The organism is Streptomyces sp. NPDC005423 (assembly GCF_040606415.1).
Classification (GTDB): Bacteria; Actinomycetota; Actinomycetes; order Streptomycetales; family Streptomycetaceae; genus Streptomyces.
This window is the reverse complement of record NZ_JBEXET010000021.1, coordinates 85032-139547: the sequence shown is the minus strand read 5'-3', so window position 1 is coordinate 139547 and position 54516 is coordinate 85032. Positions and strand designations below refer to the sequence as shown.

The window sequence follows — 54516 nt, the reverse complement described above, 5'->3', positions numbered from 1 at the left end:
GGGGGCGCGCCCCGCCCCGCCCACCCCGCGCGGTGCGTCAAGCGGTGATCTCGGTGCGGTCGCCGCCCCACAGGGTGTGGAACGCGCCGTCGCGGTCGGTGCGCCGGTAGGTGTGCGCGCCGAAGAAGTCGCGCTGGCCCTGGGTGAGGGCGGCGGGCAGGCGCTCGGCGCGCAGGGCGTCGTAGTAGGCGAGGGCCGCCGAGAACCCGGGCGTGGGGACGCCCTGGCGGGTCGCGGCGACGACGACCTCGCGCCAGTCGTCCTGGGCCGCCCCGATCTCCTGCGCGAACGTCTCGTCGGAGAGCAGGCTCGGCAGGTCCGGCCGGGCGTCGTAGGCCGCGCGGATGCGGTCCAGGAAGGCGGCGCGGATGATGCAGCCGCCGCGCCAGATGGAGGAGACCGCGCCGAGGTCGATGTCCCAGCCGTACTCCTCGCTGCCGGCCGCGATCTCGTGGAAGCCCTGCGTGTACGAGACGATCTTCGACGCGTACAGCGCCTGCTCCACCCGGTCCGCGAAGGCCGCCGCCTCCGCCTCGCCGAGCGCGGTGGCCGTCGGCCCGGCCAGCTCCCGGGACGCCTCGCGCAGCGCCTTGTGCCCGGAGAGGGAGCGCGCGAAGACCGCCTCCGCGATACCCGACACCGGGACACCCAGGTCCAGCGCGATCTGCACCGTCCAGCGGCCGGTGCCCTTCTGCTCGGCCTGGTCCTGCACCACGTCGACGAAGGGCTTGCCGGTGGCCGCGTCCACGTGCGACAGCACCTCGGCGGTGATCTCGATCAGGTAGGAGTCGAGCCGGCCCGTGTTCCAGGTGCGGAAGATCTCGGCGATCTGCGCGGGCGAGTACCCGGCGACATCACGCAGCAGCTGGTAGGCCTCGCCGATCAGCTGCATGTCGGCGTACTCGATGCCGTTGTGCACCATCTTCACGAAGTGCCCGGCGCCGTCCGGCCCGACGTGAGTCACGCACGGGGCCCCGTCGTCGGCCTTCGCGGAGATCTTCTCCAGCATCGGGCCGAGCGACTCGTACGACTCCTTCGAGCCGCCGGGCATGATGCTCGGGCCGTTCAGTGCGCCCTCCTCGCCGCCGGAGACGCCGGTGCCGACGAAGTGGATGCCCTGCTCGCGCAGCGCCTTCTCGCGCCGTCGGGTGTCGGCGAAGTGCGCGTTGCCGCCGTCGATGATCATGTCGCCGGGCTCCAGCAGCGGGGCGAACTCCTGGATCACCGCGTCCGTGGGGTCACCGGCCTTCACCATGATGACCAGGCGACGGGGCCGTTCCAGCGCGGCCACGAACTCCTTGGCGGTCTCCGCCGCCACGAAGTCTCCCTCGCCGCCGAACTCCTCCACCAGGGCGTGCGTACGGGACGCCGTCCGGTTGTGCAGCGCCACGGTGTAGCCGTTGCGCGCGAAGTTCCGGGCGAGGTTGCGGCCCATGACCGCGAGGCCCGTGACGCCGATCTGGGCTGAAGTGCTCATACGGTTGGCTCCTAAGATCCTGACATCGGTGGTGCCGTTCGTGACCGCCAGTATCGCCCCATCGACATCCTGTCCCGGCGGTACCCCGCCCGCACGTCCTGGTGGCCGTGGTGCGGAGGGTCCCCGAGGGCGGGCACCAGGGGCCGTCGTTTGCCCCCTGAAGCGCAGCCGTACCGCAACAGGTGCGCGTTATTGGTCACTTGAGGGACACTGCGGCTGATTGCCGTCTTGTCATGGCCAGTTCGTGGCCCTTACTTTTGGCCCTCCTGACGCATGTCGAGGGGGCTCCCCATGGCCGTACGCGGCCGGCACCGCCGGTATCAGCCGAACAGGATCAACCGTGCTTCGCTCACCGTGACGGCGGGTGGCGCCGGACTCGCGATCCCGCTCGCCGGCGCCGCGACCGCCCACGCGGCGGACGTGAGCACCTGGAACAAGGTCGCCGCCTGCGAGTCGAGCGGCAACTGGAGCATCAACACCGGCAACGGCTACTACGGCGGCCTCCAGTTCACCCAGTCCACCTGGGAGGCCTACGGCGGCATCGCGTACGCGCACCGTGCCGACCTGGCCACCAGGGACCAGCAGATCGCGGTGGCGGAGAAGGTGCTCAAGGGCCAGGGGCCCGGCGCCTGGCCGGTGTGTTCGGTGCGGGCCGGACTGGCCAGCGGCGGCGGCGCCCCGGACATCCACGTCAACGACGCCAGGACCAGTCGGGCCGCGACCGCGCCGGCGGCCACCGCCCGGACCGCCCAGCGGTCGGTGAAGGACGTGAAGCCGCAGACGACACCGCAGTCACGCGCGGGCACCGCCGAGATCTACACGGTGGTACGCGGCGACACGCTCTCCGGGATCGCCGACAGCGAGCGCGTCGACGGCGGCTGGGAGCGGCTGTACGCGGCCAACCGCACGACCGTCGGACAGGACCCGGACCTGATCATGCCCGGGCAGCGGCTGAGCCTGCGCGGCCGTGCCGAGCCGGAGGCCAAGGCCGCCACGAAGCACAAGGCCCGGCCGGCCACGAAGAAGACCTCGGCCCAGCCCAAGGAGAAGGCCAGGACCGGCCACTCCGTGGTCGCCCCGGTGAGCGCCGCCATCGGCACGCCCTACCACGCGGAGGGCTCGCACTGGTCGAAGGGCTACCACACCGGTGTCGACTTCCTGGTGCCCACCGGCACCTCCGTGAAGGCGATCGAGACGGGCGAGGTGGTCTCCGCCGGGTGGGGCGGCTCGTACGGCTACCAGGTGGTGATCCGGCACTCCGACGGCCGCTACTCGCAGTACGGCCACCTGTCGGCGATCTCGGTGAAGGCGGGGCAGACGGTCGGAACCGGCCAGCGCATAGGCCGCTCGGGCGCCACGGGCAACGTCACGGGCCCGCATCTGCACTTCGAGGTGCGGACCGGGCCCGGTTTTGGGACGGACATCGATCCGCTCGCCTACCTGCGGGCCGGCGGCGTCAGCATCTGACGCGGGGGCCGATGCCGGTCGAGGACCGGCATCGGCACGTACAGGCCGCCGTAGTAGGGCCCGAAGTAGCGGTGGGGCAGGTCGTCGGCGGCCGGCGGATCCGGGCTCCCGAGCTCCTCGCCCGCCGGGGGCGAGGACGGGACCGGGACGAAGACCCCGTGCACGTCGACGCCGACGCCGCCCTCGCCGGGACCGATCGGCGCCGGCTGGTCGGGCAGCGGAAGCGCGTCGAGGAACTCCTCCAGGGACGCGGCCACGGACACGGGAGGCGCCACGGATGCGGGCGGGGCCACGGATGCGGGCGCCCGCTCCGCTGCCGTCTCCGCCTCGGCGGGGGCGGGTGTCCGCACCGGGGTTTTGGCTGTGCCCTCGGCGGGCTGGTCGGCCGAGGCCACAGCCGGCGTCCGCTCCAGTCGCTCCGTCGTCAGCAGGATCAGGCCGCCCGCCGCGATGACCCCGGCGCCCAGCGCGAGCGCGGTGCCCGTCGTGCCGTAGCGGAAGGTTTCGCCGAACATCGTTATGCCGACCGCCGCGGCCACCACCGGGTTGACGACGGTGAGGACGGCCAGCGGGGCGGCGAGGCCGGCGCCCCGGTAGGAGGCCTGGGAGAGCATCAGGCCGGCCACCGCGAACACGCCGATCACGCCCAGGGAGGGCAGGTCGCCGGCGGAGACGCCGGCCGACCAGTCGACCGCCACGGTCTTGGTGAACACCGACGACATGCCGAAGGCTATGCCGGAACCGGTGGCCAGCAGCACGCTGCGCACCGCCGGGTGCCGGTGCGCGGCCCGGCCGGCGAGCATCAGGGTCACGACCACGCCGCCGGTGAACAGCGCCACCGACAGCCGCTGGGCGGTGCTCAGCGAGTGCGTGCCGGAGGCCCCGACCAGGGAGAGCAGGCCCGCCAGTCCGACCGTCGCCATGATCGCGCCCCGCCAGGCGGTGGAGCCGGCCCGGCGGCCGACGAGGAGGGCCGCCATCGGCAACGCGAACACGATCGTCAGCGCGCCCAGCGGCTGCACCAGGCTCAGCGGCCCGTAGGCGAGCGCCACCACGTGCAGCAGTGCGCCGGAACCGTTCAGCGCCACCGCCGCCCACCAGCCCGGCCGGCGCAGCGGCGCGTAGTGCTGGTCGGGGGAGGAGACCGCCACCCGCTCCTGCATGATCGCCCCGCCCGCGTACGCGACCGCGGAGACGAGCGACAGCAGAACGGACAACGCGAGGGCGCTCATGGGCGGCTCCTCTGCGTGAGGCGGGGGCGCTGGGCCCCGCGCGGCGAACGGTCGGCTCTCATGCACAACACGATGCCGTGCGTTCCTCTTCCCGTCGTCCTTCCTGAGCAGGCAATGGGTCCTACTGCCGATGGAGTACTGCGGGCCCCCTGTCCTCCCCAGGGTGGGCGACAGGGGGCCCGCATCCCTGAGCCGTCCCTCAGGGACCGGGGAACGGTCAGGGGACATGTCAGGGGATATAAGGGATGACCCGGGCACACCGGGGCGACCGGAACGACCCGGCGAGGCAAGGGCCGAGCCGGGACCCGCCGCCATTCCCCCGCCGTCCCGCCGCCGTCCCCCCGCCACTCGTCGCCCCTCCCGCCGCCATCCGGCCGTCGGCCCTTCCGTACGGGCCGCTTCTGGGTGACCATATGAACATCATCAGCCGCTAAACAGGGGGTTCTGGGTGCGAGTGGGACTGCTGACGCGGGAGTACCCGCCGGATGTGTACGGCGGCGCGGGCGTCCATGTCGAGTTCCTCGCACGGGAGTTGAGGTCCCTCGTCGAGCTGGACGTGCACTGCTGGGGTGAGGGCTCCAAGGGCGAGCGGGCGGCCGGCGTGATGCGCCACCGCCCCTGGCCGGTTCTCGACGGCGCCAACGACGCCCTGCGCACCTTCTCCACGGACCTCTCCATCGCCGCCGCCCTGGAAGACCGGGAGCTCGTCCACTCCCACACCTGGTACGCCAATCTCGCCGGCCACTTCGGCAAGCTCCTGCACGGCATCCCGCACGTCATGACCGCCCACTCCCTGGAGCCGCTGCGCCCCTGGAAGGCCGAGCAGCTGGGCGGCGGCTACGCCCTGTCCAGCTGGGCGGAGCGGACCGCGATCGAGGCCGCCGACGCCGTGATCGCCGTGTCGGGGGCGATGCGCGAGGACATCCTCGGCTGCTATCCGGCCCTCGACCCCGGCCGGGTCCACGTCGTCCACAACGGCATCGACACCGCGCTCTACCGGCCCGACCTCGGCACGGACGTCCTCACCCGCGTCGGTCTCGACCCCGACCGCCCCTACGTCCTGTTCGTCGGGCGGATCACCCGCCAGAAGGGCGTGCCCCATCTGCTGCGCGCGGTCCGGGACATCGACCCCGCCGCGCAGGTCGTGCTCTGTGCGGGCGCCCCGGACACGCCGGAGATCGACCGGGAGTTCCGGGATCTCTTCGACGAGCTGAGCCGCGTCAGGGCGGGCGTGCACTGGATCCCGCAGATGCTGCCCCGCCCCGAGGTGATCCAACTCCTCACGCACGCGGCCGTGTTCGTCTGCCCCTCGGTGTACGAGCCCCTCGGCATCGTCAACCTGGAGGCGATGGCGTGCGGTACGCCCGTCGTGGCCTCCCGGGTCGGCGGGATCCCCGAGGTGGTGGCAGACGGCGAAACCGGGGTACTCGTCACGGTGGACGACGACTTCGAGACCAGTCTCGCGCGCGCTCTCGACTCGGTGCTCGGCGATCCGGCGGCGGCCCGCCGGATGGGCGAGGCGGGGCGGGAGCGGGCCGTGGGAGAGTTCGGCTGGGACGCGGTGGCGCGTCGCACGGCCGACCTGTACGGGAAGATCGTCGAACAGGCTTAGTCCACGCTGCCCCAGGGCAGGCATGGGACAAACCAGGGTGAGGGGAGCGGCCATGCGTCGTGGTGGGCCTTCGGTGCTCGGGATCGTGCTGGCGGGCGGTGAGGGCAAGCGGCTGATGCCCCTGACCGCCGACCGGGCCAAACCCGCGGTCACCTTCGGCGGTACGTACCGTCTCGTCGACTTCGTGCTGTCCAATCTCGTCAACGCCGACGTGCTGCGCATCTGCGTCCTGACGCAGTACAAGTCGCACTCGCTGGACCGGCACATCACGACCACCTGGCGGATGTCCAGCCTCCTCGGCAACTACGTCACCCCGGTCCCGGCCCAGCAGCGCCTCGGCCCGCGCTGGTACCTGGGCAGCGCGGACGCGATCCTGCAGTCCCTGAACCTGATCTACGACGAGGAGCCCGAGTACGTCGCGGTGTTCGGCGCCGACCACGTGTACCGCATGGACCCCCGCCAGATGCTCGCCCAGCACATGGAGAGCGGCGCGGGGGTCACGGTGGCCGGCATCCGGGTGCCGCGCGCCGAGTCCTCCTCGTTCGGCGTGATCACGCCGGGCTCGGACGGGCAGACGGTGCAGCGCTTCCTGGAGAAGCCCGCCGACCCGCCCGGTCTGGTGGACGACCCGGAGCGCGTCTTCGCCTCCATGGGCAACTACATCTTCACCACCAAGGCCCTGATCGAGGCGCTCCAGCGGGACGCGGAGGACCCCCACTCGGTGCACGACATGGGCGGTTCGATCCTGCCGGCCCTCACCGAGCGGGGCGAGGCCGGGCTGTACGACTTCAGCGCCAACCACGTCCCCGGCGAGACCACCCGCGACCAGGGCTACTGGCGGGACGTCGGCACCCTGGACGCGTACTACGACGCGCACATGGACCTCATCGCGGAGCGCCCCACCTTCAACCTGTACAACCGCAGCTGGCCCATCTACACCCACTCCGGCCAGCTCTCCCCGGCCCGCTTCAACGCCGGCGGCATGGCCAGTGAGTCGATCATCAGCTCCGGCTGTCTGATCCGGGGCCAGGTCAGCCGGTCCGTGCTCTCCCCGGGTGTGGTGATCGACCCGGGGGCCGTGGTCCAGGGTTCGATCCTGCACGACAACGTCCACATCGGGCGGGGCGCGGTGGTCCGGGGCGCCGTCCTCGACAAGAACGTAGAGGTGCCGCCGGGCGCGACGATCGGCGTCAACCCGGAGCGGGACGGCGACCTGTACACGGTCTCCAAGGGCGGGGTCATCGCGCTGGGCAAGGGCCAACTGGTCACGTAGCGCGGCCTGTTCAGGTGACTCGGGCGTCACCCCGGTGCTTCTCGGACGCACCGGGGCTTCGCCGTACCCGGGTTCCGCCGTGCGCCGGGGCGGCCGTGCCGGGTGCGTGCACCGAGCTGCTTGTCATGTCCCTGGACGGACGGCGGAATCCGTGTTGTCATGCCAACTGCCCCGATGACAACGTTGTTATGGAGGTTCCGTGCGTACCAGACGCCTCAGAGACCGACTCGCGCTCCTGCTCGCGTTGGTGCTCGGCATCGCCGGGCTGGCCGCCGCCCCCGCCGCGACCGCCGCCGTGGCGAACGACCCCGTGCAGGTCCATGGCCTGAAGGGCGAGTACTACACCCAGTCCGCCCCGGGCGCCTTCGACTTCGCCCACCTCAAGGCCACCGGCTTCGACCCGAACCTCGACTTCGACAACCTGGAACCCCGCCTCGCCTTCACCACCGGCCAGTCCGACGACGTCAGCGTCCGCTGGACCGGCAAGGTCGTGCCGACGGCCTCCGGCCCGCACACCTTCTCCGTCATCGGTGACAACGGCTTCCGGCTCTGGGTCGACGGCCGGCTCGTCATCGACCACTGGGTCGACGACTGGGACACCGAACAGACCTCCGCCCCGGTCGAGTTGACCGCCGGTACGGCCTACGACATCAAGGTCGAGTACTTCGAGCACTACGGCGGCTCCAACCTCCATCTGCGCTGGACCGAGCCCGGCTCCGCCAAGACGGCCGTACCGCAGTCGGCGTTCCGCCTGCCCGACGGCTTCGACTACGACGGTGCCGTCGCCGCGACCGTCGCCGGCACCGGCCGCACCCTGAAGCTGGACTTCGCGCAGCCCCTCGCCGCACCCCCGGCCGGCCTGACCGACCATCTCGAAGCGGTGATCGGCGGCGCCAAGTGGCCGCTGGGAGCAGCCCGGTTGGACCCCGCCGACCCCAAGGCCCTGCTCGTCCCGCTCGACCAGCCCGTGGTCGGCAACAAGTCCGGCACCGCGTCCGGCACCGCCGATGTCCGCTACGACGGGGCCGGCGGCCTCACCGGCGCCGACGGCAACGTTGTCAACGCCTTCTGGTCCACCGGCCCCAATCACTCCACGTACGAGCTGCGCACCCAGTGGGCCGACCAGGTGGGCCCGCACAACGCGCTCCCGGAGTATCCCCGCCCCCAGCTGACCCGCGCCGACTGGCGCAACCTGAACGGCACTTGGCAGTTCGCCGCCGCCACCCAGGGCGAACAGCCGCCCGTCGGCCGCGACCTCGCCGAGCACATCCTCGTCCCGTACCCGGTGGAGTCCCAGCTCTCCGGTCTCGAACGGCACGAGGACCGCATGTGGTACCGCCGCACCTTCACCGTCCCGGCGGGCTGGAAGATCGGCTCCGGCAAGCGGCTGATGGTCAACTTCGGTGCCGTCGACTGGCGCGCCGAGGTCTACGTCAACGGCACCAAGGTCGCCCAACACCAGGGCGGCTACGACAAGTTCAGCGCCGACGTGACCGACGCGCTCAAGCCGGGCCGCACGCAGGAGCTGATCGTCGGCGTCTACGACCCCACCGACGCGGCCGGCGGCGAGAACCCGCCGGTCGGCAAGCAGCGCCTCGACCCCAGCGGCATCTGGTACACCCCGACCTCGGGCATCTGGCAGACCGTCTGGATGGAACCGGTCGCGGCCGACCACGTCGACTCCCTCAAGCTCACCCCCGACGTCACGCACCGCACCCTCACCGTCGAGGCGCAGGGCGTCCGGGCCGGCGTACCGGTCACGGCGACGGCGTACGAAGGGAAGCGGAAGGTCGCCACCGTGCGGGGCCGCACCGGCACCCCGCTGACCCTCACGCTCAGGAAGCCGCACCTCTGGTCACCGGACGACCCGTTCCTCTACACCCTGAAGGTGCGCGTCGGCGCCGATCGCGTCGGCAGCTACTTCGGGATGCGCTCGATCGCCGTCGAGAAGGTGAACGGCGTCCCCCGCACGGTCCTCAACGGCAGACCCGTCTTCATGATGGCCACCCTCGACCAGGGCTTCTGGCCCGACGGCCTCTACACCGCGCCCACCGACGCGGCCCTCGCCCACGACCTCAAGGTGCACAAGCAGCTCGGCTTCAACGCCGTGCGCAAGCACATCAAGGTCGAGCCCGACCGCTGGTTCTACTGGGCCGACCGGCTCGGCCTCATGGTCTGGCAGGACATGCCCGCGATGACCGCCGGGGTGAACCCCTCCGCCGCCGCCCGCGCCGAGTACGAGCGCGAGATGAAGCAGATGATCGACGAGCACATCAGCAGCCCGTCGGTCGTCATGTGGGTCACCTTCAACGAGGGCTGGGGCCAGTACGACGAGGCCCGCATCGCCGACCAGGCCAAGTCCTGGGACCCGACCCGGCTCGTCAACAGCATGTCCGGCCTCAACCTCGGGGCCGACGGCGGCACCGGCGACATCATGGACGAGCACGGCTATCCCAGCCCCGCCCTGCCACCCCACCCCGACGGCCGGCGCGCCCTGGTCAGCGGCGAGTACGGCGGCCTCGGCCTGGCGGTGCCCGGCCACGCCTGGTCCGTGCAGCAGTCGTACGTCGACGTCGACCCCTCGGCGTACACCGACGACTACCTGACGAAGCTCGCCGAGGTGCACGCGCTGGCCTGCCAGGGGAGCAACGGGGCCGTCTACACCCAGATCTCGGACGTCGAGGGCGAGTTGAACGGCCTCATGACGTACGACCGCCGGGTCCTCAAGCCCGACGCGGAACGGGTCGGGACCGCCCAGCGGGCCCTGATCGACGACGCCTCGCGCGCGACTCCCGCAGGGTGCCCCACCACCTGAACGTCCTCTGGAGGTCAACCCGCATGAGATGGACCCGGCGCCTGCGCCTGTGGGTGGCCGGGGCGGTGACAGTGTCCGCGCTGTTCACCGTCCCCGCCACCGCCCACGCCACGGCCGACAGCCGACTCACCGACCTGGTCAACCCGTTCATCGGCACCGAGAACGAAGGCAACACCTACCCCGGCGCCGCCGTGCCCTTCGGCATGGTGCAACTCTCGCCGGACACCGGCCACAACACCGGCTACGACTACTCCCAGGACCACATCCGCGGCTTCTCCCTCGTCCACCTCTCCGGGGTCGGCTGCGGACTCGGCGGCGACCTGCCCGTCCTGCCGACCACCGGCGACGTCACGGAGACGGACTACGCGCGGTACGCCGCCGGCTTCGGCCACGACGACGAGACGGCGAGCCCCGGCTACTACCGCGTCGGCCTGCGGACCGGCATCGGCGCCGAACTGACGGCGACCGCCCGCACCGGCGTACAGCGCTACACCTTCCCCGCCACCGACAAGGCCAACGTCCTGCTGAACGCGGCCCAGTCGCTGCACTCCGGGGTCTCCTCCACGGTGGAGATCCTCGACAGCCGGACCGTGCGCACCACCATCACCGGCCGGGGCTTCTGCCAGGACACCAAGGCGTACACCGTCCACACGCTCACCCGCTTCGACCGGCCCTTCACCGCCTACGGCACCTGGGACGGCGCCACGGTGACCGCCGGCTCCAAGAGCGGAACCGGCGGCGCCTACGTCCGCTTCGACACCGCGAAGGACCGCACGGTCGAGGCCACCACCGCCCTGTCGTACGTCGACGCCAAGGGCGCGGCCGTCAACCTCCGTTCGGAGGGCGGGAGTTCCTTCGACGCCGTACGCCACCGCGCCCAACGGGCATGGGAGGACCGGCTGGACGACGTCCGCGCGCAGGGCGGCGACGACAGTCTGCGCCGGACCTTCTACTCGTCCCTGTACCGGTCCTTCCTCGCGCCCAACATCGGCAGCGACGCGGACGGCCGCTACACCGGCTGGGACCAGCGGACGCACCAGGCGAAGGGCTTCACCTACTACCAGAACTGGTCCCTGTGGGACACCTACCGCACCCAGTCCCAACTGCTCTCCCTGCTCGCCCCCCGGCAGGCACGTGACATGGCGATCTCGGTGATCAAGATCTCCGAGGAGAGCGGCTGGCTGCCCAAGTGGGGCTACGGCACGGTCGAGACGAACATCATGACCGGCGACCCGGTCACGCCGTTCCTCACCAACGCCTACCAGCAGGGCCTGTTGAAGGGTCCCGGAGGCTACGAGGAGCGCGCCTACCGGGCGTTGAAACGCAACGCCGACGGAGTGCCGCCCGCCGACTCCCCGGCGGTGGGCCGCGAGGCGAACGCGGAGTACCTCGCCAAGGGGTTCGCGCCGTACGTCGCGGGCCGTCCGCACGCCAAGCCCGGCGACTCCGACTACGACCACGGAGCCTCCGCCACCCTGGAGTACGCCCTCTCGGACGCGATGCTCGCCCAGATGGCGCGCGGCCTCGGCCACCCGGCCGACGCCGCGCGGTACGCCGCCCGCGCACAGAGCTACCGGAACGTCTTCGACCCCTCGACGGGCTTCTTCCGCGCCCGCGACGCCTCCGGCGCCTTCACCGGTCCGGCCGACCCGGCGCAGAGCGAGGGCTTCCACGAGGGCACCTCCTGGCAGTACCAGTGGCTGGTGCCCCAGGACCTGCCCGGCATGGTCGGCCTGATCGGCGGCGAGCAGGCGGCCAACGACCGGCTGGACTCCTTCTTCGCCTACGACCAGCTGCTGGCCGACCCGGCGAAGACCGCCCGCGAGGTGTGGGTCAACGGGCCCTACGCCTACTACAACGCCGACAAGTACAACCCGCAGAACGAACCCGACCTCATCGCTCCCTACACCTACCTCTCGACCGGCCGGCCGTGGAAGACCACCGACGTGGTGCACGCGGCGCTGACCCTCTTCACCGACACCCCCACCGGCATGACCGGCAACGACGACCTCGGCACGATGTCCGCCTGGAACGTCCTCTCGTCCATCGGGATCTTCCCGGTCCAGCCCGGCTACGACACCTGGGGCCTGTCCACGCCCGTCTTCGACCGGGTCGACCTGACGCTGGACCGCCGCTACTACCCGCGCGGTGCCCTGACCATCACCGCGCCCGGCACCTCGGACACCGACCGCTACCTCCAGACCGCCCGCACGGACGGCAGGCCCTACGACCGGACCTACCTCACGACCGGCACCCTCCGCTCCCTGCGCTCGCTCGCCTTCACGGTCGGCCCGCGCCCGTCGGAGTGGGGTACCTCACCCGAGGCGGCGCCCCCGGCGCTGAAGTGACCGCAGGCACCTCATGACTCCCGCCCCTCCTCCGAGGGGCGGGAGTCACCCGTTTTTAACTGTGCGTAACCTGATGGAACTTGACCGTGATCGCCGACGGGGATTGACTGCTTGCTCACCCTCCCAGTCGACGCGAGGCACGCCATTGACGTCCGATCTGCTCGCTCCCCTCGACCTGGCGTTCTGGAACATCGAGTCCGGCCGACATCCCATGCACCTGGGCGCGCTAGGGGTCTTCACCGCCGACTCGCCGGCCGCCGGCGCGCACGCCGCCGACCTGCTCACCGCCCGCGCCGCCGGCGTCCCCGGGCTGCGGATGCGCATCCGGGACGTGTGGGACCCGCTCGGCCACCCGCTGACGTTCCCGGCCGCGTTCGGCGGCGCCACCCGCGAGCCCGACCCCGGCTTCGACGCGTCCGACCACATCCGGCTGCACGCCCCCGCCGCCGACTTCCACACCGCGGCGGGAGAGCTCATGGGACGCCCGCTGGAGCGCGGCCGGCCGCCCTGGGAGGCGCATGTGCTGCCGGGCGGGGACGGGGTCTCCTTCGCCGTGCTCTTCAAGTTCCACCACGCCCTCGCCGACGGCCTGCGCGCCCTGGCCCTCGCCGCCGCGATCATGGACCCGATGGACCTGCCCGCGCCGCGCGCCCGCCCGCCGGAACCCGTCCGCGGCCCGCTGCCCGACGTGCGCGGCCTGCCCGGACTTCTCCGGGGCGCGCTGTCCGACCTGGGGCGGGCCCTCGACATCGGCGCCTCCGTCGCCCGCTCCTCCCTGAGCGCCCGCTCCTCGTCCGCGCTCGCCTGCGAGCCGTCCGGCAGCCGCCGTACCGCCGGAGTCGTCGTCGACCTCGACGACGTGCACCGGATCCGCAAGGCGGCCGGCGGCACCGTCAACGACGTGCTCATCGCGGTCGTCGCCGGCGCGCTGCGCCGCTGGCTCGACGCGCGCGGCGACGGCAGCGACGGCGTCGCCCCGCGCACCCTGATCCCCGTCTCCACCCGCCGCCCCCGCACCGCGCAGCCACCGGGCAACCGGCTCTCCGGCTACCTGATGGAGCTCCCGGTCGACGACCCCGATCCGCTGGCCCGGCTCGGCGCGGTCCGTGCCGCCATGGACCGCAACAAGGACGCCGGGCCGCACCGGGGCGCCGGCGCCGTCGCCCTGCTCGCCGACCACGTGCCGGCGCTCGGCCACCGGCTCGGCGGACCGCTGGCAGGCCTGGCCGCCCGGCTCTGGTTCGACCTCCTGGTCACCAGCGTCCCGCTGCCGAGCCTCGGCCTGCGGCTCGGCGGCCACCCGGTCACCGCCGTCTTCCCCTTCGCCCCGCTGGCCCCCGGCCACTCCCTGGCGGTCGCCGTCTCGACCTACCGCGGCCAGGTCCACTACGGGCTGGTCGCCGACGCGGTGGCCGTCCCGGACCTCGCGCTGCTCGCCCGAGCACTGACCGAGGAGGTGGAGACCCTGACCGCCGCCTGCGGGCCGTGACGGTTCCGGGTTTGGCGCTGCGGCCCGGGGCTTTGTAAAATTCGCCGTTCGACAGCGGGCGCGACCGGAGCGCCGCACCAGGCGACCAGGAAACGGCAGCGCGATGACGGTGACAGAGGACGGCTCCACGGCCATGGGCGAGGCCGTGTACGGGCCCGGGATCGACCCGGAGCGGCTGGCCGTCTGCCTCGGCGTGCTCGACGAGCTGGAGAAGATCGACGTCGACCACCCCGACGCGATCGCCGTCCGCCGGGCCACCGCGGGCATCTACCGCAGCGTCAAGCAGCGCCGCCGCCAGGACCGCCGGGCCGCCAAAACCGCCCATGACAAGGCGGTCACCGAGGCCACCGCGACCGGCTCGGCCCAGCGCATCGACGACGAGACCGAGGGCCTGCTGCCGTCGTCGGTCACCGAGGAGGGCAGGATCGCGGGGATACTCCAGCGGCCCCGCTCCTGCTACACCTGCAAGACCCGGTACGTAGAAGTCGACTACTTCTACCACCAGCTCTGTCCTGACTGCGCCCGGCTGAACCGCACCAAGCGCGACGCCCGCGCCGACCTGACCGGCAAGCGCGCGCTGCTCACCGGCGGACGGGCCAAGATCGGCATGTACATCGCCCTCAGGCTGCTGCGCGACGGCGCGCACACCACGGTCACCACGCGGTTCCCGAAGGACGCGATCCGCCGCTTCAAGGCCATGGACGACTCGGCCCAGTGGCTGCACCGGCTGGAGGTCGTCGGCATCGACCTGCGCGACCCCGCCCAGGTCGTGGCCCTGGCCGACCGGGTCGCCGAGTCGGGCCCGCTCGACATCCTCATCAACAACGCGACGCAGACCGTACGGCGTCTGCCCTCCGCCTACGCCGCCCTGGTCGACGGCGAGAGCGCCCCGCTGCCCGCCGGTGAACTCCCCGCCCACCACGTCATCGGCGCCTTCAACTCCGGCGCGGCGGACGCCCTCACCGCGTCGGCCGCACTGCCCGTCGGCATCAGCGGTCTCGACGCGCAGCAGGTCGCCGGCCTGGCGCTGGTCGGGGGCAACGCCAGCGTCGCCCGGCACCTCGACGGCACCGCCATCGACGCGGGCGGCCTGGTGCCCGACGTGGTCGACAGCAACACCTGGGTGCAGACGATCGAGCAGATCTCCCCGGTGGAGCTGCTGGAGACCCAGCTGTGCAACTACACGGCACCGTTCATCCTGATCAGCAAGCTCCGCCCGGCCATGGCCGCCGCCGCCCGGGCCGCGAGGAGCGGGCGCGCGTACATCGTCAACGTCTCCGCGATGGAAGGCGTCTTCGGCCGCGGCTACAAGGGCGCCGGCCACCCGAACACCAACGCGGCCAAGGCCGCGATGAACATGGTGACCCGGACCAGCGGCCAGGAGATGTTCCAGACCGACGGCGTCCTGATGACCTCGGTCGACACCGGCTGGATCACCGACGAGCGCCCGCACTACGACAAGCTGCGCCTCGCCGAGGAGGGCTTCCACGCCCCGCTCGACCTCATCGACGGCGCCGCCCGGGTCTACGACCCCGTCGTCCGCGGCGAGCAGGGCGAGGACCTGTACGGCGTCTTCCTGAAGGACTACGCCCCCGGCAAGTGGTGAGCCGCCGATCCCGCGTGTAGCCCGGCACCCGGCGGGCACCCGGCGCGCAGTGGACCGAGCACGGGGAGATCTTCATGAGTGAGCCACACGGCGTGGACCCGCGCGCCCGCGACGATCCGCGCAACCGCTATCCGAGCGACGAGGAGTTCTACGGCAGCGACCGGCCGGAGGGTTGGTCGCTGCCCGAGGACCGGCCCCGAGGTGCCCCCGTCGAGACCAGACACCGCGGCAGGTTCTTCACGGTGATGATGATCGGCCTGGTCGTCCTGATCGTCGTCATCTGGTTCCTCGCCTTCCCGTGACCAGGAGCCTCATCGCCGGGGCGGTTCCGCCGACCGCAAACGGTCGTGGACGGCGTACCCGCTCGTGTACGCCGTCCGCACCCGGGTCCCGCCGTCCACCAGCAGATCCGCGCCGGTGATCCACTCCGCCTCGGCGGAGGCGAGCCAGACGACGGCCCGCGCGATGTCCTCGGGCTCCCCGATCCGGCCCAGCGGCAGACCCGCGGCCAGCTCCTCCTCGCCCGCCTCCCACACGAACCGGGCCATCCCGGTGCGGACGAGCCCCGGCGAGACGGAGTTGACCCGCACCCCCGGCGCGAGTTCGCCGGCGAGCTGACGGGTCAGGTGCAGCAGGGCCGCCTTGCTGGTGCCGTACGCCCCGACGTTCGGCCCGACATGACCGGCGCCCTCCGTGCACACGTTGACCACCGCGCCGCCGTGCTCCCGCATCCAGCCGTGCCAGGCGTGCCGCACCAGCCTCAGCGGCGCCTCGACGTTGACGGCGAACGCCGCCCGCCAGGCATCCGGATCGGCGTCCATGAGGGGTCCGTAGGGCTGGTTCGTCGCCGCGTTGTTGACCACCACGTCGATCCGTCCGAACGTGTCCAGCGCCAGCTCCGCCAGCGCCCGCAGATGGCCGGCGTCGGCGACGTCCCCGGCCAGCCCGGCCCCGCCCAGCCGCTCGGCCGTCCGCCGCACCTCGTCCGCGTCCCGCGCGCCCACGCACACCAGCGCCCCCGCCCCGGCGAGCCGCTCGGCGACCGCGCGGCCGATCCCGCGGGTGCCCCCGGTGACCACCGCGACCCTGCCCTGGAGGCCGTACGACGACGTCATCGCCGTACGATCTCATGACGGACCGTCAGGTAACAGTCCGCGTACGGGAGTTGTGCGGAACGGCAGCTCATGGGCGTGGCCACCCGCCGGGTCCGCGCGCGGCGGCCGGGACGGCCGGCGCCAAACCACGCGTCCGGTAAAGAACGCGGGCAGATCATGGCTGAAAGGACACGGAACGACTTCAGATAGTTACCCGGAGTTTTCAGCCCCATCGAGCGGGCACCCGCTCATCTGGTTAATGTAGAGCGGACGGACAGCAGTACGGGGTCCACCCACACCCACGGTCCGTCCTGGGACATGCCGCTCCACAACGGCCTGCTCTCCACGAGTAGCCGGCGCCACCGCGTCCGAACTGCCTTTCCACCCGACCCCGAGCGGGCGTCAGGTACCGGACCGGAGACTGGCCGGTATGCCCCGAGGGTGACCCGACACATAAGGAGTGCGCGGTGACACCGGAGAAGACGAATCGCGAGCAACGCCCCAAGGAACGCACGGAGCGGGCCGGCCGCAGGCCAGGAGAGCTCGGCAGCCTGGAGGTGTGGGCCCGCTCCGCCCCGATCCGCCTCGCGGGCTACGAGGACGACCTCGCCGAGCCGCACATCCTGCCCAGCGTGGACTGACCGCCCGGCAGCCGATCGGTCACCGGCGGCATGGGCGCGCACCACCCGCGCCCATGCCGCACCCGCCACACACCGCACCGCACCGCCGAGATCGACCGGCCCTAGGCGAGCGGTGCGGTCCGCTGCCAGGGACGCAGTCGCTCCAGCTGTTCCGCCAGGTCCAGCAACTCCGCCTCCGACCCCGGCCGTCCCACCAACTGCACGGCGCACGGCGCCCCCGACGGCAGCGTGCCGAACGGCACCGACATCGCGGGCCGGCCGGTGAGGTTCCACGGGGGCGTCATCGGCGAGTAGGCGGTGTTGGCCAGCACATTGCGCAGCCACCCCCGCTCGTGCCACGGACCGGCCTTGGGGGAGCGCCGGGCGAGCGTCGGAGTCAGCAGGACGTCGTGCTCGGTGAAGAACGGCTCCAGCCGCCCCCGCAGCAGCTCCCTGCTCCTCCCCTTGCGCACCCCCGCCACGAACCGGCGGCCGAGGGCCGCGTGCACCCGGGTACGCCGGGCCAGCGCGCTCGGGTCCAGACTCGCGGCGTCCACCGAGGTACCCGCCGTCCAGTGCGCCAGGGACGTGGTGCTCAGGGAGGGCGGATACGGCGGGTCGGCGCGCAGCACCCGGTGCCCGGCCCCGGCGAGCAGCCGGGCCGCCTCCTGGGCCGCCGCCGTGTACGGCTTGCCGACGGCGACTCCGAGGAGCGGGCTGCGCACGGAGACGGCGACCCTGCGCGCGGCGGGCTCGTCGTGCCGTACGAACTCGGTGCCGGCGAGGACCGAGAGCATCAGCCGGGCGTCCTCGACGGTCGTCGCGAGCGGTCCGTTCTCGGACATTCCGAACCAGTCGCCGTCGCTGATGCCCGCGGGCACGGTCCCGGAACCCGGCTTGATGGTGACGAGACCGCAGTTGGCCGCCGGGATGCGCAGCGAACCCATCCCGTCGTTGCCGAGCGCGATCGGCACCATCCCGGCGGCCACCGCCGCCGCGCTGCCGCCGGAGGAGCCGCCCGCGGTGCGGGAGAGGTCCCAGGGATTGCGGGCGGTGCCGTACGCGCCCTCCGTGGTGCCGAAGACGCACAGTTCGGGCACGTTCGTCAGGCCGACGACCACCGCTCCCGCCGCCCGCAGCCGGGCGACGGTGACATGGTCCTCCCCGGCGGGCGTGTCCGGGGTCGCGGCGGACCCGACCCGGTTCGACTCGCCGCGCACCGCGAGGTTGTCCTTCACCGCCAACGGCACGCCCGCCAGCGGGAGTTCGGCCAGATCGGACCGGCCGGCCAGCGCGTCGGCCTCCGCGAGCGCCGCCTCGGCCCGCACCACACGGAACGCGCCGACCCGGCCGTCGAGCCGCTCGATCCGGGCGAGGTGCTCGGCCACCACCTCACGCGGCGTGGCCCGCCTCTCGCGTACGGCGGCGGCGATCTCGGCGGCGGTCCGGCCGACCCAGCTGGTCACGGGTGCTCCTCGGGGTGGATGGGCCGCGGGCGTACGGGTCTACTCGCCAGTACGTCCACGTCGTAGGGAGAACTGTGCACGGGCGCGGGGCGCCGCGTCGAGAGCGGCCGGCCCCGGACGTGGGGGCGGGCATTCCCGGGCCGCTCCCGGGTCGGGGGTTCGCAGTCCTCTCCGCACCTCTCCGGTCATCGGATCAATCACTCAATTCTTTTGCGCACGAGCCCCATTGACAGGTTCCGGCGTCCGGCCAATCATCAGACATCCGATGAATGGGAGCCGCTCGTGGGTACATTTCCAAGACGTCAGGTCCTCGGCGCGGTGGCGGGTGCGGCTGCCGCGGCCGGCCTTCCGCTCACCGTGGCGACGGACGCCCGGGCCGCCGGGTCCGACACCTCGCCGTCCGGGGAATGGGCCCCGGTCCCCGACCCGGTCCCCGTCCCGCTCGACACCCTCTACGACAACGACGGCCTCGACACCGCCTCCGCGGGCGGCGGCGACTTCGACGGCTCGGGCTACACCTTCCCGGGCGAGGAACTCCCCGCCGGCCGCGTCGAGGTGGACGGCGTCCCCTTCCTCTTTCCCTCTTCGGCCGCCGGCGCCCGGAACAACGTTGTCGCGCTCGGCCAGCGCCTCGAACTGCCCCCGGGCCGCTACCTGTCGGCCGTCTTCCTGACCGCCGGCAGCTACGGCGACGCCTCCGGCACGGCCACCGTCCACTACGCGGACGGCTCCACCACCACCGCCGGCCTCGGCGGCTCCGACTGGTACGCGGCGGCCGGCTCCCTGTCGGCGCCGTACCGCTACAAGCCGGACGGCACGAAGGACGAACACGGCGTCGGCATCGGCACCTCCGAGGTGTGGCTCGACCCACGGCGCGAGGCGGTCGCCCTCACCCTGCCGGTCACCAACCCGGCCGAGGCGGGCCGGGCGGCCCTGCACGTCTTCGCCCTCTCCCTCCAACCGGCCGCCCAGGGGCGGGCGTTGGCCCTGCGTGACGCCCACTCCACGAGTTCCCTGCTGGCCCGGACGGGCGCGCAGAGCGTCGAGGCCACGGTCGTCAACGCCGGTACGGTGCCGATCCTCGCCGCGGACGGGGTGTCCGTGCGGGTCGACGTGCCGGGTGCCCGCACCGTCGAACCCGCCCGCGTCCGGCGCCTGGACCCGGGGGAGCAGGCTCGGGTCCGCGTCGGCATCCGCGCGGGCGGCACGCCCGGAACCGTGCGGGACGGCACGGTGAGCGTGACCGGGCGGGGCGGCCGGGCGGCGCGTCTGGAACGGCCGTTGACCCTCGGGGCCGCCGACTACCTGCCCACCGAGACCGCCCTCTCGGCGCATCAGGCGCCGTACTGGTTCCAGGACGCCAAGTTCGGCATCTTCGTCCACTGGGGTGTCTACTCGGTGCCCGCCTGGTCCCCGGTCGGGCAGGAGTACGCCGAGTGGTACTGGAACAACCTCCAGGACCCCGGCAACGCCGTGTACGCGTACCACCGGGCCACCTACGGCGAGGACTTCGCCTACGACGACTTCATCCCCCTCTTCACCGCCGAGAAGTTCGACCCGCGCGCGTGGGTGGAACTGTTCCGGGACGCGGGCGCGCAGTACCACGTGCTCACCGCCAAGCACCACGAGGGCTTCGCGCTCTGGGACAGCAAGGTCTCCGACCGCAACGCCGTACGGATGGGTCCGAAGCGCGACCTGGTGAGGGAACTCTTCGACGCCTCCCGCCGCCACACGCCCGAACTCCACCGCGGCCTCTACTTCTCGATGCCGGAGTGGTTCAACCCGGACAACCCGTGGATGGGCCACGCCCCGCGCGACCCGTACACCCTTGAGCCGGTCCCGTACACCGGATACACCGCCGGCAAGAACTATGTGACGGAGTATCAGGCCGCGCAGATGCTGGAACTGATCCACGGCTACGACCCCGAACTGATCTGGTGCGACATCGGCGGCGCCAACGACAGCCTCCACGTACTGGCCGAGTACTTCAACCACGCCAAGAACCGCCGCCACCCGATCGACGTGACCGTCAACAACCGGTCGGGGATCGCCTTCCACGACTTCACGACGCCGGAGTACACGACGTACGAGAACACGGTCGTCGCCAAGTGGGAGTCCAGCCGGGGCCTCGACCCGTTCAGCTACGGCTACAACCGGGCGACCCCCGACAACGCCTACATGACGGCCGAGGACGTCGTGCGCGGCCTCGTCGACATCGTCTCCAAGAACGGCAACTTCCTGCTCGACATCGGCCCCCGCGCCGACGGCACCATTCCGCGGATCATGCAGACCCGGCTCCGCGAGACCGGCCGCTGGCTGCGCGTCAACGGCGAGGCGATCTACGACACGACGTACTGGTCGCGGATGGCCCAGCTCGGCGAGGACCTGCGGTTCACGGTCCGCCCCGACGAGGCCTTCTACATCCACTCGCTGGCCGAACCCGGCGCGACACTCACCGTCGAGGCGCCGGTACCGGTACGCGGCGGCGACAAGGTGACACTCCTCGGCCACGACCGGCCCCTGACGTGGACGGTGAAGAACGGAGCCCTCGTGATCGACGTACCCCGGGCGGCCCGGCAGGCGGGCCGGTACGTGTGGGTCTTCAAGGTGGAGTGGCAGCACTGAGCGGCGGCGCGAAGTGCCCCTGTACGACGGCCGGTTCCGCCGTCCCGGCCGGGTCGCACCGCTGACGTAGGCTTCGGCGCATGCGAATCTCCGTCTCCTCCGACATGGACGAACCCGTCGCGCGTTTCCTCGTCGAGGAGCTGCGCCGGCGCGGCCACGAGGTGCTGGCCCACGGGGCGTTGCGGGCCGGCGGCGATCCCCGGTGGGCGGTGTGTTCGGAGGCGGCGGCCCGGGACGTCGCCTCCGGGGCGGCGGACCAGGCCGTCGTGTGCTGCTGGACCGGCACGGGCGCGTCGATCGCCGCGAACAAGGTGCCCGGCGTGCGTGCGGCCCTCTGCGCCGACGCGTACACCGCGGACGGCGCCCGCCGCTGGAACGACGCCAACGTCCTCGCGGTCGGTCTGCGGCTGACCTCCGAACCGGTGGCCAACGAGATCCTGGACGCCTGGTTCGCCGCCGGGCCCAGCGAGGACGCCGAGGACCGGGCGAACATCGCCCGCGTCGGCCACCTCGACCAGAACCGCGCCGGGGCCTAGTGCCGTGCCGGGCGTCGCGAGCCGGTGAACCTTCCCGGTCACGGCGCTGGCGACACCGGGACATGTCCGGGCGGCCCCGGGTTCAGGCGTCCCGCGCGGCCCCCGTGCTGTCCCGTTCGATCAGCCGGGGCACCGGCACCCGTACGGTGCGCGCCGGGCCGCCGTCCAGCAGGGCGAGCAACTCCTTGGCCGCCGTACGGCCGAACTCCACGCTGTCCCGGGAGAGCGCCGACAGCCACGGCTTGACCATGCGGCACAGCGCCGAGTCCTCCCACGCCACCACCGACACATCGGCCGGCACCGCGAAGCCCAGGCCGGCCGCCGTGGCGACACCGGCGACGGCCATCACGTCGTTGTCGTAGACCAGCGCGGTCGGGGGAGTGCCGCCGGACAGGATCCGCCGGGTGACGGCGGCGCCCTCCGCGTCCGAGTAGTCGGTGGGCACCGAGCGCACCTCGGTCAGGCCGCGCCGGGCCGCCTCGGCGCGCAGGGTGCGGATCCGCCGATCGGTGTGGGCGAGACCGGGCAGCCCCGCGATGTGCGCGATCCGGCGGTGGCCGAGCGCGTACAACTGGTCCACCACCGACGCCATCGCGCCCGCGTCGTCCGCCCACACCGTCGACAGGCCGGGGTGCCGCTCGTCCGGCGCGCCGCCGATCACCACGGCGGGCAGACCGAGTTCGTCGAGCAGCCCGGGCCGGGGGTCGTCGGTGCGCGGATCGGCCACCAGCACGCCGTCCACCCGGTGTTCGGCCCACCAGCGCCGGTAGACCGCGCACTCGTCGTCGACGTCCTCGGCCATCTGGAACAGCAGGCCGAGATGGCGCTCGGCCAGCACCTCCTGGATGCCGGAGACGAGTTGGAGGAAGAACGAGTCCACGCCGAGCGTGTCCGCGGGCCGCGCCAGCACGAAACCGACCGTCGCCGCGCCCTCCCCGGACAGGGCCCGCGCCGCCGTACTGGGCCGCCAGCCCAGCTGTTCCGCGACCCGGCGCACCCGGTCGCGGGTGACCTCGGAGACGCCGGGCCTGCCGTTCAGCGCGAACGAGACCGCGCTCTCGGACACCCCCGCGCGCTGCGCGATGTCCTTCATCGTCGGCCGGCGCGCGGGTGACCGCTTGCCTGACAACCCTGTTCCCCATTCCATCGCTACGGCGCACTAATGCGCTTGAGTCGTCCCAGCCTAAAGCGCATTAGTGATCCACCGCAAGAACGGCAACACACCCTTGTGGCCTGCGCAGTTGGCCGGATCAAAGCAACTAATGAATTTAGCTGAGCGCAATCCATTGACTCCTCCCGTGCACAGCGTGCAGGGTCTGCCCCGGCATCGTTCGCCGCCCGCCGCAAAGGAGTTCACCCGCCGTGCGCATCCCCCGCAGAGCCTTCGCCGCCGCTGCCGTCGCCGTGATCCTCATGCCGCTGAGTGCCTGCGGCTCGGGAGGCGACGGCGGCGGCTCGACCGACGCCTCCGGCAAGGTCGAAGGCGACATCACCTTCCAGACCTGGAACCTGCGCGCCAACTTCAGGTCCTACTTCGAGGGCGTGATCGCCGGCTTCGAGAAGCAGTACCCCGGCACCCACGTGAAGTGGATCGACCAGCCCGCCGAGGGCTACGCCGACAAGATCAGCGCGGACGCGGCCGGCGGCACCCTGCCCGACGTCGTCAACGTCTCGCCCGACCTCGTCGCCCCGCTCGCCAAGGCCGGCCTCGCGCTCGACCTCGGCAAGGCCGCCGCCAAGTACCAGAGCGAGTACCTGCCCGGAGCCTGGGCCAGCCACCGGATACCGGGCATGACCGGCACCTACGCCTTCCCCTGGTACCTGAACACCGGCCCGCTCTTCTACAACAAGTCCCTCTTCGAGCAGGCCGGACTCGACCCCGACCAGCCGCCGAAGACGTACGGCGAACTCTTCGCCCAGGCAATCCGGTTGGCCCACAAGACCGACGGCAAGGTCGCCACCCTCGCCAACGTCCCCACCGTCGAGGACTTCGGCCGCTACGGCGTCGAGCTGATGAACAAGGCGGGCACCGCCTTCGCCTTCGACGACGCGAAAGGCGTCGAACTCCTCACCAAATACAAGCAGTTGTACGACGCGAAGGCCCTCGACCCGCAGGCGCTCACCGCCACCCCCGAGTCCTCCGGCAAGAAGTTCCTCACCGGAGCCGTCGCCATGAACCCCGGCAGCGCCCTGGACCTCGGCAACTTCAAGAAGCAGGCACCCAGCCTCTACAAGAACATCGGCATCACCGACCAGATCACCAGCACCGGCCACGTCAACATGTACGTGATGGGCGTGATGGTCAACTCCAGGACCAAGCACACCCCCGCCTCGGTGGCCTTCGCGCACTACGTCACCGACGCCCGGCAGCAGATGTCGTTCGCGAAGAAGGTCGCCATCTTCCCCAGCACCGCGGGCTCCCTGGACGACCCGTACTTCACCAAGGAGGACGGCACCGACGAGACCCGCGTACGGATCGCCGCCGCCAAGTCCCTGAAGAACGCGGTCAATTACACGCCGGTGCTGTTCAGCGAGCAGATGAAGACCGCGCTGCGCAACGAGATCGCCAAGGCGCTCCAAGGCAAGGAGAGCCCCGAGGCGGCGCTCGACAACGCTGTCAAAGCGTGCGACACGCTGCTCCGGCAACAGGGCTAGCCGCGATGGCCACCCCCGCCGCCGTGACCCGGGTGCGACGCCAACTGCCCACCACCCCTTGGCTGTTCGCCGCCCCCGGATTGCTGGTCACCGGCGTCTTCATCATCTATCCGTTCGGCTCCACACTCGTCAACGCCTTCACCGACCGCCGCACGCTGATCCCCGGCCGCTTCGTCGGCCTCGCCAACTTCCGGGAACTGCTGCACGACGACATGTTCTGGACCGGCCTGCGCAACAGCACGCTGTACGTCCTCTGCGTCGTCCCCGCCCTCGTCGTCCTGCCGCTGCTCCTCGCCCTGCTGGTGCGGCGGAACATCCCCGGCATCACCTTCTTCCGGTCCGCCTTCTACACCCCGGTCGTCGCCTCGATCGTCGTCGTCGGCCTCATCTGGGTCTGGCTGCTCGACGAACGCGGCCTGGTCAACTCGGTGTTGGAGGCGATCGGGGTCGGCCGGGTCGGCTTCCTCAGCGACCAGTGGCTGCTCCTGTTCAGCGCCATGGCCGTCACGGTCTGGAAGGGCCTCGGCTACTACATGATCATTTACCTGGCCGCGCTCGCCGACGTACCGCGCGAACTGCACGAGGCCGCCTCGGTGGACGGCGCGGGCGCGGTACGCCGCTTCCTCACCGTCACCGTGCCCGCCGTCCGCTCCACCATGGTCCTCGTCGGCGCGCTCTCCTCGGTCGCCGCCTTCAAGGTGTTCTCCGAGGTCTACCTGATGGCGGGCCCCACCGGCGGACCGGCCGGCGAGGACACCACCCTCGTGATGCTCGTCCAGCGCGCCGGCACCGGCCTGACCGGCCGGGTCGGCTACGCCTCCGCGCTCTCGGTCGTCGTCTTCGCCGTCACCGTCGCGCTGATGCTCCTCGTGCTCCGCGCCGACCGGCGGGAGGAGACATGAGCGTCATCGACCGGACACGGCCCGCCCCGCGGGCCGCCGTCCGCCGCGCGCCCCGGGTCACCGACGAGCACGGCCGCCGCGTCCCTTTCCGGGAACTCGCCCTGCGCTACACGCTGTTGCTCGCGGTCCTCGCCCTCACCGCCGGTCCCTTCCTGTGGCAGCTCTCCACCTCGCTCAAGGGGCCCACCGAGGACATCTACAGCTCGCCGCCGACCTTCCTGCCCGCCCACCCCACCCTGCACAACTACGAGCGGGTCGCCGACACCATCCCCGTCTGGGAGTACGCGCTCAACTCCCTCAAGGTGGCCGGCGCCAACGTCGTGACGAACTGCGCCGGTTCGGCCCTCGCCGGCTACGCCCTGGCCCGGCTGCGCTACCGGGGCCGCCGCGCGGCCACCCTCGTCTTCGTGCTGGCGATGCTCGTACCGGTGGAGGGCATCGTCATCGCCCAGTTCACCACCATGCGGGAACTGGGCCTGAACAACACCCTGATCGGAGTGGTCCTCCCGGGCTGCGTCGGCGCGATGAACGTCCTGCTGATGCGCAACGCCTTCCGCAACCTGCCCCAGGAGATCGACGAGGCGGCCTACGTCGACGGCGCCCACGTGTGGCAGCGATTCCTGCGGATCGCGCTGCCGTCCGTGAAGGGAACCCTCGCCGTCGTCGCCATCCTCGCCTTCATGGGCGCCTGGGACGACTTCCTCTGGCCGCTGATCGTGCTGAGCGACCCGTCCAGATTCACCCTCACCATCGGCCTCAACTACCTCCACGGCACCTTCGCCGACGACGAACGGCTCGTCGCCGCCGGCACGGTCATCGCGGTGGCACCACTCCTCGCCCTCTTCGCCTGCCTCCAGCGGTACTTCTTCCGGGGCGTCGGCGAGGGCGCCGTCAAAGGCTGAGACCGCCGCCCCCCTCGTACGCACAACAGAACCGGGATCCCGATGTCCTCTGCCGTGCGCTTCGGCGTCAACTACACGCCCAGCGAAGGGTGGTTCCACCACTGGCTCGACTTCGACCTCGACTCCGTACGCGCCGACCTCGACTCCGTCGCCGCACTCGGCCTCGACCACATCCGCGTCTTCCCGCTGTGGCCGTACTTCCAGCCCAACCGCACCCTGATCCGCCCCCGCGCCGTGGAGCAGCTCGTCCACCTCGTGGACGCGGCCGGCGAACGCGGCCTCGACGTCAACGTGGACGGTCTGCAAGGGCACTTGAGCAGCTTCGACCACCTGCCGGCCTGGACCCGCACCTGGCACCGGCGCAACCTCTTCACCGACCCCGACGTCCTCGACGGCCAGGCGGACTACCTGCGGACGCTCGCCGCCGCCCTCGCCGGCCGGCCCCACTTCCTCGGCATGACCCTCGGCAACGAGGTCAACCAGTTCTCCGCCGGACCGCACCCCGACCCCGACCGGGCGACGGCGGACGACATCGACGCCTGGCTGGAACGGATGCTCGCCGCCTGCGCGGAGGGCGCCCCCGGCAAGCAGCACCTGCACGCCGAGTACGACGCGACCTGGTACCAGGACGACATGCCGTTCACCCCCGCCCAGGCCGCCCGCCGGGGCGCCCTCACCGCCGTCCACTCCTGGGTCTTCAACGGCACCGCCCAGCGCCACGGCCGCACCTCCGTCCCCGCCGAGCACCACGCCGCGTATCTCGTCGAACTCAGCAAGGCGTGGGCCGACGAACCCCACCGGCCCGTCTGGCTCCAGGAGGTCGGCGCACCCCAGCCCTTGGTCCCCGCCGAGCACGCCGCCGCCTTCGCCGAGGCGACCGTCGCACACACCCTCGACTGCCCCGACCTGTGGGGCATCACCTGGTGGTGCTCGCACGACGTCTCCCGCGACCTCGCCGACTTCCCCGAACTCGAATACGGGCTCGGCCTGTTGACCAACGACCGGCGGCCCAAGGAGATCGCGCACACGCTGGCCCGCGCGGCCCGCGCACACACCTACGCACCCGCCCCCCGCACCACGGCGCTCGTCGTCCCCGCCGACCCCGCGGCCCGCTCCCGGTGCGGCCCCGGCGGACCCGTCTTCGACGCCTACTTCCGGCTCGTCGCCGACGGAGCCCGGCCGGCCACCGTCCTCGACGTGCGCGCGGACGACACCGCACACCTCGCCGCGCGCGGCATCACCGAAGTCGTCAGCCCCGAACAGGTACTCCCCGTCCCGCGAGGAATCCCCCGTGGATTCCCGTACGGCACCCCCCAAGGAGGAACCCGCTCGTGAACCCCGCCCGACGCACCGTCCTGCTCGCCGGCGCCGCCACCGCCCTGTCGCCGCTCCTGTCCACGCCCGCCTCCGCCGCCCAGCGCGTCCCCGCCACCGCCACCGCTGCCGACGTCAACGCCGGTCAGCCGTACGCGAGTTACTGGTATCCCGACTCGCTGCCCGCCGGCACCCCCGGCCCCGGCATCACCTGGCGCGGCCTGAAGAACTGGACCGCCGCCGCAGACACCGACCTCGCCTTCAACGCGGCCTCCGTGCCGCTCGCGCCCCGCTTCACCCCCACCCCGGCCAACAGCACCGCCCGCTCCGGCCAGGCCCGCGTCCAGTCCCTGGTCTCCTTCGGACCGACCTCGGGCAACCCCTCGCAGGGCGCGGCCACCGCCGACTACTACGCCCTCACCCACTGGGCCCACCTCGACGAACTGGTCTTCTGGGGCGGCTCCTCCGGCGAGGGCCTGATCCTCGCCCCGAACGCCCCGATCGTCGACGCGGCCCACCGGCACGGCGTGCGCGTCCTCGGCAACGTCTTCCTGCCGCCGGTCGCTTACGGCGGAGTGCTCCAGTGGACCCGCGACCTGGTCCAGAAGGACGCCGCGGGCCACTACCCGCTGGCCGAGCGGCTCGTGGAGGTCGCCGCCGCCTACGGCTTCGACGGCTGGTTCCTCAACGCCGAGACCGGGGGCGGCAACACCGCCCTCGGCACCGACATGCTGGGCTTCGTCCGCGAACTGAGGTCCCTGGCCGCCGCCCGGGGACAGCGGGTGACCTGGTACGACGCGATGACCGTCAACGGGACCGTCAGCTGGCAGGGCGCCCTGGACAGCCAGAACCAGGCGTTCTTCCAGGCCGCCGACGACATGTTCGTCGACTTCCGCTGGAGCGCCGGCACGCTGGCGTCGTCCGGACAGACGGCGGGGAACCTCGGGCGCAGCCGCTACGAACTCTGGGCGGGCGTCGACGTCGAGTCCAACGGCTCGAACACGTCGGTGCGTTGGGACGCGATCGTGCCGACGGCCACGGCACACCTCGCGTCCGTCGGCTTCTACCGGCCCGAGTGGACCCGCAACCACCTCCCGGCGGGCCGCACCCCCGGCGACTTCCACGCCGCCGACGACCGCTTCTGGACCGGACGTTCACTCGACCCGTCCCGGCCGGACCCCACGGACAGCTGGCGGGCACCGGCCGTGTGGGTCGCCGACCGGTCGACGGTGAGCGGTCCGCTGCCGTTCGCGAGCGTCTTCAACACCGGTCACGGGCTGCGCTGGTACGAGGCCGGGGAGGTCACCTCGGACACGTCCTGGAACCACCTCGGACTCCAGGACCGGCTGCCGTCCCGGCAGTGGGTGGTACGCACGGCGGGACAGCGGCCCACCGTCACGTTCGACTTCGCGGACGCCTGGCGGGGCGGCAGCAGCGTGCTGGTCGCCGGTGAACTGGACGAGCCGACGACCGTGGACCTGTACGCGGCACAACTGCCGGTCACCGTTGACACGGTGGTCGAGCTGACCTGCCGCACGGATGCCGGCGCTGTGAACATCGAGCTGGCCGTCGCCACCGCCGAGCCGAGCACGGCGGGGGCGACACCGCCGTACACCTATCTGCCTGTGAACCCGGTCAACACGCGTCGCGGGACCGGGGGAGAGCGTGTGAACGCGGTCAAAACGCGCCGCGGTGACGTGCGAGAGCGTGTGAACCCGGTCAACGACGCGCGTCGCGGGACCGAGCCGGAGCGTGTGAACTCGGGCAACGGGTGGGAGACCCTGACCGTCCCGCTCACAGGGCTTTCCGGGACCGTGCACGCCATCGGCGTGCGGCTCAGCCGGACCGATTCGACCGAGGGCGGTGTGAACTGGCGGCTCGGCGGACTCGCTGTTCGCGATGTCAACGGGGGCGAGCCGCCGACCGGTCCCGCCGCCCCCTCCGGCCTCGTGATCACCGGCGTCACCGGCGCCACGGGCGGCGACCTGAGGTTCGCCTGGGACGCCGCGCCCGACGCGGTACGGCACTACACCCTGCACCGCCTGCTGCCCGACGGCACACGGCGCTTCCTCGGCGGCACCTGCCAGCGGGCCTTCTTCGCCGGGGGACTCCTGGCCGAACAGGGCGAGACGCAGGCGCGGTTCGAAGTGCGCGCCGTGGGGGAGCTCTACACGGCGTCGGTCCCCGTGACCGTCACCCACACCTGGTAACCATCCACAACCCAGCTACGGAGCACCCCACATGCATGACGACCGCAGCCTGGTCGAAGCCCGTCTCCAGCGCGTCCTCGACGAGCGCGTCCGCCCCGCGGTGTACCCCGAGTCCGTACCGCTCGACGTCGCGGTGTGGCACGCGCCGGGCGAGCCGGTGCCGGTCGCCGAGGGACTCGCGGCCGAGCCCGAGCCGATCGAGGTCGGCGCCCGGTGGGGTGCTCCCTGGGGCACCAGCTGGTTCCGCGTCACCGGCACGGTGCCCCAGGAGTGGGCCGGCCGGACCGTCGAGGCCCTGCTCGACCTCGGCTTCGACGAGAACATGCCCGGCTTCCAGTGCGAGGGCCTCGTCCACCGGCCCGACGGTACCCCCGTGAAGGGCCTCAACCCGCGCAACCAGTGGGTCAGGATCGGCGCGCCCGTGGCGGGCGGGGAGGAGGTGCGGCTGCACATCGAGGCCGCGTCCAACCCCGTCATCCTCGACTACCACCCCTTCCTGCCGACCCCGCTCGGCGACAAGGAGACGGCCGGCGGCGAACCGCAGTACCGGCTCGCCCGGATGGACCTCGCCGTATTCGACGAGCGGGTCTGGCAGCTCGTGCTCGACCTGGAGGTGCTCGGCGAGCTGATGGCCGAGCTGCCGGTGGACTCGGCCCGCCGCTGGGACCTGCTGCGCGCGATCGACAGGGCGCTGGACGCCGTGGACCTCCAGGACGTCAACGGCACGGCGGAGCAGGCCCGTTCGCGGCTGGCCGGGGTGCTGGCCGCGCCCGCCGTCCCCTCCGCGCACCGGGTCAGCGCCGTAGGGCACGCGCACATCGACTCGGCCTGGCTGTGGCCGCTGCGCGAGACGGTCCGCAAGGTGGCCCGGACCACCTCCAACATGACCGCACTCCTGGAGGACGAGCCCGACTTCGTCTTCGCCATGTCCCAGGCGCAGCAGTGGGCGTGGGTCAAGGAGCACCGGCCCGAGGTGTGGGCGCGGGTCAAGAAGGCGGTGTCGGACGGCCGGTTCGTGCCGGCCGGCGGTATGTGGGTGGAGTCGGACACCAACATGCCGGGCTCGGAGGCGATGGCCCGTCAGTTCGTGCACGGGAAACGGTTCTTCCTCGACGAGTTCGGCATCGAGAACGAGGAGGCGTGGCTGCCCGACACCTTCGGGTTCGCCGCGGGGCTGCCGCAGATCATCAAGGCGGCCGGCTCCAAGTGGCTGCTCACCCAGAAGATCTCCTGGTCGCAGACGAACAAGTTCCCCCACCACACGTTCCGTTGGGAGGGCATCGACGGCACCCGGATCTTCACCCACTTTCCGCCCGTCGACACCTACAACTGCTCCATGCGCGGCAGTGAGATGGCCCACGCGGCACGGAACTTCAAGGACAAGGGGGTGGCCCGGCACTCCCTCGCCCCGACCGGCTGGGGGGACGGAGGCGGCGGCACCACCCGTGAGATGGTCGGCAAGGCGGCCCGGCTGCGCGACCTGGAAGGCTCCGCCACCGTCGTCTGGGAGACCCCCGGGGAGTTCTTCGAGAAGGCCGAGGCGGAGAACCCCGAACCCCCCGTCTGGGTCGGCGAGCTCTACCTCGAACTGCACCGCGCCACCCTCACCAGTCAGGCCAGGACCAAGCAGGGCAACCGCCGCAGCGAACACCTCCTGCGCGAGGCCGAACTCTGGGCCGCCACGGCCGCCGTACGCACCGAAGTCCCTTACCCATACGTGGAGTTGGACCGGATCTGGAAGACGGTGCTGCTGCACCAGTTCCACGACATCCTGCCCGGCTCGTCCATCGCCTGGGTGCACCGCGAGGCGCGCCGGACCTACGAGCGGGTCGCCGCCGAACTCGACACCATCATCGACGCGGCGCAGCGCGCGCTGGCCGGTGAGGGCACGACGCCGCTCCTCTTCAACTCGGCCCCGCACGCCCGTGACGCCGTCCCCGCGGGCGGCGCCCGGACACCGGCGGGTGAGGGGCGTACCGGCCTCGCCTCCCGCGCGGGCGGCGGGCACGTCCTCGACAACGGTCTGCTGCGCGTGGAGATCGACGCCCGGGGCCTGGTCGTCTCCGCCTACGACATCGAGGGCGACCGCGAGACGGTTCCGCCGGGCCATGCCGCCAATCTGCTCCAACTCCACCCGGACTTCCCGAACATGTGGGACGCCTGGGACGTCGACGCGTTCTACCGCAACACGGTCACCGACCTGACGGACGTGGACGAGCTGACCGCGGACGGGGAGGGCGGATCGGTGCGGATCGTGCGGTCCTTCGGTGCCTCGCGCGTCACACAGGTGCTGTCGCTGCCGCCGGGGGAGCGGCGGCTGGTGTTCGACACGGAGGTCGACTGGCACGAGACGGAGAAGTTCCTGAAGCTCGCCTTCCCGCTCGACGTGCACGCCGAACGGTACGCGTCCGAGACGCAGTTCGGGCACTTCCACCGTCCCACCCACACCAACACCTCATGGGAGGCGGCCAAGTTCGAGGCGTGCAACCACCGCTTCGTGCATGTCGCGGAGCCCGGCTGGGGCGTGGCGGTCGTCAACGACTCGACGTACGGCCACGACGTGACCCGTACGGTCCGCGCCGACGGTGACGCGGGCACGACCACGACGGTCCGGGTCTCCCTGCTGCGCGCTCCCCGCTTCCCCGACCCGGAGACCGACCAGGGCGTGCACCGCTTCCGGCACGCGCTCGTCCCGGGCGCGGACATCGGCGACGCGGTCCGTGAGGGCTGGCGGATCAACCTGCCGCGGCGACGGCTGACCGGCGGCCGGGAGGTCGCCCCGCTGGTCGCCGTCGACAGTGACGCGGTCGTGGTCACCGCGGTGAAGCTGGCCGACGACGGAAGCGGTGACGTCGTGGTCCGCCTGCACGAGGCGCACGGAGGGCGGGCCAGGGCCCGTCTGACGCCGGGCTTCGAGATCACCGGGGTCACCGCGACGGACCTGCTGGAACGACCGCTGCCGTCGGCCCCGCACGTCGAGGACGGCCAAGTCGCTCTGCGGCTGCGGCCGTTCGAGCTGCTGACGCTGCGGTTCGCGAGGGCGTGACCGGGTCACCGGAGGTGTTCACGCCTCCAGTTGGGCCCTGAGCCACTCCTCGACCTCACCCACGTGCGCGGCGGCCGCCGCGCGGGCCGCCTCCGGGTCGTGGGCCACCAACGCCCGGTGAATCGCGGCGTGTTCGCGGCGGGTGCGGGCGAACGCGCCCTCCTCCTGGTAGCCGCGCCAGACGCGGGCCCGGAAGGTGCGGGAGGAGAGGCCCTCCAGGATCGCGGCCATCGTCTCGTTGCCGGCGGCGGCCGCGATCTCGCGGTGGAAGGCGAGGTCGTGGGCGAGGATCTCCTCCGGATCGTCGGTGGCGTTCATCGCCGTGAGGTGTTTCTCGACCTCGGCCAGCTGGTCCGGGGTGATGCGAGCGGCGGCCAGGGCCGTCGCCGTCGACTCCAGGATCCGGCGCACCTCCAGGAGTTCCACCAGGCGCGGGCCCCGGGAGAGATCGGCGACGACGCCGAAGGTCTCCAGCAGGTCGCCGGCCTCCAACTGCGTGACGTAGATGCCCGATCCGTGCCGGGCCTCCAGCACGCCGAGGACCGTCAACGCCCTGATCGCCTCGCGCATCGAGCTGCGGGACATGCCCAGCTGGGCGGCGAGGTCGCGTTCGGTGGGCAGCCGCTGCCCGGGCTCCAGCCGGCCCTCGCCGATCATCGCCTTGATCCGGTCGATGGCGCGCTGCGTGACCGAGCCCTTCTGGGGAGCGGCGCCGCCCTGTGTCTCCTCGGGCGGAATCTCGTCCACGCCAGTCCTCCTGTCGTCGGTCCGCGCAGTCTAGCCACCGATGTGGTCGGACCACTACGGCTCGAAAGCAGGGAAATATGGCTCCGAAGGGTGTTGCGGGGCCGAAGTGGTCTGATAAATATTCCGGCAACCGCTCGATCACGCTCGATGAGGAGCCGACAGATGGCCGGCAGCACAGTGCGCAACGGACGACATGGCAGGCGTTTTTCCTCGTGGGCGGTGCGTGCGACGGCTGCGGCCGCCTGCTCCACCCTCGCGCTCACGGCATGCGGCAGCACCAAGGACACCGGCGCCTCCGGGGCCGGCGGGGGCGGCACCGGCAAGGTGGGCGTCATCCTGCCCCTGCTGACCTCGCCGTTCTGGCAGTCGTACAACGACTACGTGCCGAAGATGGCGACGTCCGAAGGCGTCGAGGTACTCAAGACGGTCAACTCCAACAGCGACGCCTCGCAGCAGATCACCGACATCAACAACGAGCTGAACCAGGGCGTCAAGGGCCTGGTCGTGGCCCCGCTCGACAGCGCCGCCATCGAGGCCGGCCTGGCGCAGGCGGACCGTAAGGGCGTGCCGGTCGTGGCGGTCGACGTGGCGCCCGACAAGGGCAAGGTCGCGATGGTCGTACGCGCCGACAACGTGGCGTACGGCGAGAAGGCCTGTGACTACCTCGGACAGCACGTCACCAGCGGCAAGGTCGTCCAGATCATGGGTGACCTCGCCTCGGTCAACGGCCGGGACCGCTCGGAGGCGTTCCGGGCGTGCGCCAAGCAGAAGTACCCGAAGCTGAAGGTGCTGGAGATCCCCGCCAAGTGGGAGTCCGACACGGCCGCCTCCAAGCTCGACACGCTCCTCAACGCCAACCCCGACATCAAGGGCATCTACCTCCAGGCGGGCGGCGTCTACCTGGCGCCCACCCTCCAGACCCTCAAGTCCAAGGGCCTGCTGAAGACGGCGGGCAAGGCCGGGCACATCGCGATCGTCTCCAACGACGGCATCCCGCAGGAGTTCGACGCGATCCGCAAGGGCGAGATCGACGCGACCGTGTCGCAGCCGGCCGACACCTACGCCAAGTACGGCCTGTACTACATCAAGGCCGCGATGCAGGGGAAGACCTTCAAGCCCGGTCCGACCGACCACGACTCCACGATCGTCAAGCTGCCCAACGGCATCCTGGAGGACCAGCTGCCCGCGCCGCTGGTCACCAAGGAGAACGTCGACGACGCCAAGCTCTGGGGCAACACGGTCAAATGAGCCTCCAGGGAACCCCGTTGACCCCCCTCGTCGAGGCGCGCTCCATCGTCAGGCGGTACGGCCCCACCGTCGCCCTCGCCGACGGGCGGCTCACCGTACTGCCGGGCGAGTCGCACGCCCTCGTCGGCCGCAACGGCGCCGGCAAGTCCACCCTCGTCACCGTCCTCACCGGGCTCCAGGCACCCGACGAGGGCACGGTCCGCTTCGACGGTGAGCCCGCGCCGCCGCTCGCCGACCGCGACGCCTGGCGCCGCAAGGTCGCCTGCGTCTACCAGAAACCCACCGTGGTACCCGAGTTGACGGTCGCCGAGAACCTCTTCATCAACCGCCAGCCGCACACCCGGGGCGGCGTCATCAGCTGGCGCAGGCTGCGGGCCGAGGCCGCCGCACTCCTCGACACCTGGGACGTCCGAGTCGACCCCGAGGCGCGCACCGCGGACCTCAAGGTCGAGGACCGCCAAATGGTGGAGATCGCACGGGCGTTGAGCTTCGGCGCCCGGTTCATCGTGCTGGACGAGCCGACCGCGCAGCTCGACAACCGGGAGATCGAGCGGCTCTTCACCCGGATGCGGGCGCTCCAGGAGTCCGGCGTCACCTTCCTGTTCATCTCGCACCACCTCCAGGAGGTCTACGAGGTGTGCCAGACCGTGACGGTGCTGCGCGACGCCCGCTGGATCACCACCGCACCGGTCGCCGACCTCCCGCGGCAGGCCCTCGTGGAGGCCATGGCGGGCGAGTCGATCACCGAACTCGACGTGCGGCCACGGAAGGTGGACCCGGACGCGGCCGTACTCCTGGACGCGCGGGGACTCACCTCCGACGCGTACGCGGACATCGACCTGACCGTCCGCCGGGGCGAGGTCGTCGGCCTCGCCGGGTCCAGCGGCAGCGGCAAGATCGAGCTGGCGGAGTCCTTCACCGGGCTGTACACCCCGACCGGCGGAACCGCCCGACTCGGCGGCGAGGAACTGCCGTTCGGCGACGTGCGGGCCGCGCTCAGAGCCGGCGTCGGGTGCGTGCCGCGCGACCGGCACGGACAGGGCCTGGTCTTCGGCATGAGCGTCGGCGACAACGCCACCATGACGGTCCCCGACCGGCTCGGCCGGTTCGGCTTCGTCGCCACCGACCGCCGACGCGGCTTCGCCACCGAGCTGATCGACCGCCTCGACATCCACACCGAGGGCCCCGAACAGCCCGTCTCCGACCTCTCCGGCGGCAACGCGCAGAAGGTCGTCATGGCCCGCGCCCTCGCCTCCGACCCCCGGCTGCTGGTCCTCATCAACCCCACCGCGGGCGTGGACGTGAAGTCCAAGGAGTCCCTCCTGGCCCGCATGGACAGCGCCCGCGACGACGGCACCGCCGTGCTCGTCGTCTCCGACGAACTCGACGACCTGCGGCGTTGCGACCGCGTCCTCGTCCTCTTCCACGGCCGTGTCGTCGCCGAGCACCCGGCGGGCTGGCGCGACCACGAGCTGATCGCCTCCATCGAAGGAGTGGACCATGGCTGACACCAGGGCGGCCGAGCCGCTCGCGCCCGCGCGCGCCCCCGCCGACCGGTCGGCCAGGACGGTACTGCTGCGCCGCGCCCGTGAACTCGCCCTCGTACCAGCGCTGTTGGTACTCCTGGTGCTGGGGGCGGTCGTCAACGACTCGTTCCTCACCGAACGGAACCTGATCTCCATCCTCGGAGCGTCCGCGGCGCTGGCGATGGTGGTCCTCGCCGAGTCACTGATACTGATCACCGGCAAGATCGACCTGTCGCTGGAGTCGGTGGTCGGCATCGCGCCCGCCATCGGCGCCCTGCTGGTCCTGCCGTCCGCGGAGTCCGGCTGGGGCACCGAGTGGCCGACCGGGCTCGCCCTCGTCGCGGTCCTCGTCGTGGGCGCGGTCATCGGCGCCTTCAACGGCGTCCTCGTGGTGAAGTTCAAGCTCAACGCCTTCATCGTCACCCTCGCCATGCTGATCGTCCTGCGCGGTCTGCTGGTCGGCGCCACCAAGGGCAAGACACTGTTCGGCATGCCCGACGCCTTCTTCCAGCTCGCCACCTCCACCGTCCTGCGCGTCCCGCTCTCGGTGTGGCTCGCCGCCGTCGCCTTCGCGGTCGCCGGCTTCCTGCTCAAGTACCACCGCGTCGGCCGCGCCCTGTACGCGATCGGCGGCAACGCGGAGGCGGCCCGCGCCGCCGGTATCCGCGTCGACCGCATGCTGCTCGGCGTCTCCGTCGTCGCCGGCGTGCTCGCCTCGGTCGGCGGCATCATGCAGACCGGCTACGTCGGCGCGATCAGCGCCAACCAGGGCAACAACATGATCTTCACGGTGATGGCGGCGGCCGTGATCGGCGGCATCAGCCTCGACGGCGGCAAGGGCACCATGTTCGGCGCCCTGACCGGCGTCCTCCTGCTGGGCGTCGTACAGAACCTGCTCACCCTCGCCCAGGTCCCGTCCTTCTGGATCCAGGCCATCTACGGCGGGATCATCCTGGTCGCCCTCATGATCGCCCGCGTGACGACCGGCCGCGCCCAGGACTGACCCCTCCGGACCCGGCACCCGCACGGCACCGGATCCCTGCGTACCCGACCGAAAGGCCACCCGTGTCCCCGACCCCCGCCCGTGTCACCGCGGTCGACACCTACGACATCCGCTTCCCCACCTCGCGCGAACTCGACGGATCCGACGCGATGAACCCGGACCCCGACTACTCGGCCGCCTACGTCGTGCTGCGCACCGACGCGGCCGACGGGCACGAGGGGCACGGCTTCAGCTTCACCATCGGGCGGGGCAACGATGTCCAGGTCGCCGCGATCGACGCGCTGCGGGACCACGTGACCGGCCGGTCCGTCGCCGAACTGTGCGCGGACCCCGGCTCGTTGAACCGCGACCTGATCGGCGACAGCCAACTGCGCTGGCTCGGACCGGAGAAGGGCGTGATGCACATGGCGATCGGCGCCGTGATGAACGCGGCCTGGGACCTCACCGCCAAACGGGCCGGCAAACCCCTCTGGCTGCTCCTCGCCGACGCCGACCCCGAATGGCTCGTCGCCCAGATCGACTTCCGCTACATCACGGACGCGCTCACCCCCGAGGAGGCGCTCGACATCCTGCGCCGCGGCCGGGCGGGCAGCCAGGAGCGCCGCAGCCGCCTCGCCGAGCGCGGCTTCCCCGCCTACACGACCTCCGCGGGCTGGCTCGGCTACGACGACGAGAAGCTCGGCCGCCTCGCCGCGCAGGCGGTCTCCGACGGCTTCCGGCAGATCAAGCTGAAGGTCGGCGCCGACCTCGACGACGACATCCGCCGCTGCCGGGTGGCCCGTTCGGTGGTGGGCCCCGGCATCCGGATGGCGATCGACGCCAACCAGCGCTGGAACGTGGACGAGGCGATCCGCTGGACCCGGGCGCTCGCCGAGTTCGACCCGTACTGGATCGAGGAACCCACCAGCCCCGACGACATCCTCGGCCACGCCACGATCCGCGCCGCCGTCGCTCCGGTGCGGGTCGCCACCGGCGAACACGTACAGAACCGCATCGTCTTCAAGCAGCTGCTCCAGGCCGGCGCCCTCGACGTCCTCCAGATCGACGCGGCCCGGGTCGGCGGCGTCAACGAGAACCTCGCGATCCTGCTGCTCGCCGCCAAGTTCGGCATCCCCGTCTGCCCGCACGCGGGCGGCGTCGGACTCTGCGAACTCGTGCAGCACCTCTCGATGTTCGACTACCTCGCCGTGTCCGGCACCACCGACGACCGGGTCATCGAGTACGTCGACCATCTCCACGACCACTTCCTCGACCCGGTGGTGATCCGCGAGGGTCACTACACCGCACCCACCGCCCCGGGCTTCTCGGCCGCCATGCGTCCCGAGTCCATCGCGCGGTACACGTTCCCCGGCGGCACCTTCTGGGCCGCCGACTCCGACCGGCAGAAGGGACAGGCGGCATGACCGACTTCGAGGGGCTCAGGGCCCTGGTCACCGGCGGCGCCTCCGGCATCGGCCGGGCCACCGCCGAACTCCTCGCCGCGCGCGGCGCCCGGGTCGCCGTCCTCGACCTTGACCCCAGCGGCGTCGAGAAGCCCCTGCTCGGCCACCGCGCCGACGTCACCGACGACACCTCCGTACGGCGGGCCGTGGCCGCCGCGGTCGCCGACCTCGGGGGGCTCGACATCCTGGTCAACAACGCGGGCATCGGCGCCCAGGGCACCGTCGAGGACAACGCCGACGACGAATGGCACCGCGTGCTGGACGTCAACGTCGTCGGCATGGTCCGCGCCGCCCGCGCCGCCCTCCCGCACCTGCGCGAGTCGTCCCACGCGGCGATCGTCAACACCTGCTCCATCGCCGCCACCGCGGGACTTCCCCAACGAGCCCTCTACAGCGCCACCAAGGGCGCCGTGTACTCCCTCACCCTCGCCATGGCCGCCGACCACCTCCGCGAAGGCATCCGGGTCAACTGCGTCAACCCCGGTACGGCGGATACCCCTTGGGTCGGCCGCCTCCTCGACGCGGCGCCCGACCCGGCGGCCGAACGGGCCGCCCTGGAGGCGCGCCAGCCCACCGGCCGACTGGTCACCGCGGCCGAAGTGGCGGGCGCCATCGCCTACTTGGCGAGCCCCCTGTCCGGCGCCACGACCGGTACCGCACTCGCCGTCGACGGCGGCATGCAGGGCCTGCGGCCGAGGCCGGCGGCCCAGTGAGCACCCTCGGCCGCAGCACGGTGACAGTGGGCGGACTGGGCCTCGGCACCGCCCCGCTCGGCAACCTGTACACCGAGGTCACCGACGAGCAGGCGCACGAGACGGTCGACACCGCCTGGCGGCACGGCATCCGCTACTTCGACACCGCGCCCCACTACGGCCTCGGCCTCGCCGAACGCCGGCTGGGCGCGGCCCTGCGCGACCGCCCGCGCACGGAGTTCACGGTCTCCACCAAGGTCGGCCGCCTCCTCGAACCCGTGCGGACGGCGACCGGCGACGACCTCGCCCACGGCTTCGCCGTGCCCGCCACCCACCGGCGCGTATGGGACTTCAGCGCCGACGGCGTACGCCGGAGCCTGGACGCCAGCCTGGCGCGGCTCGGCCTGGACCGGGTGGACGTCGTCTACCTCCACGACCCCGACGACCACGCCGAACAGGCCTTCCGCGAGGGCTACCCGGCGCTGGAGAGGCTCCGCGCGGAGGGCGTCGTCGGCGCCATCGGCGCGGGCATGAACCAGACCGGGATGCTCACCCGCTTCGTCCGCGACACCGACGTCGACGTGGTGCTGTGCGCGGGCCGCTACACGCTCCTCGACCAGAGCGCGCTGACCGGCCTGCTGCCGGCCGCCGAGGCCCGCTCCACCTCGGTCGTCATCGGCGGGGCCTTCAACTCCGGCCTGCTGGCGGACCCGGCACCGGACGCCACGTACGACTACACCCGGGCACCGGCCGAGTTGCTGGACCGCGCGCTGCGCATGAAAGCCGTCGCTGACCGCCACGGCACCACCCTGCGCGCCGCCGCCCTCGCCTTCTGCGCCGCCCATCCGGCCGTGGCGTCCGTCCTGGCCGGCGCCCGGTCGGCGGCCCAAGTACGCGACTGCGCCGAGCAGTTCGCTGCCCCCGTGCCGTCCGTCTTCTGGCACGAGCTGTGGGACGCGGGTCTGCTGCCGCCCGACGTCCCCGTACCCGTCGAGGAGCCGTCATGAGAGTCGCCCTGCACACCAAGGTCCGCGCCGACCGGATCGCCGAGTACGACCAGGCCCACCGCGAGGTCCCCGAGGAACTCACCGACGCGATCCGCGCCGCCGGCGCCACCTCCTGGACGATCTGGCGCTCCGGCACCGAGCTCTTCCACGTCCTGGAGTGCGCCGACTACGCGCGGCTCCTCGCCGCACTGGACCGGCTCCCGGTGAACGTCGCCTGGCAGGCGCGCATGGCCCCGCTCCTGGAAGTGGCGCACGACTACTCCGGCGCGGGTGCCGACGCGGGCCTGCCCGTCGTATGGGAACTGCCGTGACCGTCGACGCGCACCACCATGTGTGGGACCTGTCCGTCCGGGACCAGGAGTGGCTCACCGGGCCCGAACTCGCGCCGCTGCGACGCGACTTCACGGTCGCCGACCTCGCGCAGGAGGCCCGCTCGGCCGGGGTCGACCGCACGGTGCTCGTCCAGACGGTCACCGTGGCTGAGGAGACCCCGGAGTTCCTCGCGCTCGCGGCCGGGCACGAGCTGATCGCGGGCGTGGTGGGGTGGACCGACCTCACCCGGCCGGACATCGCCGAGGAGCTGGCCCGGCTGCGGGCGCTCCCCGGCGGCCGGTACCTCAAGGGCGTCCGCCACCAGGTCCAGGGCGAACCCGACCCGGAGTGGCTGCTCCGCCCGGACGTGCGCCGGGGCCTGTCGGCCGTGGCCGAGGCGGGACTGGCGTACGACCTGGTCGTCCGGGAGCATCAGCTCCCGGCCTGTGTCAAGGCCGCCGAGCGGCACGACGGACTCACGTTCGTCCTGGACCACCTGGGCAAACCACCCGTCGCCTCCGGGCGGTCGGAGCCGTGGGCCACGGCGGTCCGGGCTCTCGCCGCGCTTCCCCACACGGTCTGCAAACTCTCCGGCCTGGTCACCGAGGCCGACTGGCGGAGCTGGACGACGGCCGGCCTGCGCCCCTACGCGGAGGTGGCACTCGACGCGTTCGGACCGCACCGCTCGATGTTCGGCTCCGACTGGCCGGTGTGCACCCTGGCCGCCACCTACCGCCAAGTCCTGGACACGGCACAGGAGTTGACAGCACACCTCACCCGGGACGAACGCGCGGAGGTGTTCGCGGGCACGGCGACCCGCGTCTACGGCCTCTGAACCGGGTCCGCCAGCCGGGTCGGTGGCAGGTACTCCCGTACGAAGGTCCGCTCCCAGCAGGCACCCGTCTCCCGCAGCTCGCGCCAGGTGGTGTAGCGGTACTGGAAGAGCCGGGCCCGCACGTGGCGGGGTGGCGCGCCGGGCGGGAACGGCGAGCGGCGCAGCAGGCGCAGCGTGTCGGGGTCGTTCTTCAGGAGCCGTTCCACCAGCGCCCCGAACCACGGCTCGGCGTAGGCGGGGGAGAGCGCCGCGAACCACATCATCCAGTCCAGGCGCAGATGGAGGGGGGCGAACTGGCGCGGCCAGCGCCGCGGATCACCCGGCTTGCCCCTGAACTCGTACTCCCGCCACTCCGAGTCCCGGCGGGGCACGGCGTCCGCGGTGCCCTCGACGACCACCTCGTGCCGGACACGGCCGACGCTGCCGAACGCGCCGTAGCTGTTGACCAGATGGAGCGGGTCGAAGGAGCGGTTCATCACCTGCCGGCGCGAGATCATGTTGCGCACCGGACGGTGACTGAGGAACAGCAGCGGCACGGCGGCCGCGAGGACGACCACCTCGTACCCGACGGAGGCGGCCGCCAGTCGCGGCGGGGCGCCCGGAAAACGGATCGCGGACAGGGCCAGCGTGATGGTGATCCAGTTCAGCCAGGAGAAGTTGCCGGACAGCACCAGCCACAGCTGGGTGGCGACCATCAGGGTCGCGGCGACGGACGCGACCGGCTGCGGGGTGAACAGGAGGAAGGGCACGACGAGTTGGGTGACGTGGTTGGCCGCCGCCTCCGCCCGGTGCAGCGGGCGGGGCAGATGGTGGAAGAACCAGCTCAGCGGACCCGGCATCGGCTGCGTCTCGTGGTGGAAGTACAGACAGGTCAGCTTCCGCCAACAGCTGTCACCGCGCATCTTGATCAGACCCGCCCCGAACTCGACCCGGAACAGGATCCAGCGCAGCAGGAGGAGGACCACGACCGGCGGCGCCACCTCGTCGTTGCCGAGGAAGACAGCGAGGAACCCGGTCTCCAGCAGCAGCGACTCCCAGCCGAACGCGTACCAGGTCTGCCCCACGTTGACGATCGACAGGTACAGCGCCCACGGCACCAGCCACAGCAGCATCCCGCCGAACAGCGGGAGCCGGGAGTCGAGCCCGGCCAGCAGGGCCGCCGACACCGCGCAGCCCGTCCACGCGCAGCCGGCGAAGAAGCGGTCGGAGTAGTGCAGTTGGAAGAGGCTCGGTGCCTGCCGGAAGGAGATCCGCCGGGTGAACCGGGGGACCGGCAGCATGCCCCGCTCGCCGATCAGCGCGCGGAACTGCCCCACCGCCGTCAGGAACGCGACCAGATACACACCGGCCAGCGCCCGCTGGAAGACCAGCCGGCTCAGCCAGTAACCGGGAGCGGTGAACCATCCCACAGCCGTGCGCACCTTCCTTCCGCGAGGGCGCGGCGGACACCGGTCACTGCGCGCGCCACGGCCCTCCACCGGTGTGACCCAGCGAGTGAAGCAGACGAGAAGGGCGAAACGCCCGGTCCGGCGCCGTAGGCGTGGTGCCGCCGACCGAACGAGGGCGGCGGCCGACGGCGGTGACCGACCGAGGCCGGTCAGGGCCGCGGCCTCCCCCTGGCCGCCGGTCGCCCCCAGTCGAAGAATCCCGTGATTCCTGGCAAGGTGGGCCGCATGGTTGATCGGGGACCGAGCGCCCTGTCATTCCCGGACGACTGGCCCGCCCATCCGGACCCGATCCTGGCGCTCAACCGCATGGGCAGCTTCGACTGGGACCTGGACCATGGTCTCTTCCACATGGACCCCCAGGCCCTTGAGGTGTTCGACCTGCGCCCCGACGAGTACGACGGCCATCCCGAGACCCTGACCGTGCGGGTTCCCCCCGCCGAGGGGGACCGTCTCGACACGCTGGTCTCCCAGGCGCTGAAGGACGGCAGCGAGAACTACGGCGCCTACTTCCGCATCCGCTGCCGCGACGGCGTCATGCGCTGGACCCACACCCAGGGCTACATCCGGCGCGACGACACCGGCCGCCCGCGCCGCATCATCGGCATCCTCCGCGACGCCACCCAGGAACTCGCCGAGAGCGCCGCCCGCCGCGCGCAGGCGGTCCAGGACGCGGCCCGCCGGGAGCAGACCAATGTCGTCCAGCTCACCACCGCCGCCCTCGCGCACGCCCGGACCGTGCAGGACGTCATCGACGTCCTCAAGGACACCCACGGCCTCGTCCACCTCGGCGCGACCAGCCTGGTGATGGGGCTGGTCGAGGCCGGCCGTATCCGGCTGGTCGCCGAGGGGCCCGCGGGCAGCTTCGTGCCCGGCACTCTGATCACCCGGGTGGACGAGCAGTACCCGATGAGCGAGGTCGTACGGACGCTCGCCCCGTGCTTCATCGAGTCCCCGGAGGAGTTCGCGACCCGCTTCCCGGTGCTCTGGCCGCACATCACGAGCCTGAACATCACCTCGGCCGCCTACCTGCCGCTGATCGCCCAGGCCCGGCCCATCGGCGCGATCGGCCTGCTCTACAGCGACCGGTACGGCTTCACAGCGGAGGACCGCAACGTCCTGCTCGCCCTCGGCAGCAGCATCGCCCAGAGCCTGCAACGCGCCATGTTCTACGAACAGGACAAGGACCTCGCGCAGGGCCTCCAGCAGGCGATGCTGCCGCGCACCATCCCCAGCGTGCCCGGCGCCGACGTCGCGGTCCGCTACCGGTCCGCGAAGATCGGGCGGGACATCGGCGGCGACTGGTACGACCTGATCCCGCTGCCCGGCGGCCGGGTCGGGGCGGTCATCGGCGACGTCCAGGGCCACGACACGCACGCCGCCGCCGTCATGGGCCAGCTGCGGATCGTACTGAAGGCCTACGCCGCCGAGGGCCACACCCCGGCCACCGTGATGGCCCGCGCCTCCGTCTTCCTCCACGACCTCGACACCGACCGCTTCGCCACCTGCCTCTACGCGGAGACCGACCTGACGACCGGCGTGGTCCAGATGGTCCGGGCCGGACACATCGAACCGCTCGTGCGGAGGACCGACGGCAGCTGCCACCGGATGCCCGTCGAGGGCGGCCTGCCGCTCGGCCTGTCCGTCGAGTTCGGGCGGCTCGAATACCCCGTCTCCACCTTCGAACTCGACCCGGGCGAAACCCTGTTGCTGTGCACCGACGGCCTCGTCGAAGAGCCCGGTGTCGACCTCGACGACGGCATGCGGACCCTGATCGCGCTCGTCCCCACCGGCCCCGAGGACGTACGCGACCTCGCCGACCTGCTCATCGACGTCGCCGAGGAGCGCGGCGGCGACGACGACGTGGCCCTCCTGCTGCTGCGCCGCCTCGGGCCGGACACCACCCGCACCGGCGGCCGGCTCCGGCAGCACGTCGCGCCCGGCGATCCCGAGGCGCTCACCCAGGCCCGGCACATGGTCCGGGCGGCGGTACGCGCCTGGGGCGCCGGTGACCGCGCCGACGAGATGGAACTCGTCGCCGACGAACTCATCACCAACGCCCTGATGCACACCGAGGGCGCCGCGATCGTCACCCTCCGGGTCCTCACCGCCGGCGACCGCAGGCTGCGGATCGAGGTCGAGGACTCCTCCAGCGCCCTGCCGCGCCGCCGCGAGGCGGGGGAGTCCGGGGTCTCGGGGCGCGGCCTGCTCCTGGTCGACCTGCTCTGCGACGTGTGGGGCGTGGAGGCGCGGGGCGGCGGCAAGTGCGTGTGGTGCGAGTTCGTGGTGACGGAGCGGAGCTGACCGTTCCGCCCCAGGATGGCACCCTGGACGTATGCCGGAACTCCCAGAGGTCGAGGCGCTGAGGGACTTCCTCACCGAGCACCTCACAGGCCATGAGATCGTACGGGTGCTGCCCGTGGCCGTCAGCGTCCTGAAGACCTACGACCCTCCGCCGGGCGCGCTGGAGGGCCGCGAGGTGACCGCCGTGCGCCGCCACGGCAAGTTCCTGGACGTCGTGACGGACGGCGGCCCGCACCTCGTCACCCATCTGGCCCGCGCGGGCTGGCTCCAGTGGCGGGACCGGCTGCCGGACGACCCGCCCCGCCCGGGCAAGGGCCCGCTCGCGCTGCGGGTGGCCCTGGAGACCGGCGAGGGCTTCGACCTGACCGAGGCGGGCACCCAGAAACGGCTGGCGGTCCACGTCGTGCGGGACCCGCGGGAGGTCCCGGGCCTGGCCCGGCTCGGCCCGGACCCGCTCGCCGACGACTTCGACGAGGAGCGCTTCGCCGCGCTGCTCTCCGGCGAACGCCGTCGGCTCAAGGGCGCCCTGCGCGACCAGAGCCTGATCGCGGGCATCGGCAACGCGTACAGCGACGAGATCCTGCACGCGGCGCGGATGTCCCCCTTCAAGCTCGCCACGTCCCTGACCCCGGACGAGACACACACCCTCTACGAGGCCCTGCGCGGCACACTCACCGAGGCCGTCGAGCGCTCCCGGGGGCTTGCGGCCGGCCGCCTGAAGGCGGAGAAGAAGACCGGGCTCCGCGTGCACGGCCGCACCGGTCAGCCCTGCCCGGTGTGCGGCGACACGGTCCGCGAGGTCTCCTTCAGCGACTCCTCGTTCCAGTACTGCCCGACCTGCCAGACCGGCGGGAAACCGCTCGCGGACCGCAGGATGTCGCGCTTGCTGAAGTAGCCGGCTCAGCTCGCTGGGACCCCCAGCGCTGCGCCGGACCCGCTGGCCGAGTGTGCGCAGTACCTCGGCGATGGTGGCCCGGTACGTCCTCAGCGCCCGCAGCCCGGCGGCGTAGCGGTCGCGGTGCCGTGCGATGTCCGCGGCCTGCTTCCGCGCCAGGGCCGCGTGCCAGATCTCGGCCGTGTGGTGACGGCGCTTGCAGGCGACGTCCGCGACCGCCGCGGTGGCCCGCTCGCGCGCCGTATGCCTGGTGTTGCCGTCCGGCGGTAGCGGTCGGCCGGGAGCGGGCCGAGGTCCGGGGCCGTGCTGACGGCCTGCGGGAGGTCGGGGCCGGAGCAGCAGACCGCCGCCAGTATCGCCACGACACCCAGGCGCCATCGGAGTAAGTGGCCTCTGGGTGCCGTCATCGGTCCGCGACCGCCCGAGGGTCGACCACACAGTGATCGATCTCGTCCACGTGTCCCGCGCCGGCGACGGGCACCCGGTAGGTCGTCCTGCTCTTCGCGGGGACCGACACCTGATGGCCGGTGTCGATCATGGTGAAACCGTGTGCGTCCTTGAAAGCGACCTTCACGGTGAAGAGACCCTCGCGTCCGTTCGGATTCCTGACCTCGACGGTCGCGTACGGATCGTCCGCGCTCGCGCAGTGCACGAGCACCGCCGTGCCGTCCTTCAACGGCCGCCGGGCGGTGTGGCCGGAAGCGGACGCGGTGGGGGTGGAACGGTGGGTGGGCCGCGCACGGTAGGTGCCGCCGCCGCTGGACGCCGTAGCGGACGAGGCGCTGCCGTACGAGGCGCTGCCGTACGAGCCGCCCGAGGTCGACGAGGATGACGACGAACTGTCGTGGTCCTGGCGGGAGTTGCTGCACCCGCCCCCGCTGCTGTGATGGCTGCGGCTTCCGTGGCCACGGCCGGTCGAGAAGCCGGTCAGAGCCAGCATCACCATCGCCGTCACCGCTGTGAGTCTGAGTGTGCGCCCCCGCGGAAACATGCCGTCACCTTATCTGTGGCCTGCGCACCGGCCTCCGAGCGGGCCCGGCTGCCCGCCCCTCACGTCGTACGGCCCGCCGCTCCCCGGGGTCGTTGGCGGCGTGGCTCAGCTCGGGTCGAGCGTGACCAGGTGGCGGCCGGTGTCCGTGCGGACCTCGTAGTGGTCGATCTCGTCGGGGAGCATTGCCGCGCCGCCCCGCATGGTGTTCATGCCGGCGTCGCCGCTGTTCACCGTCCAACTGGTCACCGTCTGCTGGGAGCCGTCGTGTCCGAAGGCGACGAGGTTGCAGGAGCGTGGGCCGCCACCGTCCTTGATCCGGAGCTGGATGTCGGTGCCCCAGTCCTCCTTCTCGGAGGTGACCTCGGCCCATACACCGGACTTGGCGTCGGTCGCCTCGACCCGCGCGGCCCGCTCCGCCGGCCCGGTGGCCATGGCGACGGCGGAGCCGGCCACGGCGATCACCACCGACGCGGCGAGCGCGAGGAGCAGGCGCCGGCGGCCGGTCCGGTGACGGGTGACCACCTCGCCGAGGAGCCGGTCCAGCAGCCGTGGTCCGGGTTGTGCCATGGGGTGCACGGAGCGCGGCGTCGCCCGCCGGTACAGCATCATCTGCCGTGTGGCGGGCCCGAATTCGGTGACGTGTGCCGCGCAGCGAGAGCACTCCATGAGGTGATCCTCGAAGCGGAAGGCGTCCGCCTCGTCCAGCACGCCGAGCGCGTACGCGCCGACGTCGCGATGCCTTTCCAGGGACCTCATGCCGAATCCTCGTGCCGTTGGGTGTGGGTGGGTTACTTGCTCCCACCGGTACGCACCCGGCAGCCGAAACACTCAAGGCGTACACCGAATCGCAACCAAGGAGTTCGGAGCCGCCGGAGCCCCGGATTGGTCCCGATTTCAAAAAAGATGGATGGCGAGATGACCGAGCGGCAGACCCAGTCGCCACGCGGGTGTCCATACTTTCGGGCCGTCGTCCTCGCCGCCGGGCGCCGGACCGCCGCCGGGCACCGCGTCCAGATCGGGCGCGAGCAGTTCGGTCTCCTCCAGCCACCGCCAGGCCGCGGCGGCCAGCTCCAAGTCCGGTGCGGGCAGCGCCAGTTGTGTCGTCGTGGCGGTGAGGGCCGCCATGCGTTCGGCCACCCAGTCCTGCCACGGCTGGTCGTAGGCGGTCAGTGACAGCCAGGTCTCCAGCTGGGTGACCACCCGGATGCCGGAGAGTTCGCCGTCGGTGTCGGAGAGGAAGATGGTCAGCGCCAGCGCGTCCCGTCCCGCGCGGAACTCGAAGGACGTCGGTGGCATCAGGTCGCCTGTCCGCAACAGTTCGTCGGCGATGTACTCGGCGTACAACCACGCCATGGGGACGGCGAGTTCACCGCCGCCGGTGCCGTCCGTGCTCCCTTGCCCTCTGTGCAGCATCCCTTCCGCCTTCCTCCGGTGCGTGCGCGTCGCCCGACCCCGGGTCCCAGTGCGGAACACGGATGAGGACAGCCGATTACTCAACGGGGGTCCACAGCAAGGCACTTTGCGAAGGTTTGACTCGGTGGTCGGTTTCATCGCAGGTCGGCCGCGTATCCCGGAAGCACCCTGCGCAGGGCGCGCAGCGCGTAGTACGCGCGGGACTTCACGGTACCGGGCGGAATACCGAGGGCCGCCGCGGCCTCCGCCACACTCGCCCCCTGGAAATACACCAGCACCAGGACTTCACGGTGCTCCGGAGTGAGTGTCTTCACAGCCTCCCGCACATCGAGCGTCGCCGCCGACCGTTCGGCGTGATCGGCGCATATGCGCGCGTTCTCCAGGACCGCGTCCCCCACCTCCGGCGGACGCGCCCGCCGGGCCCGCCGCGCGTCGATGGCGAGCCGCCGGCCCACCGTCAGCAGCCAGGGCCGTACGGAGTCGAAGTCGTCGGCGCGCAACGCCTCGGGGTGCTGCCAGGCGCGTACGAGGGTCTCCTGGACGAGGTCCTCGGCGCGCTGCCGGTCGCCGTCGCAGAGCCGGAGCAGCAGCGCGAACAGCGGCCGGCCGTGCTCGCGCTGGAGCGCGGCGAGCTCGTGCTCGGCGGTCGTCCCGGTCATCAGCGTCATTCCGGCCGTCATGGCCGTATGCCATCGCAGGGCGCCGCCGGGGGACAGGGCGTGCGCGGGGGGCGTGCGACGGACGGTCGATCGCGTCGACGAACGGTTCGACGAACGGTCCGTGCTCCGCCGACCGCGCCCACCGGACGGGTTAACGGGGACGTTGGGACAGTTTGCGGCAGCGGCCAGGATCGTACCTATTCATGGGTAAATATGACCACACTGGGGTGCATTGATGATCACACGCAGACGCCGGGCGGCCCTCGTACTGGCCGGTGTCCTCACCGCCGCCGCGGCCTGCCAGGCCGGCCGCCACGACCGGGCCGACCACGACCGCGCCGACCAAGCGCGCGCCGGACGCCCGGCACCGTCCGCCGCCCGCGGCTTCACCCTCGTCGCCACCGGAGACATCCTCCCGCACCGTTCGGTCATCGACCGGGCAGCCTTCGACGCGGGCGGCACCGGTCACGACTTCCGGCCGATGCTGGCCGGCGTCGAGCCGCTGGTCTCCCGCGCCGACCTGGCCCTCTGCCACCTGGAGACCGTCTACGGCGCGAACGGCGACTACACCGGGGACCGCACCTTCAAGTCCCCGCCCGAACTCGCCCCGGGCCTCGCCGCGACCGGCTACGACGACTGCTCCACCGCCGCCGACCACTCCCTCGACGACGGCGCCCCCGGCATCCAGCGCACCCTCGACGCCCTCGACCGGGCCGGCGTACGGCACGCCGGAACGGCCCGCACCGAAGCCGAGGCGGACTCCGTCACCCTGCTGCCGGCGGGCCCCGCGAACGTCGCCCACCTCGCCTACACCGACAGCCTCAACGGCCTCGCCCTCCCGCCGGGAGAGCCCTGGGCCGTCGACCTGATCGACCCGGCACGCATCCTGGCGGACGCCCGCGCCGCCCGGCGGGCGGGCGCCGACGTGGTCGTCGTCTCCCTGCACTGGGGCACCCCGTGGCAGGACGGCGCCGACCAGCGCCAGACGGACCTGGCCCGGCAGCTCACCGCGGCCCGCACCCGCGGCCGGCCCGACGTCGACCTGATCCTCGGCACCCACGCCCATGTGCCCCAGCCGTACGAGAAGGTCAACGGCACCTGGGTCGTCTACGGCCTCGGCGACCAGATCGCGGGCGACATGAACAACGACCAGGGCGTGCAGGACCCGCGCGCCAACGAGAGCACCGCCGCCCGCTTCACCTTCGCCCCGCCCGCCCGGCCGGGCGAACGCTGGCAGGTCTCCAGGGCCGAGTTCGTCCCCCAGTGGTTCGACGTCGACGCGGGCCGCGTGGTCGACGTCGGCGAGGCGGTCGCCCGGGGAGCCGACCTGACCGGGGTGCGCGACCGGATCCGCGACGTGGTCCTCGGCCGGGGCGCCGGAAAGGACGGACTGACGATGGGCAGGTAGCCCTCGGGCCGGGTGCGCCTACGGGACGACCGTGACCGGGAAGCGCCCGGACTTCACCAGCCGGATCGCCACCGAACCGACGATCCGGTGACCGGCCTGCTCGGAGGCGCCCACCACCACCGCGTCCGCCTTCAGCTCGTCGGCCGCCTTCACCAGCCCGTTGTACGGGTCGCCGGGGAAGGTGTGGAACTCCCAGCGCACATCGAATATCCCCTTCGAGCGCTCGGCCGCCTCCCGGATCTGCGCCACCAGCTCCTCGGCGATCTCGTCCGTCGTCCCCGCGACCGGCACCCCCATCGCCGCCCCGGCCGCCAGCACCGGCTGCACGTACACCACGGCCAGCAGCGCGTGCTGCCGTCGCGCCAGGCCGCCCGCGTAGGCCGCCGCCCGCAGCGAGGAGTCGGAGCCGTCCACTCCGACGACGATGACCTTCGGCCCGTCCGTGCCCCGCTCGAACCCGGGGGAGTGCTGTTCCGTCACGGCTGCGAGGCTATCGGAAGCCGCAGGTCGGCCCGGAGACAGGGAGCCCTGGGCGGCCTGGGCGCTCCTTCGGCCGGCACCCGCGCCGCACCGACCGCCGCCGACCCGTTGCCGTCCGCACACCGGGGACGCGGCTCGCCTCGGAACGCACCCGGCAACGGCGTCGACCGGCCGGCCGTGCCCCACCGGTCAACTGAAGGTCTGTCAGCTGCCGCCGTTCCCCCTTGTGCGCCGTCGCCGACCCCGGAGACTGGGCCGGCCGAGTGCTTTCATGCCGCCGCTCCGGTACTGCCGGGGGTGCCGGACCCCGGCCGGGCGACTGATGAGTCATGAAGAAGGATCAGTTGTTCACGCGCAGGCGGGCGTTGCTCGCCGGCGCCGCCGCCGTGGGGGCGGCCGGCACCGCCGGACTGCTGCTCACCGGATCGCCGGAGGACACCCCCGCACGGTCCGCCGCCCCCGCCGCCGGACCCCGGGCCCGGCAGCCGGCGCTCAAACCCTCCGCCTACCGCCTCCGGCCCCTGGCCGGAAACGCCGGCACACCGCTCGCCACCCCCGGCCGCACCCCCGTGCGGCACGAACCCTTCCTGCGCATGTCCGGCCGCGGTCGCACCATGGTGCTGACCTTCGACGACGGACCCGACCCCCGCTACACCCCGCACATCCTGGACACCCTCGCCGAGTACGACGTCCGCGCCACGTTCTTCGTCTGCGGCGAGATGGCCGACTGGAACCGGGACCTGCTGAGCCGCATGGCCGACGAGGGCCACGTCGTCGGCAACCACACCTGGTCCCACCCGCTGCTGACCCGGATGACCCGGAGCGGGATCCGCTCCGAGATGGAACGCACCAGCGACGTCATCGAGAACGCCTACGGAGAGCGGCCCCGCTGGTTCCGCGCCCCCTACGGGGCCTGGAACCGCGCGGCCTTCCAGCTCGGCGCCGAGATGGGCATGGAACCGCTGGCCTGGACGGTCGACACCGACGACTGGGAGACCCCCGGCACCCGCTCCATCGTCCGGACGGTCGAGGACGGTGCCGCGCCCGGCGTCGTGGTGCTCTCGCACGACGCCGGCGGCGACCGTACGCAGAGTGTGCGGGCGCTGCGCGCGTACCTGCCGCACCTGCTGGACTCCGGCTACCACCTGACGCTCCCGCGACGCCAGTACACCTGACCCGCGCCACCGCCGACGGGCCTTCTCGCCCGCCCGGCCGGGGAACGCTCAGCGGACCTCGGCCAGGCGGGCGAAGACGACGACGTTCCCGTCGTAGCCGTTCTGCTTGGTGAAACCGCCGCCGCAGGTGATGACGCGCAGTTCCGGAGTTCCCTTGGAACCGTAGACACGGTCGCCGGGGAACGTGTTCTTCTCGAATACCTCGATGCCGTAGACCTCGAACACGGCGGTCTTTCCGTCCTCGCGGTGGACCTCTACGCGGTTTCCCTTCTTCAGGGCGCCGAGTCCGTAGAAAACGGCCGGCCCCCTTCTGTTGTCGACATGGCCGACGACCACCGCCGTGCCCTTCTCGCCGGGCGAGACACCGCCGGTGAACCAGCCCGCGAGATTCGGGTCCTCGGGCGGTGGCGCGCCGACCCAGCCGTCCGCGTCCAGGCCCACCGGCATGACCGGGGCGTCGACCTGGATCGCGGGGATGGCGACCCGGTCGGCGGCCGAGTACGACAGCGGTTCCGGGACCGTGCCGAAGGTGCTGTGCGCCGTACGGCTGTCGGCGGCGGCCGCCGAGGCCGGCTGGGGCGGCCCGACGTCGAACTCCCCGGAACCGTTGCGAATGAGGGCGAGGCCGGTCAGCAGAACAAGCGCTATCACGCCCCAAGGAGCGCGCTTCTTCCGGCGTTCCTCCTCGGCCAGCTCGGACAGCTCGGACGCAGACATTCGCCATCCCCTCTCGACACGGCCGTCGCCGCGTCCGTCGCGCATAGAAGAACGCTAAGTCCCCCCGGCCGGACCGGCGACGGGAAAAGGGGCGAACGGGTGGCCCCGGTGCTTTCGGTGCGCCATCCGAGTCGCCGTCCGGAGGAAATTTCTGACCCTCCGTGACCTGCGGCAATACCCCATTGCGCGGTTTTCCCCGGGTGCTTTCTCTCACCAGGACGGACCATTCCCGAAATGCGGGCGCGTGTTCGGCATCTGAGGGTCTGTCTGGGAGGCGTTTCTCGCCGACAGACCGGGGACGGGTCCCGGGGCGCCTTCCGCGGAGGATGACATGCGTAGTACTCGTGCCCTGACGGCCGCCGTTGCCGCGGCAGCCGTCCTGGGGCTCGCCGCCCCCGCGGCCGTCGCGGACGGTATGGGCGAGAGCCCCAGCCACATCGTCGCCCTGCCCAGTGTCATCGCCCGGGGCGGACAGCTGACCGTGACGGTCGACGGCTGCTTCACCGGAGCCACGGCCACCTCGCGGGGGTTCGAATCGCCGGCGAGCCTCTTCTCGCCCGTCGGCCGTTCCGGCCAGCTGTCCAGCGGAACGGCGAGGGTCAGCAGGTCGGCCCGGCCGGGTTCGTACAGCATCACCGTCCGCTGCCGCAACGGTTCCCTGCTGACCCGTGACTCGGCCTTCACCGTCATCGGCGGGGTCCGCGGCGGCCTCGGCGGAGCCAGCAGCACCGGGGCGACCCCGACCGACATGGCGATCGGCGGCGGGCTGGTGGCCGCGGCCGTCGTCGGCGGCGGGATCTTCTGGCTGCGCCGCCGCACCGAGCGCAGGCTCTGACCTCCGCTCCCTGCGGGGCCCGGACCCCGCCCTCGCCGCACGTCCACACACGCGCGCCGCACGTCGCTCGTCCACCACGCGCACCGCACGCCACCACGCACCACCCACATCGCACGTCGCGCCAAGGAGTCGGCCCCGGATCCACAGCGGATCCGGGGCCAACTCCCTTGTCCACGGGGCGAGTCAGGCGTCGTCGTCTCCCGTGCGGCGGCGGGAGAAGTGGTACGCCGCGCCCACCGAGCCCGCGATCAGGGCCGCGCCGACGCCCAGCTCCTTGACGTCGAACCCGGCGATGCTGCCGCCCTCACCGGCCCGGACACCGTGGTGCACCGGGTCCACCGGCTCCAGGTCGTGGTCGCGGTCGTGGCGGTCACGGCCCGCGGCGATGGTCAGACCCGTCGAGCCGCTCTCGCCCTGGCAGGCGAACGTCACCTGGTACACCGTGCCCGGCTTCGCGTCCCAGTCGACCCTGGCCGTGGCCGAGGTGCGGCCCGGCGGAATGGTGACGGTGTCGAAGAGGCCCGACGAGACGGTCGCCGGGCCCCGGCAGCCGCCGTTGTTCCGCTCGACCTGGAGGGTGACCTGTCCGCCCGCCGCGATCGTCGAGGGCTGCACGGTGAAGCCGAACAGCGCACCAGGCGGACGCGCCCGGCCAGCAGCCGTTCCAGCAGCCCGCTGGCTTCGTCGTCCCCC

At 72.0% G+C, this 54516-nt stretch carries 43 protein-coding genes and 1 pseudogene; 30 read left to right on the top strand and 14 right to left on the bottom strand.

Features of this window, described 5'->3' with window-relative positions; translation table 11 throughout:
- Nucleotides 1-37 precede the first annotated feature (37 nt).
- On the bottom strand, nucleotides 38-1477 hold the full coding sequence (gndA, locus tag ABZT12_RS22570) for an NADP-dependent phosphogluconate dehydrogenase (protein WP_356387356.1): 1440 nt from the start codon (nucleotides 1475-1477) through the stop codon (nucleotides 38-40).
- 291 nt (nucleotides 1478-1768) lie between these two features.
- Between gndA and ABZT12_RS22565 the strand changes: the two genes are divergently transcribed.
- Complete coding sequence (locus ABZT12_RS22565) at nucleotides 1769-2944, top strand: transglycosylase family protein (protein ID WP_356387353.1); 1176 nt, start codon at nucleotides 1769-1771, stop codon at nucleotides 2942-2944.
- On the opposite strand, the gene ABZT12_RS22560 is transcribed toward ABZT12_RS22565, so the two are convergent.
- Complete coding sequence (locus ABZT12_RS22560; protein ID WP_356387350.1) at nucleotides 2914-4176, bottom strand: DMT family transporter; 1263 nt, start codon at nucleotides 4174-4176, stop codon at nucleotides 2914-2916. The genes ABZT12_RS22565 and ABZT12_RS22560 overlap by 31 nt on opposite strands.
- Nucleotides 4177-4624: 448 nt before the next feature.
- Between ABZT12_RS22560 and glgA the strand changes: the two genes are divergently transcribed.
- From glgA to ABZT12_RS22525, 7 genes are all read left to right on the top strand, one after another.
- Nucleotides 4625-5788 carry a glycogen synthase gene (gene glgA, locus ABZT12_RS22555; RefSeq protein ID WP_356387347.1) on the top strand — a complete coding sequence of 388 codons (1164 nt, stop codon included), beginning with the start codon at nucleotides 4625-4627 and terminating at the stop codon, nucleotides 5786-5788.
- A 52-nt stretch (nucleotides 5789-5840) separates the two neighbouring features.
- Nucleotides 5841-7061 carry a glucose-1-phosphate adenylyltransferase gene (gene glgC, locus ABZT12_RS22550; protein ID WP_356387344.1) on the top strand — a complete coding sequence of 407 codons (1221 nt, stop codon included), beginning with the start codon at nucleotides 5841-5843 and terminating at the stop codon, nucleotides 7059-7061.
- Between the two features lie 199 nt (nucleotides 7062-7260).
- The gene (locus ABZT12_RS22545; RefSeq protein ID WP_356387341.1) at nucleotides 7261-9876 is read left to right on the top strand and encodes a PA14 domain-containing protein; all 2616 of its coding nucleotides are present in this window, start codon (nucleotides 7261-7263) and stop codon (nucleotides 9874-9876) included.
- A gap of 23 nt (nucleotides 9877-9899) precedes the next feature.
- Nucleotides 9900-12224, top strand: coding sequence for a GH92 family glycosyl hydrolase (locus ABZT12_RS22540; RefSeq protein ID WP_356387338.1), 2325 nt, complete (start codon nucleotides 9900-9902; stop codon nucleotides 12222-12224).
- A gap of 145 nt (nucleotides 12225-12369) precedes the next feature.
- Nucleotides 12370-13713, top strand: coding sequence for a wax ester/triacylglycerol synthase family O-acyltransferase (locus ABZT12_RS22535; RefSeq protein WP_356387336.1), 1344 nt, complete (start codon nucleotides 12370-12372; stop codon nucleotides 13711-13713).
- A gap of 103 nt (nucleotides 13714-13816) precedes the next feature.
- On the top strand, nucleotides 13817-15319 hold the full coding sequence (locus ABZT12_RS22530; protein ID WP_356387334.1) for an SDR family NAD(P)-dependent oxidoreductase: 1503 nt from the start codon (nucleotides 13817-13819) through the stop codon (nucleotides 15317-15319).
- A gap of 74 nt (nucleotides 15320-15393) precedes the next feature.
- Nucleotides 15394-15621 (top strand): hypothetical protein, encoded by a 228-nt coding sequence (locus ABZT12_RS22525; protein WP_356387331.1) that lies wholly within the window; start codon nucleotides 15394-15396, stop codon nucleotides 15619-15621.
- Between the two features lie 9 nt (nucleotides 15622-15630).
- Here the strand turns inward: ABZT12_RS22525 and ABZT12_RS22520 are convergent, their stop codons facing one another.
- Nucleotides 15631-16434, bottom strand: coding sequence for an SDR family oxidoreductase (locus ABZT12_RS22520; protein WP_356387329.1), 804 nt, complete (start codon nucleotides 16432-16434; stop codon nucleotides 15631-15633).
- Between the two features lie 446 nt (nucleotides 16435-16880).
- Between ABZT12_RS22520 and ABZT12_RS22515 the strand changes: the two genes are divergently transcribed.
- On the top strand, nucleotides 16881-17054 hold the full coding sequence (locus tag ABZT12_RS22515) for a hypothetical protein (RefSeq protein ID WP_356387326.1): 174 nt from the start codon (nucleotides 16881-16883) through the stop codon (nucleotides 17052-17054).
- Nucleotides 17055-17155: 101 nt separating this feature from the next.
- Here the strand turns inward: ABZT12_RS22515 and ABZT12_RS22510 are convergent, their stop codons facing one another.
- Nucleotides 17156-18499 (bottom strand): amidase family protein, encoded by a 1344-nt coding sequence (locus ABZT12_RS22510; RefSeq protein WP_356387324.1) that lies wholly within the window; start codon nucleotides 18497-18499, stop codon nucleotides 17156-17158.
- Nucleotides 18500-18781: 282 nt separating this feature from the next.
- Between ABZT12_RS22510 and ABZT12_RS22505 the strand changes: the two genes are divergently transcribed.
- On the top strand, nucleotides 18782-21124 hold the full coding sequence (locus ABZT12_RS22505) for an alpha-L-fucosidase (protein ID WP_356387321.1): 2343 nt from the start codon (nucleotides 18782-18784) through the stop codon (nucleotides 21122-21124).
- A gap of 80 nt (nucleotides 21125-21204) precedes the next feature.
- Nucleotides 21205-21660: an RpiB/LacA/LacB family sugar-phosphate isomerase gene (locus tag ABZT12_RS22500; RefSeq protein ID WP_356387318.1), complete on the top strand. Its 456-nt coding sequence runs from the start codon at nucleotides 21205-21207 to the stop codon at nucleotides 21658-21660.
- Nucleotides 21661-21742: 82 nt separating this feature from the next.
- Here ABZT12_RS22500 and ABZT12_RS22495 read toward each other — a convergent pair whose 3' ends face one another.
- A complete protein-coding gene (locus ABZT12_RS22495; protein WP_356387315.1) occupies nucleotides 21743-22753 on the bottom strand; it encodes a LacI family DNA-binding transcriptional regulator in 1011 nt (336 codons plus the stop codon).
- Nucleotides 22754-23022: 269 nt separating this feature from the next.
- Here ABZT12_RS22495 and ABZT12_RS22490 point away from each other — a divergent pair, with 269 nt between their 5' ends.
- From ABZT12_RS22490 to ABZT12_RS22465, 6 genes are read left to right on the top strand one after another with little or no spacing between them, the layout of a single operon-like run.
- Complete coding sequence (locus ABZT12_RS22490) at nucleotides 23023-24315, top strand: sugar ABC transporter substrate-binding protein (RefSeq protein WP_356387312.1); 1293 nt, start codon at nucleotides 23023-23025, stop codon at nucleotides 24313-24315.
- Between the two features lie 5 nt (nucleotides 24316-24320).
- Nucleotides 24321-25217 carry a sugar ABC transporter permease gene (locus ABZT12_RS22485; RefSeq protein ID WP_356387309.1) on the top strand — a complete coding sequence of 299 codons (897 nt, stop codon included), beginning with the start codon at nucleotides 24321-24323 and terminating at the stop codon, nucleotides 25215-25217.
- Nucleotides 25214-26119 carry a carbohydrate ABC transporter permease gene (locus tag ABZT12_RS22480; protein WP_356387306.1) on the top strand — a complete coding sequence of 302 codons (906 nt, stop codon included), beginning with the start codon at nucleotides 25214-25216 and terminating at the stop codon, nucleotides 26117-26119. Before ABZT12_RS22485 ends, ABZT12_RS22480 begins: the two co-directional genes overlap by 4 nt.
- A gap of 42 nt (nucleotides 26120-26161) precedes the next feature.
- Nucleotides 26162-27454: a glycosyl hydrolase gene (locus tag ABZT12_RS22475; RefSeq protein WP_356387303.1), complete on the top strand. Its 1293-nt coding sequence runs from the start codon at nucleotides 26162-26164 to the stop codon at nucleotides 27452-27454.
- A complete protein-coding gene (locus ABZT12_RS22470; protein WP_356387300.1) occupies nucleotides 27451-29643 on the top strand; it encodes an endo-beta-N-acetylglucosaminidase in 2193 nt (730 codons plus the stop codon). Before ABZT12_RS22475 ends, ABZT12_RS22470 begins: the two co-directional genes overlap by 4 nt.
- Before the next feature lie 31 nt (nucleotides 29644-29674).
- The gene (locus ABZT12_RS22465) at nucleotides 29675-32689 is read left to right on the top strand and encodes a glycoside hydrolase family 38 C-terminal domain-containing protein (RefSeq protein ID WP_356387296.1); all 3015 of its coding nucleotides are present in this window, start codon (nucleotides 29675-29677) and stop codon (nucleotides 32687-32689) included.
- An 18-nt stretch (nucleotides 32690-32707) separates the two neighbouring features.
- Here the strand turns inward: ABZT12_RS22465 and ABZT12_RS22460 are convergent, their stop codons facing one another.
- Complete coding sequence (locus tag ABZT12_RS22460; protein WP_356387293.1) at nucleotides 32708-33436, bottom strand: FadR/GntR family transcriptional regulator; 729 nt, start codon at nucleotides 33434-33436, stop codon at nucleotides 32708-32710.
- A gap of 162 nt (nucleotides 33437-33598) precedes the next feature.
- Here ABZT12_RS22460 and ABZT12_RS22455 point away from each other — a divergent pair, with 162 nt between their 5' ends.
- The 8 genes from ABZT12_RS22455 (at nucleotide 33599) to ABZT12_RS22420 (ending at nucleotide 41501) form a co-directional block, all read left to right on the top strand.
- A complete protein-coding gene (locus ABZT12_RS22455) occupies nucleotides 33599-34684 on the top strand; it encodes a sugar ABC transporter substrate-binding protein (protein ID WP_356387290.1) in 1086 nt (361 codons plus the stop codon).
- Nucleotides 34681-36192, top strand: a complete 1512-nt coding sequence (locus tag ABZT12_RS22450; RefSeq protein WP_356387287.1) for a sugar ABC transporter ATP-binding protein — start codon at nucleotides 34681-34683, stop codon at nucleotides 36190-36192. The genes ABZT12_RS22455 and ABZT12_RS22450 overlap by 4 nt, the downstream gene beginning before the upstream one ends.
- Nucleotides 36185-37213: an ABC transporter permease gene (locus ABZT12_RS22445; RefSeq protein WP_356387285.1), complete on the top strand. Its 1029-nt coding sequence runs from the start codon at nucleotides 36185-36187 to the stop codon at nucleotides 37211-37213. Before ABZT12_RS22450 ends, ABZT12_RS22445 begins: the two co-directional genes overlap by 8 nt.
- A 62-nt stretch (nucleotides 37214-37275) precedes the next feature.
- Nucleotides 37276-38616 carry an L-fuconate dehydratase gene (locus ABZT12_RS22440; RefSeq protein ID WP_356387282.1) on the top strand — a complete coding sequence of 447 codons (1341 nt, stop codon included), beginning with the start codon at nucleotides 37276-37278 and terminating at the stop codon, nucleotides 38614-38616.
- Entirely contained in the window at nucleotides 38613-39368 is a 756-nt protein-coding gene (locus tag ABZT12_RS22435; RefSeq protein WP_356387279.1) for an SDR family oxidoreductase, read from the top strand. Before ABZT12_RS22440 ends, ABZT12_RS22435 begins: the two co-directional genes overlap by 4 nt.
- Nucleotides 39365-40354: an aldo/keto reductase gene (locus tag ABZT12_RS22430; RefSeq protein ID WP_356387276.1), complete on the top strand. Its 990-nt coding sequence runs from the start codon at nucleotides 39365-39367 to the stop codon at nucleotides 40352-40354. The genes ABZT12_RS22435 and ABZT12_RS22430 overlap by 4 nt, the downstream gene beginning before the upstream one ends.
- Nucleotides 40351-40665, top strand: a complete 315-nt coding sequence (locus tag ABZT12_RS22425) for an L-rhamnose mutarotase (protein ID WP_356387273.1) — start codon at nucleotides 40351-40353, stop codon at nucleotides 40663-40665. Before ABZT12_RS22430 ends, ABZT12_RS22425 begins: the two co-directional genes overlap by 4 nt.
- A complete protein-coding gene (locus ABZT12_RS22420; RefSeq protein ID WP_356387270.1) occupies nucleotides 40650-41501 on the top strand; it encodes an amidohydrolase family protein in 852 nt (283 codons plus the stop codon). Before ABZT12_RS22425 ends, ABZT12_RS22420 begins: the two co-directional genes overlap by 16 nt.
- Here the strand turns inward: ABZT12_RS22420 and ABZT12_RS22415 are convergent.
- Nucleotides 41489-42910 carry a lipase maturation factor family protein gene (locus tag ABZT12_RS22415; protein ID WP_356387268.1) on the bottom strand — a complete coding sequence of 474 codons (1422 nt, stop codon included), beginning with the start codon at nucleotides 42908-42910 and terminating at the stop codon, nucleotides 41489-41491. The two genes, ABZT12_RS22420 and ABZT12_RS22415, sit on opposite strands and share 13 nt — an antisense overlap.
- A gap of 264 nt (nucleotides 42911-43174) precedes the next feature.
- On the opposite strand from ABZT12_RS22415, the gene ABZT12_RS22410 reads away from it, so the two are divergent.
- On the top strand, nucleotides 43175-45250 hold the full coding sequence (locus tag ABZT12_RS22410) for a SpoIIE family protein phosphatase (protein ID WP_356387265.1): 2076 nt from the start codon (nucleotides 43175-43177) through the stop codon (nucleotides 45248-45250).
- Nucleotides 45251-45281: 31 nt separating this feature from the next.
- Nucleotides 45282-46145, top strand: coding sequence for a DNA-formamidopyrimidine glycosylase family protein (locus ABZT12_RS22405; RefSeq protein ID WP_356387262.1), 864 nt, complete (start codon nucleotides 45282-45284; stop codon nucleotides 46143-46145).
- Between the two features lie 403 nt (nucleotides 46146-46548).
- On the opposite strand, the gene ABZT12_RS22400 is transcribed toward ABZT12_RS22405, so the two are convergent.
- The 4 genes from ABZT12_RS22400 to ABZT12_RS22385 all read right to left on the bottom strand — a co-directional run bounded on the left by ABZT12_RS22400 (nucleotide 46549) and on the right by ABZT12_RS22385 (nucleotide 49229).
- Nucleotides 46549-47091 carry a hypothetical protein gene (locus ABZT12_RS22400; protein WP_356387367.1) on the bottom strand — a complete coding sequence of 181 codons (543 nt, stop codon included), beginning with the start codon at nucleotides 47089-47091 and terminating at the stop codon, nucleotides 46549-46551.
- 150 nt (nucleotides 47092-47241) lie between these two features.
- Entirely contained in the window at nucleotides 47242-47892 is a 651-nt protein-coding gene (locus tag ABZT12_RS22395) for a zf-HC2 domain-containing protein (protein ID WP_356387259.1), read from the bottom strand.
- Nucleotides 47893-48030: 138 nt separating this feature from the next.
- On the bottom strand, nucleotides 48031-48549 hold the full coding sequence (locus ABZT12_RS22390) for a hypothetical protein (RefSeq protein WP_356387256.1): 519 nt from the start codon (nucleotides 48547-48549) through the stop codon (nucleotides 48031-48033).
- Nucleotides 48550-48683: 134 nt separating this feature from the next.
- Nucleotides 48684-49229 (bottom strand): sigma-70 family RNA polymerase sigma factor, encoded by a 546-nt coding sequence (locus tag ABZT12_RS22385; RefSeq protein WP_356387253.1) that lies wholly within the window; start codon nucleotides 49227-49229, stop codon nucleotides 48684-48686.
- Nucleotides 49230-49443: 214 nt separating this feature from the next.
- Here ABZT12_RS22385 and ABZT12_RS22380 point away from each other — a divergent pair, with 214 nt between their 5' ends.
- Nucleotides 49444-50616 (top strand): CapA family protein, encoded by a 1173-nt coding sequence (locus tag ABZT12_RS22380; RefSeq protein ID WP_356387250.1) that lies wholly within the window; start codon nucleotides 49444-49446, stop codon nucleotides 50614-50616.
- An 18-nt stretch (nucleotides 50617-50634) separates the two neighbouring features.
- Here ABZT12_RS22380 and ABZT12_RS22375 read toward each other — a convergent pair whose 3' ends face one another.
- A complete protein-coding gene (locus ABZT12_RS22375) occupies nucleotides 50635-51096 on the bottom strand; it encodes a universal stress protein (protein ID WP_356387247.1) in 462 nt (153 codons plus the stop codon).
- 329 nt (nucleotides 51097-51425) lie between these two features.
- Here ABZT12_RS22375 and ABZT12_RS22370 point away from each other — a divergent pair, with 329 nt between their 5' ends.
- Nucleotides 51426-52271: a polysaccharide deacetylase family protein gene (locus tag ABZT12_RS22370; protein WP_356387244.1), complete on the top strand. Its 846-nt coding sequence runs from the start codon at nucleotides 51426-51428 to the stop codon at nucleotides 52269-52271.
- 48 nt (nucleotides 52272-52319) lie between these two features.
- Here ABZT12_RS22370 and ABZT12_RS22365 read toward each other — a convergent pair whose 3' ends face one another.
- Nucleotides 52320-52988 carry a class F sortase gene (locus ABZT12_RS22365; protein ID WP_356387240.1) on the bottom strand — a complete coding sequence of 223 codons (669 nt, stop codon included), beginning with the start codon at nucleotides 52986-52988 and terminating at the stop codon, nucleotides 52320-52322.
- A gap of 331 nt (nucleotides 52989-53319) precedes the next feature.
- Here ABZT12_RS22365 and ABZT12_RS22360 point away from each other — a divergent pair, with 331 nt between their 5' ends.
- Entirely contained in the window at nucleotides 53320-53823 is a 504-nt protein-coding gene (locus tag ABZT12_RS22360; protein WP_356387237.1) for a hypothetical protein, read from the top strand.
- 183 nt (nucleotides 53824-54006) lie between these two features.
- Here the strand turns inward: ABZT12_RS22360 and ABZT12_RS22355 are convergent.
- Nucleotides 54007-54450, bottom strand: a pseudogene (locus tag ABZT12_RS22355) (hypothetical protein); the annotation flags it as partial.
- Nucleotides 54451-54516: the final 66 nt, after the last annotated feature.

What these genes read in the sequence shown, in the direction of transcription:
- ABZT12_RS22400 (WP_356387367.1), bottom strand. Translation starts at nt 47,091, where the DNA reads ATGGTGATGCTGGCTCTGACCGGCTTCTCGACCGGCCGTGGCCACGGA.
- gndA (WP_356387356.1), bottom strand. Translation starts at nt 1,477, where the DNA reads ATGAGCACTTCAGCCCAGATCGGCGTCACGGGCCTCGCGGTCATGGGC.
- ABZT12_RS22495 (WP_356387315.1), bottom strand. Translation starts at nt 22,753, where the DNA reads ATGAAGGACATCGCGCAGCGCGCGGGGGTGTCCGAGAGCGCGGTCTCG.
- ABZT12_RS22370 (WP_356387244.1), top strand. Translation starts at nt 51,426, where the DNA reads ATGAAGAAGGATCAGTTGTTCACGCGCAGGCGGGCGTTGCTCGCCGGC.
- ABZT12_RS22500 (WP_356387318.1), top strand. Translation starts at nt 21,205, where the DNA reads ATGCGAATCTCCGTCTCCTCCGACATGGACGAACCCGTCGCGCGTTTC.
- ABZT12_RS22525 (WP_356387331.1), top strand. Translation starts at nt 15,394, where the DNA reads ATGAGTGAGCCACACGGCGTGGACCCGCGCGCCCGCGACGATCCGCGC.
- ABZT12_RS22450 (WP_356387287.1), top strand. Translation starts at nt 34,681, where the DNA reads ATGAGCCTCCAGGGAACCCCGTTGACCCCCCTCGTCGAGGCGCGCTCC.
- ABZT12_RS22560 (WP_356387350.1), bottom strand. Translation starts at nt 4,176, where the DNA reads ATGAGCGCCCTCGCGTTGTCCGTTCTGCTGTCGCTCGTCTCCGCGGTC.
- ABZT12_RS22395 (WP_356387259.1), bottom strand. Translation starts at nt 47,892, where the DNA reads ATGAGGTCCCTGGAAAGGCATCGCGACGTCGGCGCGTACGCGCTCGGC.
- ABZT12_RS22360 (WP_356387237.1), top strand. Translation starts at nt 53,320, where the DNA reads ATGCGTAGTACTCGTGCCCTGACGGCCGCCGTTGCCGCGGCAGCCGTC.
- ABZT12_RS22520 (WP_356387329.1), bottom strand. Translation starts at nt 16,434, where the DNA reads ATGACGTCGTCGTACGGCCTCCAGGGCAGGGTCGCGGTGGTCACCGGG.
- ABZT12_RS22465 (WP_356387296.1), top strand. Translation starts at nt 29,675, where the DNA reads ATGCATGACGACCGCAGCCTGGTCGAAGCCCGTCTCCAGCGCGTCCTC.
- ABZT12_RS22365 (WP_356387240.1), bottom strand. Translation starts at nt 52,988, where the DNA reads ATGTCTGCGTCCGAGCTGTCCGAGCTGGCCGAGGAGGAACGCCGGAAG.
- ABZT12_RS22475 (WP_356387303.1), top strand. Translation starts at nt 26,162, where the DNA reads ATGTCCTCTGCCGTGCGCTTCGGCGTCAACTACACGCCCAGCGAAGGG.
- ABZT12_RS22420 (WP_356387270.1), top strand. Translation starts at nt 40,650, where the DNA reads ATGGGAACTGCCGTGACCGTCGACGCGCACCACCATGTGTGGGACCTG.
- ABZT12_RS22540 (WP_356387338.1), top strand. Translation starts at nt 9,900, where the DNA reads ATGAGATGGACCCGGCGCCTGCGCCTGTGGGTGGCCGGGGCGGTGACA.
- ABZT12_RS22485 (WP_356387309.1), top strand. Translation starts at nt 24,321, where the DNA reads ATGGCCACCCCCGCCGCCGTGACCCGGGTGCGACGCCAACTGCCCACC.
- ABZT12_RS22565 (WP_356387353.1), top strand. Translation starts at nt 1,769, where the DNA reads ATGGCCGTACGCGGCCGGCACCGCCGGTATCAGCCGAACAGGATCAAC.
- ABZT12_RS22425 (WP_356387273.1), top strand. Translation starts at nt 40,351, where the DNA reads ATGAGAGTCGCCCTGCACACCAAGGTCCGCGCCGACCGGATCGCCGAG.
- ABZT12_RS22390 (WP_356387256.1), bottom strand. Translation starts at nt 48,549, where the DNA reads ATGCTGCACAGAGGGCAAGGGAGCACGGACGGCACCGGCGGCGGTGAA.
- ABZT12_RS22455 (WP_356387290.1), top strand. Translation starts at nt 33,599, where the DNA reads ATGGCCGGCAGCACAGTGCGCAACGGACGACATGGCAGGCGTTTTTCC.
- ABZT12_RS22410 (WP_356387265.1), top strand. Translation starts at nt 43,175, where the DNA reads ATGGTTGATCGGGGACCGAGCGCCCTGTCATTCCCGGACGACTGGCCC.
- ABZT12_RS22380 (WP_356387250.1), top strand. Translation starts at nt 49,444, where the DNA reads ATGATCACACGCAGACGCCGGGCGGCCCTCGTACTGGCCGGTGTCCTC.
- glgC (WP_356387344.1), top strand. Translation starts at nt 5,841, where the DNA reads ATGCGTCGTGGTGGGCCTTCGGTGCTCGGGATCGTGCTGGCGGGCGGT.
- ABZT12_RS22385 (WP_356387253.1), bottom strand. Translation starts at nt 49,229, where the DNA reads ATGACGGCCGGAATGACGCTGATGACCGGGACGACCGCCGAGCACGAG.
- ABZT12_RS22435 (WP_356387279.1), top strand. Translation starts at nt 38,613, where the DNA reads ATGACCGACTTCGAGGGGCTCAGGGCCCTGGTCACCGGCGGCGCCTCC.
- ABZT12_RS22445 (WP_356387285.1), top strand. Translation starts at nt 36,185, where the DNA reads ATGGCTGACACCAGGGCGGCCGAGCCGCTCGCGCCCGCGCGCGCCCCC.
- ABZT12_RS22530 (WP_356387334.1), top strand. Translation starts at nt 13,817, where the DNA reads ATGACGGTGACAGAGGACGGCTCCACGGCCATGGGCGAGGCCGTGTAC.
- ABZT12_RS22405 (WP_356387262.1), top strand. Translation starts at nt 45,282, where the DNA reads ATGCCGGAACTCCCAGAGGTCGAGGCGCTGAGGGACTTCCTCACCGAG.
- ABZT12_RS22480 (WP_356387306.1), top strand. Translation starts at nt 25,214, where the DNA reads ATGAGCGTCATCGACCGGACACGGCCCGCCCCGCGGGCCGCCGTCCGC.